This is a genomic window from Streptosporangium sp. NPDC050855 (assembly GCF_044456585.1).
Taxonomy (GTDB): domain Bacteria; phylum Actinomycetota; class Actinomycetes; order Streptosporangiales; family Streptosporangiaceae; genus Streptosporangium; species Streptosporangium longisporum.
Genome location: NZ_JBITFY010000005.1, coordinates 1 through 57,671, shown reverse-complemented (window position 1 = coordinate 57,671; position 57,671 = coordinate 1). Strand labels below are relative to the sequence as shown.

Annotated in this window: 48 protein-coding genes, 2 tRNA genes and 1 pseudogene (1 of these 51 running past the window's edge); 36 read left to right on the top strand and 15 right to left on the bottom strand. The window is 72.3% G+C overall.

The window, feature by feature from the left end; all coding sequences use genetic code 11:
• Positions 1 to 81: the final stretch of an adenylyltransferase/sulfurtransferase MoeZ gene (gene moeZ, locus ACIBCT_RS12830; protein ID WP_399187855.1), read on the top strand. The gene continues 1,101 nt to the left of window position 1, outside the view; the window shows 81 of its 1,182 coding nt (coding positions 1,102-1,182); its start codon lies off the left edge, out of view; its stop codon occupies positions 79 to 81.
• Positions 82 to 255: 174 nt separating this feature from the next.
• Here the strand turns inward: moeZ and ACIBCT_RS12825 are convergent, their stop codons facing one another.
• Both ACIBCT_RS12825 and ACIBCT_RS12820 read right to left on the bottom strand, forming a co-directional pair.
• Positions 256 to 561 (bottom strand): transcriptional regulator, encoded by a 306-nt coding sequence (locus ACIBCT_RS12825; RefSeq protein ID WP_344902289.1) that lies wholly within the window; start codon positions 559 to 561, stop codon positions 256 to 258.
• Positions 558 to 1,040 (bottom strand): hypothetical protein, encoded by a 483-nt coding sequence (locus tag ACIBCT_RS12820; protein WP_399187853.1) that lies wholly within the window; start codon positions 1,038 to 1,040, stop codon positions 558 to 560. Before ACIBCT_RS12820 ends, ACIBCT_RS12825 begins: the two co-directional genes overlap by 4 nt.
• A 129-nt stretch (positions 1,041 to 1,169) precedes the next feature.
• Here ACIBCT_RS12820 and ACIBCT_RS12815 point away from each other — a divergent pair, with 129 nt between their 5' ends.
• The 9 genes from ACIBCT_RS12815 (at position 1,170) to ACIBCT_RS12775 (ending at position 17,206) form a co-directional block, all read left to right on the top strand.
• Positions 1,170 to 1,904: a hypothetical protein gene (locus ACIBCT_RS12815; protein WP_399187851.1), complete on the top strand. Its 735-nt coding sequence runs from the start codon at positions 1,170 to 1,172 to the stop codon at positions 1,902 to 1,904.
• Complete coding sequence (locus ACIBCT_RS12810) at positions 1,898 to 3,190, top strand: S8 family serine peptidase (RefSeq protein WP_399187849.1); 1,293 nt, start codon at positions 1,898 to 1,900, stop codon at positions 3,188 to 3,190. Before ACIBCT_RS12815 ends, ACIBCT_RS12810 begins: the two co-directional genes overlap by 7 nt.
• Positions 3,191 to 3,547: 357 nt before the next feature.
• Positions 3,548 to 4,345 (top strand): hypothetical protein, encoded by a 798-nt coding sequence (locus tag ACIBCT_RS12805; RefSeq protein ID WP_399187847.1) that lies wholly within the window; start codon positions 3,548 to 3,550, stop codon positions 4,343 to 4,345.
• Positions 4,339 to 5,829 (top strand): S8 family serine peptidase, encoded by a 1,491-nt coding sequence (locus ACIBCT_RS12800; protein WP_399187845.1) that lies wholly within the window; start codon positions 4,339 to 4,341, stop codon positions 5,827 to 5,829. Before ACIBCT_RS12805 ends, ACIBCT_RS12800 begins: the two co-directional genes overlap by 7 nt.
• Positions 5,830 to 5,940: 111 nt before the next feature.
• Complete coding sequence (locus ACIBCT_RS12795; RefSeq protein WP_399187843.1) at positions 5,941 to 6,309, top strand: hypothetical protein; 369 nt, start codon at positions 5,941 to 5,943, stop codon at positions 6,307 to 6,309.
• Positions 6,297 to 6,605, top strand: a complete 309-nt coding sequence (locus ACIBCT_RS12790) for an MGMT family protein (RefSeq protein WP_344902269.1) — start codon at positions 6,297 to 6,299, stop codon at positions 6,603 to 6,605. The genes ACIBCT_RS12795 and ACIBCT_RS12790 overlap by 13 nt, the downstream gene beginning before the upstream one ends.
• 113 nt (positions 6,606 to 6,718) lie before the next feature.
• Entirely contained in the window at positions 6,719 to 9,622 is a 2,904-nt protein-coding gene (locus ACIBCT_RS12785) for a CDP-glycerol glycerophosphotransferase family protein (RefSeq protein ID WP_399187841.1), read from the top strand.
• A gap of 278 nt (positions 9,623 to 9,900) precedes the next feature.
• A complete protein-coding gene (locus tag ACIBCT_RS12780) occupies positions 9,901 to 13,353 on the top strand; it encodes a UvrD-helicase domain-containing protein (RefSeq protein WP_399187839.1) in 3,453 nt (1,150 codons plus the stop codon).
• Between the two features lie 28 nt (positions 13,354 to 13,381).
• Positions 13,382 to 17,206 (top strand): UvrD-helicase domain-containing protein, encoded by a 3,825-nt coding sequence (locus ACIBCT_RS12775; protein WP_399187837.1) that lies wholly within the window; start codon positions 13,382 to 13,384, stop codon positions 17,204 to 17,206.
• Positions 17,207 to 17,282: 76 nt separating this feature from the next.
• On the opposite strand, the gene ACIBCT_RS12770 is transcribed toward ACIBCT_RS12775, so the two are convergent.
• Complete coding sequence (locus ACIBCT_RS12770; RefSeq protein WP_399187835.1) at positions 17,283 to 17,765, bottom strand: Lrp/AsnC family transcriptional regulator; 483 nt, start codon at positions 17,763 to 17,765, stop codon at positions 17,283 to 17,285.
• Between the two features lie 34 nt (positions 17,766 to 17,799).
• On the opposite strand from ACIBCT_RS12770, the gene ACIBCT_RS12765 reads away from it, so the two are divergent.
• From ACIBCT_RS12765 to ACIBCT_RS12720, 10 genes and pseudogenes are all read left to right on the top strand, one after another.
• Entirely contained in the window at positions 17,800 to 18,747 is a 948-nt protein-coding gene (locus ACIBCT_RS12765; protein ID WP_399187833.1) for an EamA family transporter, read from the top strand.
• A gap of 198 nt (positions 18,748 to 18,945) precedes the next feature.
• Positions 18,946 to 19,212 carry a hypothetical protein gene (locus tag ACIBCT_RS12760; RefSeq protein ID WP_399187831.1) on the top strand — a complete coding sequence of 89 codons (267 nt, stop codon included), beginning with the start codon at positions 18,946 to 18,948 and terminating at the stop codon, positions 19,210 to 19,212.
• A 37-nt stretch (positions 19,213 to 19,249) separates the two neighbouring features.
• Positions 19,250 to 19,444: a hypothetical protein gene (locus ACIBCT_RS12755; protein WP_399187829.1), complete on the top strand. Its 195-nt coding sequence runs from the start codon at positions 19,250 to 19,252 to the stop codon at positions 19,442 to 19,444.
• Positions 19,444 to 19,872: a DUF6941 family protein gene (locus ACIBCT_RS12750; RefSeq protein ID WP_399187828.1), complete on the top strand. Its 429-nt coding sequence runs from the start codon at positions 19,444 to 19,446 to the stop codon at positions 19,870 to 19,872. Before ACIBCT_RS12755 ends, ACIBCT_RS12750 begins: the two co-directional genes overlap by 1 nt.
• A gap of 74 nt (positions 19,873 to 19,946) precedes the next feature.
• Positions 19,947 to 20,705, top strand: a pseudogene (locus ACIBCT_RS12745) (IS5 family transposase).
• A gap of 351 nt (positions 20,706 to 21,056) precedes the next feature.
• Positions 21,057 to 21,749 (top strand): TetR/AcrR family transcriptional regulator, encoded by a 693-nt coding sequence (locus ACIBCT_RS12740; protein WP_399187826.1) that lies wholly within the window; start codon positions 21,057 to 21,059, stop codon positions 21,747 to 21,749.
• Between the two features lie 31 nt (positions 21,750 to 21,780).
• Positions 21,781 to 22,977: a cytochrome P450 gene (locus ACIBCT_RS12735; protein WP_399187824.1), complete on the top strand. Its 1,197-nt coding sequence runs from the start codon at positions 21,781 to 21,783 to the stop codon at positions 22,975 to 22,977.
• Positions 22,978 to 23,022: 45 nt separating this feature from the next.
• Entirely contained in the window at positions 23,023 to 23,664 is a 642-nt protein-coding gene (locus ACIBCT_RS12730; protein WP_399187822.1) for a hypothetical protein, read from the top strand.
• Positions 23,665 to 23,741: 77 nt separating this feature from the next.
• Positions 23,742 to 24,536 carry an SAM-dependent methyltransferase gene (locus tag ACIBCT_RS12725; protein ID WP_399187820.1) on the top strand — a complete coding sequence of 265 codons (795 nt, stop codon included), beginning with the start codon at positions 23,742 to 23,744 and terminating at the stop codon, positions 24,534 to 24,536.
• Between the two features lie 238 nt (positions 24,537 to 24,774).
• Positions 24,775 to 28,065 carry a penicillin acylase family protein gene (locus ACIBCT_RS12720; protein WP_399187818.1) on the top strand — a complete coding sequence of 1,097 codons (3,291 nt, stop codon included), beginning with the start codon at positions 24,775 to 24,777 and terminating at the stop codon, positions 28,063 to 28,065.
• 225 nt (positions 28,066 to 28,290) lie between these two features.
• Here the strand turns inward: ACIBCT_RS12720 and ACIBCT_RS12715 are convergent, their stop codons facing one another.
• The 3 genes from ACIBCT_RS12715 to ACIBCT_RS12705 are packed head-to-tail and all read right to left on the bottom strand — an operon-like array spanning position 28,291 to position 32,941.
• The gene (locus tag ACIBCT_RS12715) at positions 28,291 to 29,922 is read right to left on the bottom strand and encodes an IucA/IucC family protein (protein ID WP_399187816.1); all 1,632 of its coding nucleotides are present in this window, start codon (positions 29,920 to 29,922) and stop codon (positions 28,291 to 28,293) included.
• Entirely contained in the window at positions 29,919 to 31,787 is a 1,869-nt protein-coding gene (locus ACIBCT_RS12710) for an IucA/IucC family protein (protein WP_399187814.1), read from the bottom strand. The genes ACIBCT_RS12715 and ACIBCT_RS12710 overlap by 4 nt, the downstream gene beginning before the upstream one ends.
• Positions 31,784 to 32,941 carry a siderophore biosynthesis protein gene (locus ACIBCT_RS12705; RefSeq protein ID WP_399187812.1) on the bottom strand — a complete coding sequence of 386 codons (1,158 nt, stop codon included), beginning with the start codon at positions 32,939 to 32,941 and terminating at the stop codon, positions 31,784 to 31,786. Before ACIBCT_RS12705 ends, ACIBCT_RS12710 begins: the two co-directional genes overlap by 4 nt.
• Positions 32,942 to 33,320: 379 nt before the next feature.
• Between ACIBCT_RS12705 and nudC the strand changes: the two genes are divergently transcribed.
• A complete protein-coding gene (gene nudC / locus ACIBCT_RS12700; RefSeq protein WP_399187810.1) occupies positions 33,321 to 34,289 on the top strand; it encodes an NAD(+) diphosphatase in 969 nt (322 codons plus the stop codon).
• Positions 34,290 to 34,434: 145 nt separating this feature from the next.
• Here the strand turns inward: nudC and ACIBCT_RS12695 are convergent, their stop codons facing one another.
• Positions 34,435 to 34,689, bottom strand: a complete 255-nt coding sequence (locus ACIBCT_RS12695) for a glutaredoxin domain-containing protein (RefSeq protein ID WP_344902224.1) — start codon at positions 34,687 to 34,689, stop codon at positions 34,435 to 34,437.
• Positions 34,690 to 34,746: 57 nt separating this feature from the next.
• Entirely contained in the window at positions 34,747 to 35,937 is a 1,191-nt protein-coding gene (locus ACIBCT_RS12690) for an alpha/beta hydrolase (protein WP_399187808.1), read from the bottom strand.
• A 189-nt stretch (positions 35,938 to 36,126) separates the two neighbouring features.
• Here ACIBCT_RS12690 and ACIBCT_RS12685 point away from each other — a divergent pair, with 189 nt between their 5' ends.
• From ACIBCT_RS12685 to ACIBCT_RS12665, 5 genes are all read left to right on the top strand, one after another.
• Positions 36,127 to 38,208 (top strand): ATP-dependent DNA helicase UvrD2, encoded by a 2,082-nt coding sequence (locus ACIBCT_RS12685; RefSeq protein WP_399187806.1) that lies wholly within the window; start codon positions 36,127 to 36,129, stop codon positions 38,206 to 38,208.
• Positions 38,205 to 39,071, top strand: a complete 867-nt coding sequence (tesB, locus tag ACIBCT_RS12680; RefSeq protein WP_399187804.1) for an acyl-CoA thioesterase II — start codon at positions 38,205 to 38,207, stop codon at positions 39,069 to 39,071. Before ACIBCT_RS12685 ends, tesB begins: the two co-directional genes overlap by 4 nt.
• 115 nt (positions 39,072 to 39,186) lie before the next feature.
• Complete coding sequence (locus tag ACIBCT_RS12675; RefSeq protein WP_399187802.1) at positions 39,187 to 39,516, top strand: hypothetical protein; 330 nt, start codon at positions 39,187 to 39,189, stop codon at positions 39,514 to 39,516.
• A gap of 127 nt (positions 39,517 to 39,643) precedes the next feature.
• Positions 39,644 to 39,913, top strand: coding sequence for a WhiB family transcriptional regulator (locus tag ACIBCT_RS12670; RefSeq protein WP_329085648.1), 270 nt, complete (start codon positions 39,644 to 39,646; stop codon positions 39,911 to 39,913).
• A gap of 74 nt (positions 39,914 to 39,987) precedes the next feature.
• The gene (locus ACIBCT_RS12665; RefSeq protein WP_399187800.1) at positions 39,988 to 40,182 is read left to right on the top strand and encodes a hypothetical protein; all 195 of its coding nucleotides are present in this window, start codon (positions 39,988 to 39,990) and stop codon (positions 40,180 to 40,182) included.
• Between the two features lie 518 nt (positions 40,183 to 40,700).
• Here the strand turns inward: ACIBCT_RS12665 and ACIBCT_RS12660 are convergent.
• Complete coding sequence (locus ACIBCT_RS12660; protein WP_399187798.1) at positions 40,701 to 42,035, bottom strand: ABC1 kinase family protein; 1,335 nt, start codon at positions 42,033 to 42,035, stop codon at positions 40,701 to 40,703.
• Positions 42,036 to 42,097: 62 nt separating this feature from the next.
• Entirely contained in the window at positions 42,098 to 43,198 is a 1,101-nt protein-coding gene (locus ACIBCT_RS12655; RefSeq protein ID WP_399187796.1) for a ThiF family adenylyltransferase, read from the bottom strand.
• A 257-nt stretch (positions 43,199 to 43,455) separates the two neighbouring features.
• Here ACIBCT_RS12655 and ACIBCT_RS12650 point away from each other — a divergent pair, with 257 nt between their 5' ends.
• From ACIBCT_RS12650 to ACIBCT_RS12640, 3 genes are all read left to right on the top strand, one after another.
• A complete protein-coding gene (locus ACIBCT_RS12650) occupies positions 43,456 to 44,241 on the top strand; it encodes an enoyl-CoA hydratase/isomerase family protein (RefSeq protein WP_399187794.1) in 786 nt (261 codons plus the stop codon).
• A 141-nt stretch (positions 44,242 to 44,382) separates the two neighbouring features.
• On the top strand, positions 44,383 to 44,916 hold the full coding sequence (locus ACIBCT_RS12645; RefSeq protein WP_399187792.1) for a M48 family metallopeptidase: 534 nt from the start codon (positions 44,383 to 44,385) through the stop codon (positions 44,914 to 44,916).
• Complete coding sequence (locus ACIBCT_RS12640; protein ID WP_399187790.1) at positions 44,913 to 45,512, top strand: hypothetical protein; 600 nt, start codon at positions 44,913 to 44,915, stop codon at positions 45,510 to 45,512. The genes ACIBCT_RS12645 and ACIBCT_RS12640 overlap by 4 nt, the downstream gene beginning before the upstream one ends.
• A gap of 142 nt (positions 45,513 to 45,654) precedes the next feature.
• Here the strand turns inward: ACIBCT_RS12640 and ACIBCT_RS12635 are convergent, their stop codons facing one another.
• From ACIBCT_RS12635 to ACIBCT_RS12625, 3 genes are all read right to left on the bottom strand, one after another.
• The gene (locus ACIBCT_RS12635; RefSeq protein ID WP_399187788.1) at positions 45,655 to 46,677 is read right to left on the bottom strand and encodes an endonuclease/exonuclease/phosphatase family protein; all 1,023 of its coding nucleotides are present in this window, start codon (positions 46,675 to 46,677) and stop codon (positions 45,655 to 45,657) included.
• 153 nt (positions 46,678 to 46,830) lie between these two features.
• Entirely contained in the window at positions 46,831 to 47,376 is a 546-nt protein-coding gene (locus tag ACIBCT_RS12630) for an NUDIX hydrolase (protein ID WP_399187787.1), read from the bottom strand.
• Positions 47,373 to 48,710 carry a zinc-dependent metalloprotease gene (locus tag ACIBCT_RS12625; RefSeq protein WP_399187785.1) on the bottom strand — a complete coding sequence of 446 codons (1,338 nt, stop codon included), beginning with the start codon at positions 48,708 to 48,710 and terminating at the stop codon, positions 47,373 to 47,375. Before ACIBCT_RS12625 ends, ACIBCT_RS12630 begins: the two co-directional genes overlap by 4 nt.
• A gap of 97 nt (positions 48,711 to 48,807) precedes the next feature.
• Between ACIBCT_RS12625 and ACIBCT_RS12620 the strand changes: the two genes are divergently transcribed.
• The 7 genes from ACIBCT_RS12620 to ACIBCT_RS12590 all read left to right on the top strand — a co-directional run bounded on the left by ACIBCT_RS12620 (position 48,808) and on the right by ACIBCT_RS12590 (position 56,047).
• The gene (locus ACIBCT_RS12620; RefSeq protein WP_399187783.1) at positions 48,808 to 49,878 is read left to right on the top strand and encodes an NAD-dependent epimerase/dehydratase family protein; all 1,071 of its coding nucleotides are present in this window, start codon (positions 48,808 to 48,810) and stop codon (positions 49,876 to 49,878) included.
• Between the two features lie 176 nt (positions 49,879 to 50,054).
• Entirely contained in the window at positions 50,055 to 50,480 is a 426-nt protein-coding gene (locus ACIBCT_RS12615) for a molybdenum cofactor biosynthesis protein MoaE (RefSeq protein WP_399187781.1), read from the top strand.
• A gap of 92 nt (positions 50,481 to 50,572) precedes the next feature.
• The gene (locus tag ACIBCT_RS12610) at positions 50,573 to 51,619 is read left to right on the top strand and encodes a PDZ domain-containing protein (protein ID WP_399187779.1); all 1,047 of its coding nucleotides are present in this window, start codon (positions 50,573 to 50,575) and stop codon (positions 51,617 to 51,619) included.
• A gap of 355 nt (positions 51,620 to 51,974) precedes the next feature.
• Complete coding sequence (locus ACIBCT_RS12605) at positions 51,975 to 54,926, top strand: UPF0182 family protein (RefSeq protein WP_399187777.1); 2,952 nt, start codon at positions 51,975 to 51,977, stop codon at positions 54,924 to 54,926.
• Positions 54,927 to 55,000: 74 nt separating this feature from the next.
• A tRNA-Met gene (locus ACIBCT_RS12600) sits at positions 55,001 to 55,074 on the top strand.
• 243 nt (positions 55,075 to 55,317) lie between these two features.
• A tRNA-Met gene (locus tag ACIBCT_RS12595) sits at positions 55,318 to 55,394 on the top strand.
• 224 nt (positions 55,395 to 55,618) lie between these two features.
• Positions 55,619 to 56,047: a PH domain-containing protein gene (locus ACIBCT_RS12590; protein ID WP_399187775.1), complete on the top strand. Its 429-nt coding sequence runs from the start codon at positions 55,619 to 55,621 to the stop codon at positions 56,045 to 56,047.
• A gap of 220 nt (positions 56,048 to 56,267) precedes the next feature.
• Here ACIBCT_RS12590 and ACIBCT_RS12585 read toward each other — a convergent pair whose 3' ends face one another.
• Both ACIBCT_RS12585 and ACIBCT_RS12580 read right to left on the bottom strand, forming a co-directional pair.
• Complete coding sequence (locus ACIBCT_RS12585; protein WP_399187773.1) at positions 56,268 to 56,501, bottom strand: hypothetical protein; 234 nt, start codon at positions 56,499 to 56,501, stop codon at positions 56,268 to 56,270.
• 53 nt (positions 56,502 to 56,554) lie between these two features.
• Positions 56,555 to 56,965: a hypothetical protein gene (locus ACIBCT_RS12580; protein WP_344893562.1), complete on the bottom strand. Its 411-nt coding sequence runs from the start codon at positions 56,963 to 56,965 to the stop codon at positions 56,555 to 56,557.
• Between the last annotated feature and the right edge of the window lie 706 nt (positions 56,966 to 57,671).

Sequence of the window (57,671 nt, the reverse complement as noted above, 5' to 3'; positions counted from 1 at the left end):
GGATTCTCCGACGCCGTCCACGTCGGTGGCGGCGTGCTGAGCTGGATCAAGACGGTCGACCCGAGCCTGCCGGCCTACTAGGGCCTGTTCGAGGGCTGGGCGGGCACGGCCCCCCGTATGCGGGCGCCCCGCGGAGCGATCGCTCCGCGGGGCGCCTTTCGTTTCGTCCTGCGCTTTTTTGTCCTGTGCGTTTCCGTCCCGTCGGCCGTCGTGCCCGCCGGGGCCGCCCCGCCCGACCGGGCGGGCCGATCGGGGTCACTCCGGGGCGAGGGTGAGCCCCGAGCTCGCGACGATCTCCTGGAGGGCGGAGACGTGCGCCCGGTAGGCCCGCCGTCCCGGGGCCGAGAGCCTGAGCCAGGTGCGCGGGCGCTTGCCCACGTACCCCTTGCGGATGTCGACGTATCCGGCCGCCTCCAGGGCTGCGGCGTGCTTGGACAGCACCGAGTCGCTCAGCCCCACCTGGTCGCGGACGAACCCGAACTCCGCCTCCTCCGCGGCGGCCAGCAGCGAGACGATCCGCAACCGGGCGGGCGCGTGGATGACGGGGTCGAGCTCGCTCACCGGGTCTCCTTGGCCTGCTCCACGCCCGCCGCGAGCCGGCTCGATATCCAGCGCCCGACGAGCGGCCCGGTGGCGGCCATGAACGCCGTCATCACCAGGCAGCCGTACGTCCCGGAGTAGGCGACCCCGGCGGCGTCCAGGGGGAAGGCGACGGCGAACGCCACGCCCACGCTCGCCAGCACCCAGACGACGAACCCCGTCAGCGCCGCCGGCTCCAGGAGGCTCCGGTGGGCGCGCATCCGGGCGGTGAGGGTCAGCCTCAGCACCAGTCCGACCAGGGCGATCGTCAGCACGACGATGCCACCGGCCGTCACCGCCGGATCGGTGCCGGGTTCGGAGACGAACGTGACCCCGGTGGCGAAGAGGGCCACGCCGACGGGGTACCAGGCGGGGAACCAGGGCTCGGCGCGCAGGGCCCGTGCCTGGGTGGTGCGGACGTCGGCCAGCGTGCGGGCGGCGTCCTCGGGGGAGATGCTCATCGGGGCTCCTCGCTCTCTTTCTACTATGGAAAGTACTTTCTACTTTCCAAACCGTCAAGTACTTTTCGTTTCGACGGATCAGGACGGAACGGAGGATGACACCAGCCTTGCCGCATTAAGGTCGAGAGCGTGAATGAAGTCCCACGTCAGCGGCGCCGTTCCTGGCCGACGCTGCTCGTGGCCTCCGTGCTGACGCTGTTCTGCGCGGTCGTGGCCGGGGTGGCGACCAGCGCCGCCGGGGCGGAGCTCACCCGCGGCCCGACCCGGGCGGAGCTGGACCGGGCGGCCCTGGACGAGGTGGCCAGGCGCTGGCAGGCGTGGCCCGCGGGAAGGATCTTCCCCGCGACCGTCCGGTACGCCGCCGAGCAGGGTGGTGAGGAGCGGGCCCGCCGGGTGGGCATCTCCCCGGAGACCGGCTGTGACGGCGCGGTCGACGCCCGCCTGCGCGGGACCCTCCGGCGCGCGGGCTGCCTGGGCGTCCTGCGCGCCACCTACATCGACGCCCTCCAGGGGGTCGTCGTCACCGTGGGCGTCGCGGTCTTCAACGACGAGATCGGCGCCGCCCGGGTGAAGGCGGCGCTGCCCGCGAAGGGCCGTCCGTCGCCCGGCCTGAGGGCGCTGGCCTTCCCGGGCACCGTCACCGACCGCTTCGCCTCGGCCGTACGCCAGGCGAGCGTGGCCCGCCACGCCGGGCCGTACCTGGTGATGGCCACGGCGGGCCAGACCGACGGCCGCCCCGCCAAGGCGGTCGGCGAGCAGCGCCCCACCCTCTTCGCGTTCACCGGCGACATCGCCGACCACATCCTCTCCGGCCTGTCCACGCCCGCCCGCCCCGACTGCCTGTCCGCGGAGTGGCGGTGCTGAGCGCGCCGCGGCCGCCCGCCGGGCCGGTGAAGGCGGCGACGGCCGCGACGGCGGTGATGACGGCCCTGGCGACGCTGGCGCTGGTGTCGCTGGCACCGGTACCGGCCGCGCGGGCCGACGACGTCCGGGACAGCCAGCGGCAGGTGCTGCGGACGCTCGGCCTGCCCGCGGCGTGGCGGATCTCCGAGGGCAGGGGCGTGACCGTGGCCGTGCTCGACTCCGGAGTGGACCGCTCCCACCGCGACCTGGCCGGCTCGGTCGTCGAGGGCAGGGACTTCACGACGGGGGCCAACCCGCCGTGGGTGAGACCCCTGCGGCTGCACGGCACGTACATGGCCTCGCTCATCGCCGGTCACGGTCACGGTCCCGGCGGGGCCGACGGGGTGATCGGTGTCGCTCCGAAGGCGAAGGTGCTGTCGGTACGGGTCATCCTGGAGGACGAGGAGCCCGGCTTCCAGGAGTTCAACTCCGCCCGGCGCTACGAGAACGTGGTGGCCAAGGGCATCCGGTACGCCGTGGACCACGGCGCCGACGTGATCAACATGTCGATCTCCAAGGACCTGGCGACCCGGCAGGAGCGGTCGGCGATCCGCTACGCGATCTCCAAGGGGGTCGTGCTGGTCGCGGCCGCGGGCAACGAGGGCGCCGACGAGCCCGCCGACGGCGGCCACGCCCCCTACTCCTACCCCGCGGCCTTCCCCGGGGTGGTCTCGGTCGCGGCGGCGGACCGGGGGCTGCGCCGGGCCTCGTTCTCCAACCGCAACCCCTCGGTCCTGGTGGCCGCGCCCGGGGTGGACATCCTCGGTGCCGGTCCCGGCGACGAGTACTGGGTCGGCCGCGGCACCTCCCAGGCCACCGCCCTGGTCTCCGGCGTCGCCGCCCTCATCAAGAGCAGACATCCGAAGATGTCGCCCGGGCTGGTCGTGCAGGCGATCACCGCGGGGGTCATCCGGCGGCCCACCGGCGGCTACGACACCGGCATGGGGTTCGGCGTGGTCAACGCCGGCCGCGCCCTGGCCGCGGCGGCCAGGATCTCCGGGCACACCCTCACCGCCAGGGGGGCCGGGGGCCACGATCCCGCCCGTCCGCTGGGCCCGTCGGCCGAGCCGGTGCGCGTCGTCCACCGCGACCGCGCCAGGATCACCCTCTACGGCGGCGTGGCGGTGGCGGCGGGTCTCGGCGCGGTCGTGTCCCTGGTCGCGATCGCGGTGTCCGTGGGCCGCAGGCGCCCGCCGAGGGCCCGGGGCGGGCCGGTGCGCGACCCGGTGACGGTGCCGCGCGGCTGAGCGGGCGCACGGCTGAGCGAGCACACGATTGAGCGGGCACACGATTGAGCGGGCGCGTGGCGGGCTGACCGGGCTGAGCGGGCTGAGCGGGCGAGGTGAAAATACCCCGTGCCGATAGGGCGCGGAGGCGCCGCGACGTAGCATCGGAGTATGTCGCAGCCAGGGCGGTCCCAGGAGCCGGAGCGGCGCCCGGGAGCCTCCGCCCCCCGCGCTCGCGGCGGCTGGCCGCCGTCCGGTTCCCGGGTGAGCGGTCCCGGGACGGGCCGTGCCGGCCGGGTGCCCGGACGGGTGCCCGGACGGAGCGCCGCCGGGCCGGGTGCCGGGGCAGGACCCGGGGCCGGGGCCAGGCGGGCACGGGTGCGGAGCTGGCCCGCGACACGCCGTGACCGCGCGGCGATCCAGCGCGCCGAGCTGGCCGACCTGGAACAGGGCATCCGCTTCCGTACGATCTTCCTGATCCTGATCGGCACCATCCTCGCCGTCGCCGGGACCAATGTGCTGACCGGCGCGGTGGGGCTGCTGCGCGAGACGAACTCGCGCCCGCTGACCGCCGCCGAGCAGGCCCGCTACATCCGGGAGGACATCGCCGGCCGCTGGCGGACCTGGTCGGCGGACCTGGTCTTCCCCGTCGAGCTGGAGTACATCGGCCTGGGCCGGGTGCAGCAGTACGCCCGCAGGATCGGCCTGGCCCCCGAGGTCTCCTGCGCGGCCGGCACGGACGCGCCCGTCGGCTCGGTGCTGACCGAGTACGGCTGCCGCACGCTGCTGCGCGCCACCTACGCCGACCAGACGTCCACCTTCGTCTTCACCGTGGGCATCGCCGTGCTCGGCGACGAGGACCGCCGGATCGCCGCGTCCGGCCAGCTGGCCGTGGACGACCGGGTGGGGGTGCGCCCGGTGGCCTTCCCGGGCACCGCGAGCGAGCTGTTCGGGGCCGCGCAGCGCCAGCGCAACGCCTGGACCGGGGTCGGCCCCTACCTCGTCTTCTCGGCCGCCGGTTACGCCGACGGCCGCACCCGCCAGGCGGTCGCCCCGGAGGAGATCCTGCACAGCGAGCTGTGGCCCGCCGCCCAGGCGGTCGCCGGGCGCATCGCCCGCGCCCTCGGCGACGAGCCCAGCGCCGTGCCCCAGTGCACCCAGGGGAACGTGTGCTGAGGCCGTTCCGGCTCCGTGCCGCGAAAGCGCGGGCCGCGCTCTGCGCGCTGACGGCGCTGACGGCGCTGGCCGTGCCGGTCGCGTCCCCGGCCACGGCGGCCTCCGCCTTCCAGGTCTCCGCCCCTCGGTCCTCCACCCTTCAGGTCTTCGCCCTTCAGGGGCCCGTCCTTCAGGGTCCCGCCCTTCCGGCCCGTGCCCTCGCCGGTCCCGCCTCCCCGGACGGCGTCTCGGCCTCCCCGGACGCCTCGGCCCCGCCGGACGAGGCCGCGAACGCGCGCAGGGACCAGCGCTGGGTGCTGGAGATGCTCGGCGTCGAGCAGGCGTGGAAGGTCACCCGGGGCGCGGGCGTCACCGTGGCGCTGGTGGACAGCGGGGTCGACGACCGGGTGGCCGAGCTGCGCGGGCGGGTGATCTCCGGTCCCGACATGGGATCGATCGAGTTCGACCGGGACCGGCCGGACGCCGGTCGGCACGGCACCGCCATGGCCTCGCTCATCGCCGGGGCCGGCAGGAGCGGCACCCAGGGAGTGTTCGGGACCGCCCCCGAGGCCCGGGTCCTCTCGCTGCCGCTGATCGTCGAGGAGCGGGCGGACGGCCGCTCCCCCCTGCGCGACGAGAACCTGGGCTCGAACGCGGGCAGCCCCCTGGCCCTGGCGATCCGCTACGCCGTCGACCACGGGGCCCAGGTCGTCAGCATGTCGCTGGGGGCCTACGGGCCGGAGCAGAGCGAGCGGGAGGCCGTGGCGTACGCGCTGTCCAAGGGCGTGGTGCTGGTCGCGGCCGTGGGCAACGACGGCGACTCCGCCTACACCCTGGAGAAGGGCACGTCCTTCTGGAACTTCCCGGCCGGCTACTCCGGCGTCATCGGCGTGGGCGCGGTGGACGAGATGGGCAGGCCGGCGGAGTTCAGCAGCGACAACCTGTCGGTGCAGGTCGTGGCGCCGGGGGTCGGCGTCCCGGTGGTCCTGCCCGGCGGGGGGTACGGCTCGTCGGAGGGGACCAGCTCCGCGGCCGCCCTGGTGGCCGGGGTCGCCGCACTGATAAAAGCGAAATATCCCACGATCTCCCCGCACCTGGTGGCGCGCGCCCTCACCTCCTCGGCCACGGCCCGTCCCCGGGGCGGCTACGACGACCACCTCGGGTTCGGCGTGGTGAACGCCGCCGGGGCCCTGGCCGAGGCGGGCCGGCTGACGGCGGGCGCGGTGCGGGTGCCGCTCCCGGTGCCCGAGGGCATGCACTTCGGGGAGGGACTGCCCTCCGCCGGGCCCAGCACGCCCGGCCCCGAGCCGGCGCGGCTCTGGCTGTACGGGGCGGGTCTCGTCGGGGGCCTGCTGGCGTTCGCCGGGGGCGTGGTGATGCTCAACCGGCGCCCCGATCGCGACACCGGCGGGGGTGCCGGCCGGAGCGCGGGCCGGAGTACCGGCCAGGGCGCGTCCGGGGCCGTGGCGCCCGCGGGGAGATGGCGCCGGAGGTCGCGGGCGTGAGCACCGTTCGACGTCGATTCGACTGCGTTTTGGACAACGTTCGGATGCGGTAGCCCGGATGTCTGAATTCCCGCCCCGGAACGTCGGCCGCGTTCGCTAGTCTCGCGCCCTATGGGGTACGAGTTGCGCGTGGAGCGCCCTGCGCCTCTCGCCTTCGCGGAGCTCGCGGCCGTGCTGGGGCAGGCGGGGTTCGAGTTCAGGGGGACGCAGGAGGCGGGAGAGATCCTGGCCCGGCACGACGGGGTCGTCCATGCCATAGCGGTATGGAACGGCGGCCTGTCCGGAACTCCGGGCTCCGACTGGCAGGTGGCCCAGCTGGCGCGCGTCTCCGCGCTCCTGGGGGCACGGCTGGTCGGTGAGGACGGCGAGTCCTACGCGATCCGCGACGGCCTGGTCGAGCAGCTGAACGGCTCGACGGCCTACGAGTTCGGCACGCTCGACGAGATCCTCGCGGCCGGGCCGACCGTATGGAGCAGGTAGGCCACCCCACGCCGTACGCCGAGCGGGTGCTCGACCTGGTCGAGCGGATCCCGCCGGGCATGGTCATGTCCTACGGCGACATCGCCGAGTACCTGGGCGAGGGGGGCCCGCGCCAGGTCGGCAGGGTGATGTCCACCTGGGGCGGGGGTGTTCCCTGGTGGCGCGTGGTGCACGCGGACGGCACCGCCCCGCCCGGCCACGAGCGGCGCTGCCTGGAGAGCTGGGGGGCGGAGCGGACCCCGCTGCGGGGCGTGCGCGTGGACATGCGCGCGGCCAGATGGGACGGGAAACCATAGATCACGAAATCCTGTAAATCGCTCAGGCCCGTATTCCACGGCGTAACCGCCTCCGCCGGGGCGCACTACCATGGCCAAGGACAGCGCTCTGTCCGAAAGGCGGTGCTTTCCCCATGGCCACCGGTGCCACCCCCGTACGAGCCAGCGGCGATCCCGTCGTTGACCGGCTGCGGGCTGTCCAGGACCTCTGCGACCGGGGAGAGCCGCTCGGCGCGGTCATGGACGCCGTCCTGGCCGGCGGGCTGAAACCGGAGGAACGCCGCCGCTTCGACGCCGACGTGCTGGCCGGGCCGCTGGGCACCCGCCTGGACATCGCGACCAAGCGCGGCGCGGCCCGCCGCCGCGAGTTCGTCACGCTGGTGAAGCCGTACGTGACCGGGGTCGACCCGAAGGTCAAGCGCGAGCTGCCGGTCGCCCGCAGGATCGCCTTCCACCTGATCGAGCACCGCCCCGTGGACGAGCTCGCCGACGGCGACGCGCTGCAGAAGCTGGTGACCGCCGCGGCCGAGCCGTCCAAGCGCGTCCGCAAGAACCTGCGCTGGTACGCCGACCTGCCGCTCCAGGACGAGCTGCCCGAGGCGCTGTACCGGCTGCGGGCCGCCGACCTGATCCCGATGACGCAGGTCGAGGACCTGTCCTGGTCGGGTGGACGGCTGCGCGTCAGCGGGCACGCCTACCTGGCGGGCCTGTCGGTGCGCAGCCGCCGCTTCAACCGGGCGAGCGTGGTGCTGCGCGGCCCGCGCTGGCTGCCGCCGGTGCGGATGCGCACCCGCAGGGTCTTCCACCCCGAGGCGACCCACGGGGCCGAGGAGGCCGGCTGCAACTACGACTGGTCCGGATTCGTCGCCGAGCTGAGCCCCTGGCCGCTGCGCTGGCGTTCGGCGGTGCGGGCCGTGGTGCGCGGCGGCAAGCGGATGCTGCGCCACCGCGAGGCCGTGCAGGACACCACCACCTGGCGCGCCGAGATCGTGATCTGGAGCCGGGGCGCCCGCTCCGTCGGCCTGCTGCGCGGGCCCAGCACCGGCCGTACCGAACGGCCCTCGGGCCTGGACCTCGGCAAGGGCTGGTGGATCCGCCCGGTCTGGACCTCCGACCGGGCGCTGCAGATCGTGCTGCAGCCCACCCGGGCCGAGCTGACCGGTGTGCGGCTGGAGGGCGAGCGCCTGGAGGTGGACGTCTTCCTGCCGGGCAAGGAGGTGACCAGGGGCCAGGCCCGCCTGGACGGTCACCGGATCGCCGCGGACTTCACCCCCGTCGAGGGCGGCACCGCCGTCGTGGTGCCGCTCGCGGTCGACTCGCTGCTGCAGGAACGCGACGGCGGCCGGCTCTGGATCGAGCCCAAGGGCGACCCGGCGGCCTCCGTCATGATCGGCAAGGCCGAGGAGAGCCGCACGGTCGTCGGCGACCGGGAGATCACCGTCCTGCGCGACCGCCGTGACCGGGTGATCGTCTCCGCCCACCGGATCCGGCCGGTCATCACCTCTGCCGTCTGGGACGAGAGGGGCGCGCTCACCCTGGAGGGCTCCTTCCCCGGCTCCGGCGCGGCCGAGCTGACCCTCAAGCACCGTACCGGCCTGATCCACGCCGTCCCCCTGGAGCGCGACGGCTCCCGGTTCACGGTGCGGTTCACCCCCGCCGCGATGCCGAGGTTCGGCGACACGGCCCCGCTGGGCAGCGGCACCTGGAGCATGGCGGTCCGCACGGGGACGGGCAAGGGCCAGATCGTCCCGTTCCGCGTCGACCACGCCATCCTGGACGGGCTGGACGAGGAGCCGAAGATCCGCGACGACCGCGAGTACCGGCTGATCTCCACCCGCTTCGACATCCCGGTGCTCTCCGTGGCCGAGCACCTGCCCGACGACGAGAAGGGCGCGGGCGGCCTGTACGCGCTGCGCCGGGGTTTCTACCCCGCCGAGCGGGCCCGCGAGCTCACCGACGCGACCGTCTACGTCGCCTACGACGGGCGGCAGTACGAGGGCAACGTCCGCGCGATCTACGAGGAGCGGGTGCGGCGCGGTGACGGCGGCGAGCACATCTGGGTGGTCAAGGACGGCGCGTTCACGCCCCCCGGACCCGCCGAACTGGGGGCCGAGGGCGCCGCGCCGACCGTGGTGCGCGCGGGCAGCCGCGAGCACTACGCGGTGCTGGCCCGCTCACGGTACGTGGTGACCAACGGCTTCCTGCCGCCGTGGTTCCGGGCGCGCGACGACCAGACGGTCGTGCAGACCTGGCACGGCACCCCGCTCAAGCGGATGGGCAACGACCTGCCGCACATGTCCCGCGACCCGCGCCCTCCGGCCTGGCACCGGCAGGCCGCCGAGGTGCGCGGCTGGGACCTGCTGATCTCGCAGAGCCCCTGGGCGACCCCGGTGCTGCGCCGGGGCTTCGGTTACCAGGGGGAGGTCCTCGAGAGCGGCTACCCGCGCAACGACGTGCTGGTGGCCCCGGACCGCGAGGAGTTGGCGGCGCGGGTGCGGGAGCGGCTCGGCATCGCCGAGGGAGCCAGGGTGGTGCTCTACGCGCCGACCTACCGCGACTACGACCGCAGGAACGCCTCGGTCCGCCTGGACCTGGCCGAGGCGCGACGGGCGCTCGGCCCCGGCCACGAGTTCCTGATCAGGGCGCACTCGATGCAGGCGGCGCCGAACGTGCCCGCCGGCCTCGGACGCGACGTCACGACGTACCCTGACGTCACGGACCTGCTGCTGATCGCGGACGTGCTGATCACGGACTACTCGTCGGTCATGGTGGACTTCGCCGCGACCGGCCGCCCGATGCTCTTCTTCACCTACGACCTGCAGCGCTACTCCTCCAAGCGGGGCCTGTACCTGGACCTGGCCGCCGAGGCGCCCGGACCGCTGCTGTCCACCTCGGCCGAGGTCGTCGGTGCCCTGAGTGCGATCGACGAGGTGGCCGCCGCCCACGCCGAGCGCTACGAGCTCTTCCAGCGCACCTACGCGCCCCGCGACGACGGCAAGGCGACCGCGAGACTCGTGGACCACGTCTTCGCCTCCTGACCCGCCCGGCGGGCTCCCGGGCACCGTTTTCTCGAACGGATTCCCGGGAGCCCCCGCCTCCGGCGCCCTGCGGCGCTTCCGCCCAGGTCCGGGCGGTGCCCCGAGGGCCGCGCCGTCCCGCACCCGCCCGCCGTCCGCCACGCCCGGCGCGGAATCCGCCATGCCGTACCCCCGGACTCGGCACGATCATCGTCCGGGATCTGGTGGAATGGCGAGTTGTGAGTGGTCGGGACTGGCGGCTGGTACGTCGTGAGGATGCAGGGAGGGCTGTTGCCCCTGTGCTCGACGAGCACCAGCGGGCGGTGGTGGCGCACGGGGGAGGCCCGCTGCTCGTGCTCGCCGGGCCCGGTACGGGCAAGACCACCACGATCGTGGAGAGCGTGGTCGACCGGATCGAGCGCCGCGGCACCGACCCCGAGCGGGTGATCGTCCTCACCTTCAGCCGCAAGGCCGCCGAGGAGCTGCGCGAGCGCATCACCGCCCGGCTGCGGCGCACCACCCGCACCCCGCTGGCCCTCACCTTCCACAGCTACGCCTACGCCCTGCTCCGCCGCGAGGCCCTGCTCGCCGGGCAGGTGCCGCCGCGCCTGCTGACCGGCCCCGAGCAGCTGCTGGAGATCCGTCGCCTGCTGCACGGCGAGCTGGAGGACGGCGCCGTGCACTGGCCGCAGGACATGCACGAGGCCCTCAAGACCCGGGGTTTCGCCGGGGAGCTGCGCGACTTCCTGGCCCGTGCCGCCGAACGCGGCCTCGACGGGCCCGAGCTGGTCGAGCTGGGCCGCCGCCACGGCCGTCCCGACTGGGTGGCCGCAGGCAGGTTCGCCGGCCGCTACCAGGCCAGGTTCGACCTCGACGTCGAGCCGGTGCTCGACTACGCCGAGCTGATCCGCGCCGCCGGTGCGCTGCTCTCCGACCCCGACGTCCGGGCCCGCGAGCGGTCCGCGTACGACGCCGTCTTCGTCGACGAGTACCAGGACACCGACCCGGCGCAGGAGTTCCTGCTCCAGCAGCTCGCCGGGGAGGGGCGCGACCTGGTCGTGGTCGGCGACCCGGACCAGTCGATCTACGGGTTCCGCGGCGCCGACGTGCGGGGGATCATGAACTTCCCCGACCGCTTCCGCGACGCCGCCGGGGCCAAGGCGCCCGTCGTCGCGCTGCGCGTCTGCCGCCGCAGCGGCGCCGAACTGCTCCGGGCCACCCGCCGGATCACCTCCCGGCTGCCCGCGACCCCGGGCGGGGCCGCCCACCGCGACCTGCGCGCGCTGCCGGACGCCGTTCCCGGCGACGTGAAGGTGCTGGTGGCCGACGGCACCCCCCAGGAGGCGGCGATCGTGGCCGACACGCTCCGCCGGGCGCACCTGCTGGACGGCGTCCCCTGGTCGCGGATGGCGGTGCTGGTGCGTTCCGCCACCCGCCAGGTGCCGCTGCTGCGCCGGGCCCTGGTCACCGCGGGGGTGCCGGTCATGGTCACCGGCGGCGAGGTGCCGCCGTTCCAGGAGCCGGGGGTCCGGCCGCTGATCAGGCTGATCCAGGTGGCGCTGCACCCGGAGAACCTGGACGAGGGGATGGCCGAGGAGCTGCTGACCGGCGCGCTCGGCGGCACCGACATGATCGGCGTCCGCCGGCTGCGCCGCGCCCTGCGGGTCGCCGAGCACGAGGCGCTGGCCCACCCCGGAGGCGTACCGGCAGACGGGCCCGAGGGGGCCGAGGGGAGCACGGCCGACGGGGGCGGCACCGGACCGGCGGACGGGCCCGCGGGCGATTCCACAGGCGATTCCACGGCCGGGACCGGGACCGAGGCCGGGACCGAGGCCGAAGGCGGTTCCGGCGACGAAAGCGAGACCGTTCCCGGCGACGGGAACGCGACCGGCGACGCCGGGACCGCGGCGCGGGGAACGTCGGACGGGGACGGGCCCGCGGAGGGAACGGACGGGGACGGGCCGGCGAAGGGAACCGCGGAAGGGGCGGACGGGGCGGACGGCATGGCGGACCTGCCCGTCGAGCGGGAGGCCACCGGGCCGCGTTCCTCGGGCGAGCTGCTGGTCGCGGCCCTGAAGGACGCGCGGGAGCTGGTGCGGGTCGAGCCGCACGTGGCCGCGCCCGCCGAGCGGGTGGCCGGGCTGCTCTCCGCCGCCACCGAGGCCGTACGGCGCGGCGGCACCGCGGAGGACGTGCTGTGGGCCGTCTGGCAGGCCACCGGGCTCGCCTCCCGGTGGACCGAGACCAGCCTGCGGGGCGGTGTCAGGGGCGCCATGGCCGACCGCGACCTGGACGCCGTGGTGGCGCTCTTCGACCAGGCCGCCCGGTTCGTCGACCGGCTCCCGCACGCCGGGGTGGACGTGTTCGTCGAGGACCTGGTCGCCCAGGAGATCCCCGGGGACTCCCTGGCCGAACGGGCCCCCGACGGCGACACGGTCCGCATCATGACCGCGCACCGCGCCAAGGGCCTGGAGTGGGACGTGGTGGTCGTGGCCGGGGTCCAGGAGGGCGCCTGGCCGGACCTGCGGCTGCGCGGGTCCATGCTGAGCACCGACGACATGGTCGCCAGGGCCGAGGGCTCCGAGCACGAGAACCCGGCGGCCGTCCACGCCGCGCTCGCCTCCCAGCTGCTGGCCGAGGAGCGCCGGCTGTTCTACGTGGCCGCGACCCGGGCGAGGAAGCGGCTCGTCGTCACCGCGGTGGGCGGCGACGACACCGAGGAGCGGCCCTCGCGCTTCCTGACCGAGCTGGTGCCCGGCTCGGCCGAGGAGAGCGGCATGGACGAGCGCTCGCGCTGGCTGAGCATGTCCGCGCTCGTGGCCGACCTGCGGTCGGCGGTCGCCGACTCCACCCGGCCGGAACCGCTGCGCAGGTCCGCCGCCGCGCACCTGGCCAGGCTCGCCGCCGCCGGCGTGCCCGGCGCCCACCCCAACGACTGGTACGCCCTGACGCCCCTGTCCGACGACCGCCCGCTGAGCTGGCCCGACGACATCGTGCGCGTCTCGCCCTCGGCGGTGGAGAGCTTCAGCAAGTGCGGCCTGCGCTGGCTGCTGGAGACCTCGGTCGGCGCGGGAGGCACCGACGTGGCCCGCGGCCTGGGCACGGTCGTGCACGCGCTGGCCGTGCTCGCCGCGACCGGCATGCCCACCGAGGAGACCCTCGGCAAGCGCCTGGACGACGTCTGGCACGAGCTCGACTTCGGCGGCGTCTGGTACAACCGCAAGCAGCGCAGGGTCGCCGAGGAGATGATCTCCAAGTTCGTCCGCTGGCACCAGGAGAACCCCCGCGAGCTGGTCGGCCTGGAGGAGGCGTTCACGGCCACGGTCTCCGAGGGGGTGCAGATCAAGGGGCGGGTCGACCGGGTCGAGCGCGACGGCGAGGGCCGGGCGGTGATCATCGACATCAAGACCGGGAAGAACGGTCCCAGGGACGCCGACCTGGAGCGCCACCCCCAGCTCGGGGTCTACCAGCTCGCCGCGCTGCTGGGAGCCTTCCAGCGGCACGGCATGACCGAGCCGGGCGGTGCCGCCCTGGTCCAGGTGGGCGACGCCGCGGGCAAGAAGGGCGCCAAGGAGCAGACGCAGCCGCCCCTGTCGGAGGACCCCGACCCCGGCTGGGCGCGCGACATGGTCGACACCGTCGCGACCGGCATGTCGGGGCCGTTCTTCCAGGCGAAGGTCAACGACGGCTGCCGTACCTGCGCCGTACGGTCGAGCTGCCCGGTCAGCAAGAACGGGGACCAGGTGTGCTGAGGCCCGCCGACCGCCGCGGGGGCGCCGCGTGCTGAGTCCGGTCCAGCTGGCCGCCAAGCTGGGCATCCTGCCGCCGACCCCGGAACAGGCCGAGGTGATCGAGGCCGGCCTGGAGCCGATGGTCGTGATGGCCGGGGCCGGGTCGGGCAAGAGCGAGACCATGGCCGGGCGCGTCGTCTGGCTGGTGGCCAACGGGCTGGTCCGCCCCGAGCAGGTGCTCGGCCTGACCTTCACCAGGAAGGCCGCGGGCGAGCTGGCCGCCCGGGTGCGCGAGCGGCTCACCGGCCTGGTCGAGACCGGCCAGGTGCCCGCCCAGCAGATGGAGGGCGAGCCGACCATCTCCACCTACCACGCGTACGCGGCCCGCCTGGTCACCGACCACGCGCTGCGCGAGGCGCTGGAGCCGACCATGCGCCTGATCTCCCCGGCCGTCGCCTGGCAGCTCGCCGTGCGGGTGGTCAGCGCCTACGACGGGCCGATGGCGGAGGTCGAGTGGAGCCCGGCGACCGTCACCCGCGCGGTGCTGGAGCTGGCCGGGGAGATGGCCGAGCACCTGCGCACCCCGCAGGACGTGCGCGACGTCGGCGCCTGGCTGGACGCCCGTTTCGCCGAGCTGCCCGGCACGCCGATCAAGGACCAGCGCAGGCCGCTGCTCACCCAGCGGGCCAGGGAGCAGCTGCTGCCGCTGGTGGAGGCGTACGACCGGCTCAAGCGGGGCCGGGAGGTCGTCGACCACGGCGACCAGATGGCGCTCGCGGCCCGGATCGCGTCCAAGCACGCCGAGGTCGGCGAGATCGAGCGCGGCCGGTTCGCCGTCGTCCTGCTGGACGAGTACCAGGACACCAGCCACGCCCAGCTCGTGCTGCTGCGCGCCCTGTTCGGCGGCGGCCACCCGGTGACGGCCGTGGGCGACCCTTGCCAGTCCATCTACGGCTGGCGCGGCGCCTCCGCGGGCAACCTGACCCGCTTCCCCCGCGACTTCAGGACCGCCGCCGGGGAGCTCGCCCCGATCCGCCGCCTGTCGGTGAGCTTCCGCAACGGCGACGCCGTGCTGGACGTCGCCGCCCGGCTCCAGCTGCCGCTGCGGATGGAGGCCAGGGAGGTGCCGGTCCTGGTGCCCGGCGGCAACCGGGTCGAGCGCGGCCGGGTGGTGTGCGCCTTCCACGAGACCGCCGACGACGAGGCGGACTGGATCGCCGCGGGCATCGCCCGGGTGCTGGGAGCCGAGAGCGCGCCCGACGGCATGCCCTGGGGCGAGGGGGAGCGCAAGCGGGCCAAGCAGAGCGTCTGGGGCGGCCCGCAGGCGCTCCAGCCCCACGACGTGGCGATCCTGGCGCGCAAGCGCTCGCAGTTCCCCGCGCTGCGCCGGGCGCTGGAGTCGAGGGGCATCCCGGTGGAGATCGTCGGGCTGGGCGGCCTGCTGACCGTGCCCGAGGTGGCCGACATCGTCTCCACGCTGCGGGTGATCTACGATCCGAGCGCCGGGGACGCCCTGGTGCGGCTGCTGTCCGGTCCCCGCTGGCGGATCGGCCCCGCCGACCTGCGGGAGCTGGGGGAGCGGGCCCGCGAGCTGAACCGGGAGACCCGCGAGGGCGCCTCCCCGGTGGCCGATCCGCTGGACCAGGTGGTGGCGGACATGGCCGAGGAGCGCGGCAGCCTCATCGACGCCCTCGACGAGCTGCCCGACCGTCCGGAGTGGCAGGACCTGTTCTCCCCGCTGGCGCGGGTCCGGCTGGTCTCCGTCGCCCAGGAGCTGCGCCTGCTGCGCGCCCACACCGGCCAGCCGCTCCCGGACCTGATCCAGGAGGTGGAGCGCCGGCTCGGCCTGGACATCGAGGTGGCGGCCCGGGGGACGGCCGTCGGCCCGTTCGCGGCCCGCGCCGACCTGGACGCCTTCCTGGACGCCGCCTCCCGGTTCGCCGGGGACTCCGAGGACCCGACGCTGGGCGCGTTCCTGGCGTTCCTGAAGGCGGCCGACGAGGAGGAGAACGGCCTGGACGCCGGGCGGGTGGGCGAGAGCAACAGCGTCAAGCTGATGACCGTGCACGCCTCCAAGGGCCTGGAGTGGCCGGTGGTGGTGGTGCCCGGCCTGTCGCAGGCGCTGTCGAAGGCCGGGACGCTCACCGTCGGCACCATGTTCCCGGCCCGTCCCACGACCAGCCCCAAGTGGACCGAGAACCCCCGCAAGCTGCCCTACCCGCTCCGCGGCGACGCCTCCGACCTGCCCGTCCTGACCGGGCTGAGCAAGGAGGAGCTGGCCGAGTTCGACGAGCGCTGCCGCGACCGCGACCTGCTGGAGGAGCGCCGCCTGGCCTACGTCGCGGTCACCCGCGCGCACTACCTGCTGATCGCGTCGGGGTACCGCTGGGGCACCGCGGCCAAGCCGCTGGAGCCGTCCGACTTCCTGGTGGAGATCCGCGACACCTGCGGCCGGGTGGCGTTCTGGGCCCCGGAGCCGGAGGAGGGCGCCACCAACCCGCTGCTGGCCGAGCCGCCCGAGTCCGCCTGGCCGATCGCGCCGGACGACGTCCGCTACGCCGCCGTCCTGGACGGCGCGACCATGGTCGAGGCGGCCCTGGCCGCCCTGGCGGAGAACGGCGCCCGCGCCGGTTCTCCCGGTGCCGCGGGTCCCGCGGGCTCCTCCGGCTCGGCGGGGTCCGCGCGGGCGGTGCCGGCCGGTTCCGGGCCGGTGCACGACGCGGTGTACGAGGACGTGCCCCTCCCCGATGCCCCCTTCTCCGAGGTGCCCTTCCCCGACGCCCCGGACGACGGGTCCTTCGGGGACGACCCCGGGGAGGTGCCCTTCCCGGACGGCCCCGAGGACGCGTTCGACGGGGATCCCCGGGACGTCCCCTTCGGGGACCCTCAGGACGTCCCCTTCCCTGGCGACCCCGGGGGCGAGGCGACGCCGTCCCTCCCCCCGCCCCGGGACGTCGTTCCCGCGACCGCGCGGGAGGGTGCCCCCGCGACCGCGCGGGATGGTGACCCCGCGCGGGAGGGTGTTCCCGCGGACGGGAAGGCGGGTGCCCCCGCGACCGCGCAGGAGGGTCTTCCCGCGGACGGGGACGCGCCGCCCGTGGCGGTGGAGCGGACGGCGCCCGTGGCCTTCGAGTCCGACGAGCAGCGGCCGGTGCCCGTGGCCGACCTGCGGGGATGGGACAGGGAACGGGCGAAGGCGTGGGAGCGCGACATCGAGCTCCTGCTCAGGGAACGGGAGCTGAACCGCAGGCGCGGTACCGGACGGGTGGAGCTGCCCGCCCACCTGACCGTCTCCGCCCTGGTCACGCTGGCCTCCGACCCCAAGGCGCTGGCCCGGCAGATCCGCCGCCCGGTGCCCAAGAAGCCCGCCCCGCTGGCCCGGCGCGGCACCTCCTTCCACCGCTGGCTGGAGGGACGCTGGGGGCAGCAGCGGCTGATGGACGAGTTCGAGCTGCCGGGCGCGTCCGACGACTTCGAGGAGACCGACGCCCACCTCGAGGAGCTGCGCGCCCGCTTCGAGGAGAGCGAGTGGGTGGAGCGGGAACCGCTCGACGTCGAGGTCCCCTTCGAGACGATGATCGCCGACCGGGTGGTCCGCGGCCGGATGGACGCGGTCTTCCAGATCTCCGACGGCCGCTACGAGGTGGTGGACTGGAAGACCGGCCGCCGTCCCACGGGCGGGAAGGCCGAGGCCGCGGCCTCGGTCCAGCTCGCCGCCTACCGGCTGGCCTGGTCCCACCTGGCGGGCGTCCCCCTGGCGCAGGTCGGCGCGGCCTTCCACTACGTCCTGCTCAACGAGACCGTCCGGCCGGTCGACCTGCTCGACGAGCGCGGCCTGGTCGCCCTGGTCGAGTCGGTGCCCGTCCTCGGCTGACCCGGGCCCGCGGAGGCCGGCCCGGGCCCTCGGAGACCGGTCCGGGGCCTCCGGGCGGCCTTTTCGCGGGGGCGGCTCAGCCCAGGGGCAGGGGGCGGCGCGGCACGGGAGAGGTGTGGATGAGGGACGTCGTCGTATGGCCGTAGGGGGTGAACAGGTCGAGGATCGGCTCCAGCTCGGCGACCGTGCGCAGGTGCATCACGAAGAAGAAGCAGTCGTCGCCGGTCATGCGGTGGCACTCGACGATCTGGGGGACCTTCTCGGCGATCTCGGCGATGCGCCGCAGCTCCCGGATCGCCGGGCGGATCCGGACCATCACCGTGACGGGGAAGCCCAGGGCCCGCGGGTCGATCTCGGCGCGATAGCCGGTGATCACACCGGTCTCCTCCAGCCGCCGTACCCGTTCGGCCACCGCGGGCGCCGACAGGCCGACCCTGCGGCCCAGCTCGGCGAGGCCGGCCCTGGCGTCGGTCTGCAGCTCGGTGAGGATGCGAAGGTCCAGGTCGTCGATTCCCTTGGGTTCGTACGCCCGCTCGGGCCTGATCCTTCGATTCGCCATTTTGCCAATCTACGGGCCGGTCGACGATGGGGGCATGTCGTCCGCGGGCCCGCGTGCCCTCATCGCGACGGTGCCCCCGTGGTCCTACTTCATGGGCAGTGCCGTCTTCCACTACCTCGGCCCGGCCTTCGCCGTGCTGCTGTTCGCTCGGCTCGCGCCCCTCGGGGTGGCGGGCCTGAGGATCTGGAGCGCCGCGCTGGTCTTCGCGCTCTGGCGCCGCCCCTGGCGGATCCTCGCCCGTCTCGACGCTGGAGGCCGCCGGACGATCGTCGCCTGGGGCGCGGTGCTGGCCGCCATGAACGTCTGCTTCTACCTGGCGATCGACCGCGTCCCGCTGGGCACCGTCGCCGCGATCGAGTTCCTGCCCGTCATCGCGCTGGCCGCGTTCGGCGCCCGGACCCTTCGCAACCTCCTGGCGCTCGTGGCGGCCGTCGGCGGCGTCTACGCGCTGACCGACGTCCGGCCGGTCGGGGAGGGGCTCGGGCTCGTGTTCGCCTTCGCCAACGCGCTGCTGTTCGCCGCCTACATCGTGCTGGCCCACCGTACGTCCCGGCGGCTGAGCGCCGCCGAGGGGGACACCACCGGTGACACCGGCAGCGGCTCAAGTGGTGGCTCAAGTGGTGGCGCGGGTGGTGACGTCGGAGGCATCGACGCGCTGGCCGCGGCCATGCTCGTCGCCTCGGTCCTCGTCGCGCCCGTGGCGCTGTGGCAGGTCGCCCCCGCACTGGCCGACCCGATGGTGCTCGCCGCCGGGATCGGGGTCGGGATCTGCTCGTCGGTGATCCCGTACGTCTGCGACCAGCTCGCCATGGCGCGGATGACCCGCGCCACCTACGCGCTGCTGGTGGCGGTGCTTCCGGCCACGGCCACGGTGATCGGCGTCGTGGTGCTCCGGCAGTTCCCCTCGGCCGTCGAGCTGGCCGGGGTCGCGCTCGTCGTGCTGGCGGTCGTCCTGCACCGCCCCACCCCGGAGCGGGCCTGACGGGCTCGTCCGTGGCCTGACCGCGAAGAGGGAAGGTATATCAACTAAACATATTAAAGGGGGTTGAATTCAATCATAATTTTCAATCCACCTGGAACTGCAGAAGCTTTTATCGACAACCAGTACATTCGCGTAACCGTCACACGGAGGCAACGAAGGATGAAGGCGAACGGGTATCCATGCGGGTGACGGAGTGGCATGAGGAAAGATCTGCGGGTGGCATGGCTGAATGCCAGTGCGCGCACCGCAGAGAAGATCCAGAACCGTCATGGGCTCTACGAAGGCGAAGTCAGAGATGCGGTCGTCTGTCGCGAGGGCCTGGAATACGTGTGGAACCATGATCCTGATCGAGGGTGGAGAGCCATGGTGCGAACGCGGATCCGGTCGATGACCGTGCTCGTCGTCCTCTACCCGACGAGTGATCCGGATGATGTGTACAACCTTGGAAGCGCTTATCCCATCTGATCACCGTTGGCAGGCAGGCAGGGAGCGAGGAGGCATCATGGCGAACATGGACGCCAACGAGTTTTACGAGGACGACGAGCCCGTCGAGAAGATCGTCGCAGCGTTCGAACGCGGCGAGAAGCGGGTCACGAAGCACCCCAGCCGGGGCTTCAACGCGCACATCACCCTGGCCGGTGTTCCCTCCTTCGGCGAGACCAGCACCGCAGGCGTCGCCGTCACCCGCTCCTGCTGATGGTCTCACCGATCGACGTCCAGCTCATCCTGTGTGATGCGGCCGTCTCCGACCCCAGCGGTAAGGTCCACATGCTCGGTGCGGGCTGGTCCGTCACCGGTGCTCCCAGTGCCCCGCATGCCGTCGCCGTGCTGCTCGGCATTCCGTGGGATCGCGCCGACGAGCGGATTCCCCTGCGTCTTGAACTGCGTGACGACGACGGTCACCCCGTGGAGATCCTCACCCCCGGTGATGACATCGCGGCCGTGAATCATGCGGGAAGCGTGGAGATCGGCCGTCCGTCAGGTCTGGCCGCGGGGACAACGCTCGACGCGGCCTTCTCCCTCAGCGTCCCGGCCCTTTCCCTGAAACCCGGCCGCTACCACTGGCGTCTTGAGATAGGAGACCAGGTGGTCACCAAGTCGTTCACGGCACGTACGGGCCGATAAGAGCGCGACTCATTTGGCGGTTGGTCATTAGGTCGTCCGTGGATGTGTTTCTTCAGTGACCGGTCCCCGATGAGTTGTGGGAGCTGTTCCAGCGCGTGGTCCCGCTGACACCCACTCGGCCGCAAGGCGGCGGGCGGCGGCGGATCAACGATCGGATGATCCTGGCCGCGATCGTGTACGTGGCCACTACCGGCTGCGCTTGGCGACAACTCCCGCCGGTCTTTGGCGCCTTCTGGCAGACAGTCCACCGCCGCTTCACCGAATGGAGCGACGCTAGAGCCTGGGCCAAGCTCTACCGGATCCTGCTGGATGAACTCGGCGCCCGAGGAGAACTGGACTGGTCTCGGTGCGAGATCGACTCGGTCAGCGTTCGAGCGGCCAAAGGGGGGAGTTGACAGGTCCGAATCCTGTCGATCGCGGCAAGAACGGGGTGAAGATCCATCTCATCACCGAACGGACTGGCCTGCCGATCTCTGTCGCAATCAGCGCGGCCAACACGCACGACGGCCTGGCGCTGGAACCGCTGGCACGCAGCATCCCGCCGAGGACCGCGACGTCGCCGACCGGCGAAGCTACATGGTGACAAGGGCTATGACTACCCGCACATGCGAACCTTCCTGCGCAGCCGCGGGATCATCCCGCGCATCGCCCGCCGAGGGGTTGAGTCCAGCCAGCGCCTGAGACGCCACCGCTGGGTGGTCGAGCGGACCGTCCGTCCCTGGCTGGCCGACCGCCGACGCTTACATCGCCGCTATGAACGGCGAGCCGACCACTTTGCATCCTTCGTCGCCATCGCCGCGGCCCTCATTTGCTACCGCCGACTGGCCACGTAAGACAGCCACGGGTTTGCGGTCCACAGTAGGCTCACGTGGATTTCCTGGCACCGACCAGAAAATGTCAGGTCATGATCGAAGACTTGCCGCTCATGACCGATTCTCGCAGCGTGTCGTTTCATGAGCCGTGCTGTGCTTGCCCTTGGCCGTGACGGCGCTCGGATGATCCCGCGCGGTTCCGGTCCTGGGCCGGACAGGGGCGCCGGGGAGAAGGAGGTCGCGAAAAGGCGATCCGGACGACACAGGTGACCCGTCCGGGCGTGGGGGCTTGTCCGGGGCCGGGGCGGGGGTTACCGTTGACGTGTTGACCGGATTTCATAATTGGTCAACGCGTCAGAAGGAGGGAACGGGGTGCGGGAGAAGACCGGGCCGGTCGGCCGGGCCGACCGGATCCTCGACGCCGCGGCCGGGCTGCTCGTACGCCACGGCTACCGCAAGGTGACGGTCGAGGACGTCGCCCGGGAGGCCGGGATCGGCAAGGGCACGGTCTACCTGCACTGGCGGACCAAGCAGCAGCTCTTCGAGGCCGTGCTGCTGCGCGAGTCCATCGCGTACCTGGAGGAGTTCCTCGACGAGCTGCGCCGGGACCCGCGCACCCTGCTGCCGCACCGCCTGGTCTCCTCCACGTTCCTGGCCGTCGCCCGCAGGCCGGTGCTGGGGGCGATGGTCGCCGGTTTCACGGAGGGGACGCACGCGACGCGGGCCGACGCCTCCCTGCGGGGTCGCGAGCTGCTCATCGCCGAGCGGTTCCACGACCTGATGACCCGGCACGGCCTGTTCCGCTCCGACGTGCCGAACCTGGCGTTCACCTTCGGGGCGGTGGCGACCGGCTTCCACGTCCACCCTTCCGAGGAGCCGATCGACGCCGCGGCCAAGGCGGAGTCGATCGCGTACGTGGTCAGGAACGCCCTGGAGCCCGCCGTACCGCCGGGTGATCGGGAACTGGCCGACGCGGCCTCGGAGATGGCTGCGATCATCGAGGACCTGATCCCGCCCTTCCGTAAGTGGATCTACGCGTACGAACGCCAAGACGAGCCCGGCTGACCCGGGTCCGTCCCGACCAGGAAGGCACGCCATGACCATCATCGACGACGCATGGGGCCTGCACGAGGGGCACTTCTGGCTGCGTGACCGCCACCCGGACCGGCCGGTCCGGTTCGACGAGACCACCGGGATGTGGAACGTCTACGGCTACCCCGAGGTGATGCGGATCCTCGGTGACCCGAGGACGTTCTCCTCCGACACCGCCCGGACACTGCCCGAGGGGATGCGGGAGCCCACCGAGGGCAACCTGGTGCAGATGGACCCGCCCGTGCACGGCAAGCTCCGCAAGCTCGTCAGCCACGCCTTCACCCCCAAGGTCGTCGCCGACCTCGAACCGCGGATCGCCGAGGTGACCGGCGAACTGCTGGACGCGCTGGACGGACGGGACCGGCTCGAACTGGTGGCCGACCTCGCCTACCCGCTGCCGGTCATCGTCATCGCGGAGCTGCTGGGCGTGCCCGCGGGCGACCGCCACCTGTTCAAGCAGTGGGTGGACGGCATCTTCGACAGCTCCCGGCAGTTCTCCCTCCGCGACCAGAGCGAGGAGCAGGTGCGCGACCTGGCCTACGTCAGGGAGCAGGTCGCGCACCTGACCGACTACCTGGGCGAGCACGTCGAGGAGCGGCGGCGCAGGCCGCGCGCCGACCTGCTCACCAAGCTCGTCGAGGCCGAGGTGGACGGCGAGCGCCTTACCCAGACAGAAGTGGTGAACTTCGCGAACCTCCTGCTGCTGGCCGGGCACATCACCACCACCATGCTGCTGGGCAACACGGTGCTCTGCCTGGACGCCCACCCGGAGTGGTTCGGCCGGGTCCGCGAGGACCGGTCGACGATTCCCGCGGTGATCGAGGAGTCCCTGCGCTTCTTCAGCCCGTTCGCCACCCTCGGCCGGGTCACCGACGTCGACGTCGAGCTCGGCGGCGAGCACGTGCCCGCGGGAGAGCTGCTCATGGTCTGGGTCGCGGCGGCCAACCGCGACCCGCGCCAGTTCGCCGACCCCGGTGTCTTCGACCCCACCCGCGACCCCAACCCGCACCTCGCCTTCGGCCGGGGGATCCACTTCTGCCTGGGCGCGCCACTGGCCCGCCTGGAGGGCCGGATCGCGCTCGGCATGCTGCTCGACCGCTTCCCCCGCCTGCGCACCGACCCGGACGAGCCGCCGCAGTTCCTGGCCAGCCCCAACCTGACCGGGGTACGGAGGCTGCCGCTGCTCACCTCGGCCGGCTGACCGCCGGCGTCGACGCGGCGCGCGGGATGGCCGATAGTGGCTCGTATGACGCCACCGATATCGCTGACGCGCGCGTCGGTACTCGCCGTGCTCGCCCTGGCCGCGGCGGCCTGCTCCGGCCCGTCACCGCGCGGGACGGCGTCGCCCCCGGTGCCCGCGCCGGAGTCCGCTCCGGAGTCCGTCTCCGCCTCGGCGTCGCCGTCCCCGGTGGCGCTGAGGCCCTCGCCGCTCCGGCTCCCCGCCGTCCGCGCGGGGGCCGCCTGCCCCACCACCCCCCGGCGCCCGTGGTCCGGACCCGGGGAGGCGGCCGGGGTGCTCGGCGACGGGCCGCTGTACCCGATCGCCGACTACTTCATGAAGGGGACGGTCCTGGAGCTCCGCCCCGGCGACCGTGACCCCGAAGGCTCGTACGTGAAGAAGGTCCGGTGGCTCGCCTCGGGGTACGCCGGGCCGGTCCTCATCCGTGCCGACCGGATCGACGGGAAGGGCACGGCGAGCGCCAGGTTCTCCTACACCGGCGAGGTGCGCGACGACGGGTTCCACGCCGAGGTGACCGCGCCGCCGAACAGCATGCCGGGCACCACGACGATCGGCGGGCCGGGCTGCTACGCGTACCAGATCGACGGCACGACGTTCAGCACGGTCGTGGTGTTCCGCGCGGTCAAGTCCGGTGCCGTACAAGAATGATCTTTCCGGAAAGAGAGGCGTGATACGGACAGATCCTCTATGTTGGGCAGAAAATGATCAGACCAAAAGAGAGCCCCATGACGGAAATATCTGGTATCAACCCCAACATTCCGCATCAGGCCCGGGTCTGGGACTACCTCGGGGGCGGCAAGAACAACTACGACGCCGACCGGGTCGCCGCCGGGTACATCCTGCAGGGCTACCCGCAGATGGGGGCCATCGTCCGGCAGGCCCGCGCGTTCCAGGGCCGCGTCGTCCGCTTCCTCGTGGAGGAGGCCGGGATCCGGCAGTTCCTCGACATCGGCACCGGGCTCCCCACCGACGACCACGTCCACGGTGTCGCGCAGCGGTCTGACCCCACCTGCCGGATCGTGTACGTCGACAACGACCCGCTGGTGCTCGTCCACGCCCAGGCGCTGCTCACCAGCAGCCCCGAGGGCGAGTGCGCCTACCTGGAGGCCGACGCCCGCGACCCGGAGACGGTCCTGCGCGGCGCGGCCGAGACCCTGGACTTCGACGAGCCGATCGCGCTGATGATGTTCGGGGTGCTGGGCACGGTCCCCGACGACGACGACGCCCGCGCGCTGGTCCGCAGGTTCGTGGACGCGCTGCCCTCGGGGAGCTACCTGGTCTTCGAGGACGGGACGAACGTGGTGATCCCGGATGCGGCCAAGCAGGTGGAGCAGGTCGTCGAGGAGGGTCGCGCCTACGACTACCGGCTGCGGACCCCCGAGCAGATCGCCCGGTTCTTCGACGGCCTGAAGGTGCTCGACCCCGGCGTGGTGTCGGTCTCGCGGTGGCGGCCGGAGCCCAGCTCCTGGGGGGAGCCCGAGGAGGTGGACGCGTTCGGCGGCGTCGGGCTCAAGCCCTGACATCCTGGCGTCCTGACGTCCCGGCGTCCGGGCGACACCCGGACGCGAAGCCGGGCATGCAGGCGGGGCGGAGCGGCACGCGAGGGCCGGAAAGGCCGGGCGGGACGGCGTCCGGCCGCCTCGCCGGGCGGCGGAGGATCGGCGCGGACGATTCTCACGGCGGCCATTGATTCGGTGTTGGACGGAACGTATGTTCCTCTCAACATCCGAGTATGTCTCATGTTTTAGGGATTCTCCTATGCATGCACGCCTCAGGCGGACGATCACGGCGGCTCCCGCGCTGCTGCTGGTCCTCGCGCTGGCATCCCCCCTCGTCCCCGCCTCCGCATCGGCGTCCACGGCTGCGTCCGCCACGGGATCCACGGGATCCACGGCGGCGTCCGCGCCGGCGTCCATGGCGGCGTCCACCTCGGGGGCGGCCGCCGTCTCGCTCCCCCCCGACGACTACTGCCTGGGCGAATGCGCCGACATCCTGCCCCCCGGGCAGAACGGCAACGCGACCCTGGCCGGGATCCTCGCCCACCAGGCGCTGGGGACCAAGCCCAGGCACAGCGACGACCAGCTCGGCCGGTACGCGAGCCTCGTCTCGGCCTACACCGGCCTGACGAACGAGCAGATCTCCGACTTCTTCAACGACGCCTCGTTCGGCGTCCCCGAAGGACAGGTGGAGAGCACCACGAGCCCCCGCCCGGACGTGACGATCGTCCGCGACAAGGCGACCGGCGTCCCGCACATCACCGGGACCACCCGCGCGGGCACCATGTTCGGCGCCGGGTACGCGGGCGCGCAGGACCGTCTGTGGGTGATGGACCTGATGCGGCACGTCGGACGCGGTGAGCTGACCCCGTTCGCCGGAGGCGCGCCGGGCAACCGGGCGCTGGAGCAGAGCGCCTGGCGCAACGCCCCCTACACCGAGGCCGACCTGCAGGCGCAGATCGACCGGGTCAGGGCCTCCGGCCCGCGGGGCGCCCAGCTCTACGACGACGTGCAGAACTACATCGGCGGTGTCAACGCCTACATCGACCGCTGCATGGCGGACCGTAACTGCCCCGGCGAGTACGTGCTGACCGGCCACCTCGACGCGATCACCAACGCGGGCGGGCCGGTGGACTTCACCATGACCGACCTGGTGGCGATCTCCGGCGTGATCGGCGGCCTGTTCGGCGGTGGCGGCGGCGCCGAGATGCAGTCCGCGCTGGTCCGCGTCGCGGCCCGCGCCAAGTACGGCACGGCCGTCGGCGACCAGGTCTGGGCCGCGTTCCGCTCGCAGAACGACCCGGAGACGACGCTCACCCTGCACAACGGCCAGAGCTTCCCGTCGGGGAACGCGCCCTCCGGCGCCACCGGGGTCGTGCTTCCCGACCCGTCCACGGCACCGGTGGACATCACCGCCAACGAGACCGGCTCGGCCGCGTCCTCGGCCGCCCCCTCGGCCACCGCCCCCAAGGGCATGATGGACGGCCTGCTCGTCGACAACTCCAAGCCCGGCATGTCCAACGCCGTGGTGGTGTCGGCCGCCGAGTCCTCGACCGGGCACCCGATCGCGGTGTTCGGCCCGCAGACCGGCTACTTCGCCCCCCAGCTCCTCATGCTGCAGGAGCTGTCCGGACCCGGCGTCCGGGCGCGCGGCGCCGCCTTCGCCGGGCTCAACCTCTACGTGCTGCTCGGCCGGGGCACCGACTACGCCTGGAACGCCACCTCCAGCGCCCAGGACATCACCGACACCTACGCCCTGCAGCTCTGCGAGCCCGGCGGCGGCACGCCCACCGTCTCCTCGAACCACTACCTCCACCAGGGCGTCTGCACCCCGATGGAGACGCTGAGGAAGACCAACTCCTGGAAGCCCACCGTCGCGGACTCCACCGCCAAGGGCTCCTACGACCTGGTCGTCCAGCGCACCCGGTACGGCCTGGTGAGCTGGCGCGGGACCGTCGGCGGGCGGCCCACCGCCTTCACCACCCTGCGCTCCACCTACCGGCACGAGGTGGACTCCGCGATCGGGTTCCAGATGTTCAACGACCCCGCGCAGATGGGCGACACGGCGGCGTTCATGAACTCCGCCTCCACCATCGGCTTCGCGTTCAACTGGTTCTACGTCAACTCCCGCGACGCGGCGTACTTCATGTCGGGCAACACCCCGGTCAGGTCCGCGGTCTCCGACCCGAACCTGCCGATGACGGCCGACGCCGCCCACGAGTGGGCGGGCTTCGACCCCGCCACCAACACCGCGACCTACACCCCCGCCTCCACCCACCCGCAGTCGGCCGGCCAGGACTACTTCGTCAGCTGGAACAACAAGCAGGCCAAGGACTACGGCGCCGCGGACGGCAACTTCAGCTTCGGTCCCGTCCACCGGGCCGACCTGCTGGACCGGCCCGTCAGGGCGGCCCTGGCCGGTGCCGGCAAGCTCGACAAGGCGGGCACCGTGAAGATCATGGCGGAGGCCGCCGTGACCGACCTGCGCGGCACCCGGGTCCTGCCCGACCTGCTGCGGGTCCTCAACAGCGCCGCGGTGACCGACCCGGCCCTGGCCTCGACGGTCTCCAGGCTCTCGGCCTGGGCCGCGTCCGGCGCCAAGCGGGTGGAGACCTCACCGGGCAGCAAGAACTACGCCCACGCCGAGGCGATCCGCGCGTTCGACGCGTGGTGGCCGAAGCTGGTCCGGGCCCAGTTCAGGCCCGGCCTGGGAGACGGCCTCTACCAGTCGCTGGTCAACGCCCTGCAGATCAACGAGTCGCCGTCGGGGCACCAGCAGGGTGACGTGTCCTCGTTCCCCGCCTCCGCCAACGAGGCCCAGGCCCACAAGGGCTCGGCGTTCCAGTACGGCTGGTGGGGATACGTGAGCAAGGACGTCCGCGCGGTGCTCGGGGACCAGGTCGCCGGCCCGCTGCCCGCCAGGTACTGCGGGGGCGGCACCGTGGCGGGGTGCCGCACCGTGCTGCTGGAGAGCCTGTCGGCGGCGCTCGCCGAGCCCGCGGCGACGACCTACCCGGCCGACGACGTCTGCTCGGCCGGCGACCAGTGGTGCTCCGACGCCATCGAGCACTCCCCGCTCGGCGGGATCAAGCACTCGCTGATCTCCTGGCAGAACCGGCCGACCTACCAGGAGGTCGTGTCGTTCCCGGCGCGACGGGGCGACGTGACCGCCAACCTCGCCCAGGGGAAGAGCGCCAGGGCCTCCAGCAGCCAGCTCCTCCACCCGGCGAGCCGGGCCGTCGACGGCGACCCCAGGACCCGCTGGTCCAGCTCGTCCAGTGACGACCAGTACCTCCAGGTCGATCTGGGGACGAGCGCGACCGTGGCCAGGGCGGTGCTGCGCTGGGAGGCGGCCTACGGGTCGGCGTACTCGATCCAGACCTCCGCCGACGGCTCGGCCTGGACCACGGTCCGCTCGGTCACCGGCGGGAACGGCGGCGTCGACAACGTGACGTTCGCCCCGGTCCAGGCGCGCCACGTGCGCGTCCAGGGCGTCACCCGCGGCACCTCGAACGGCTACTCCCTCTACGAGCTGGAGGTTCACTCCCACTGACCCCGCCGCGGACGGGGAGGGCAGGGGGCGGCGGCGCGCGCACCGCGGCCGCCCCCTCTCCGCACGCCCGGAAGGACGCCCGCCGGTCCACGACCGGACATCCGTGCGCTCAGGAGGGCGCCGGTGGGCCCGCGACCGGGCATCCGTGCGCTCAGGACGGCATCGGTGGGCCCGCGACCGGGCATCCGCTCAGGAGGGCTCCAGCGGGTTCACGACCGGTAGCGGTCAGGACGGCTCCTGCCGGTTCGCGACCGGTACCGGTCGGAACGGGGCCAGCGGGTTCGCGACCGGTACGTACCCGGCCGAGCGGTCCGCCGAGCGGGCCCACCTGACCGACAGGTTGGCCTTGGCCGGGAGCGGCCTGCCGGAGAGCAGGTCCGCCACCGGCCGGGGCCACCCGCGAGGCCCGGCGTACCCGGCCAGCACCTCCCGGGCCACCGCCCACAGCTCGCGTCCGAGCCCGTCCCGGTCCCCGTCGTCCGGCCCGTCCCCGGTGCCCGGGGCGGTCCCGGTGAGGGAGGCGGCGATCTCGGGGAGGTGGTTGACCATCAGGCAGTAGACCACCCGGTCCCACCCGGCGGCCGGGTCGTAGGTGAGCGCCTCGGCGACCCGGCCGGGCAGCCCGGACAACTCGTGCCGCCCGGCGACGAGCTTGGTCCCCTCCAGGTCGCGGAAGACCGCCTCCACCGGCAGACCCGCCGCGTCCACGCCGATCAGGACGTTCTGCAGGTGGGGTTCGAGCACCACGCCGTGGCCGAGGTAGGCCTCCAGCACCGGTGGCGCCACGCGCTCCACGTACGCCCGCCACCAGCCCACCGGATCGGCCACCGGGTGCCCGGCGGCGGCCAGGGCGCCGCTGAGCAGCGGGGTCACCCCCGGCCGGCAGACCGACCACGGCGCGACCCGGACGATCACCCCCAGCCCCTCCAGCAGCCGGGTCCCCAGGGCGGCCGAGCGGTAACCCGGCTCGGGCAGCCAGCGGGTGCCCGGGAAGGCGGCCGACAGGTCCCGGAAGACCGGTTCGAGGCGGCGGCTCAGCTCGACCGCCCCGGCCAGCTCGTACCAGGAGTTCTTCCGCAGGCAGTTGGTGATCCGCACGTCCAGGCTGAACTTCAGGCACCGGTCGATCAGCGGCTCGTAGACCGTGCGGACCGACGAGGTGGGGACCGCCCTGCGCGAGCCCTCGCCCAGGTCGATCAGGCGGCCGTCGGCCAGGGGCGCGGCCAGGTCCGCGGTGAGCAGCTCCAGCTGCCAGGGGTGCGCGGGCAGCAGCGCGTAGCCCGGCGGTGCCTGGCCGAGCGCGTCCAGGGAGCCCGTGTCACCGGCACCGGCCAGCACGTCCCGCCTGACCCCCAGCAGCCGCAGCGGGAAGCTCGCGTGCGCCTCGGGCGCGTACCGCAGCCAGCCGTCGCCGCCGCGCGCCTTGGGGCTGGGATGGAACGGGTGCCCGAAGACCAGCGCCTGCTCCGAGGCCAGCCACGGATCGGCGGGCGGCGACGCGTCCCGCCGCGCCGCGAGCAACGTGGTCATGACGTCCCTGCTCTCGGCCACCTGGGAGGCGAACTCGTCGTTGTCCTCGCCGAGCTCGCTCTCCACCAGCCGCACCAGCCTCTCCGCCGAGAGCGGCTGCCAGGAGCCGTTCTCCAGCCACTCGGCCCGCCCGTCGAAGCGCAGCGCCAGGCCGCCGTGCGCGCGGACGCGCAGCAGGGTGCCGGCGACGCGCAGCAGCACGTACGGCCGGGCGTGCTCGACCTGGCCGCGGGGTCCCGAGATCTCCCGCACGCAGCAGCGCAGCAGCGCGGCGAGTGAGGCCTCCTCGGCGACGGACGCCGGGGAGTCGAGGGCGAGGCTGGTCATGACGTCCTTCGCGTGGTCGTGGCCGGTGCGGCCTGGGGCGGCTGGCGGAGGTAGTTCGGCCCGCTCGTGCCGTAGAACTTGTTCACGTCGCGCGCGCCGGTGCGCGCCTTGTCCACCAGGGTCCCGGCCGTGACCATCGACTTCCCGACGAGCCGGGCGGCGTCCAGGGTCCTGGCCCGCAGCAGCCTGGCCATCGGGTCCTCCCCGTACTCGTCGAGCGCCTCGGCCAGCGTCCCGCGGACCAGCTCGAAGGCCGGGCGCGGCGCCAGCGCGCCGAACACCGGGGCCGCGGCGGCCAGGTGCAGGGTGATGGTCACGAACATGTCGGCCAGCGCGTGCGGATCGTCGGTCAGCATCCGGGGGTCGGTGAAGTCCGGTACCGCCAGGCCCGCGTCCCGCAGCCGTTCGGGCGAGGTGAGCAGGCCGTCGTTGTCCTTGACGAGCACCCCGGCCAGACCACCGCCCGCGGCGTCACCGGGCCCGGTGTCCCGCCCCGGTCCGCGAGGGACGGGTCCGTGCGGGAGCGGTTCGCGGGAGGCCGGAACCCCGGAGCCGGGCAGGGGGGAGCCGGTGACCGGTCCGAACATCAGCGAGAGGTTCTGCTGGTGGGCCTCCAGCGCGGTGCCGTACCTGACGAAGAGGCGCACGTGGTAGCCGAACAGGACCCGCAGGTACTCACCGAGCAGCCCGGCGACGTCCCCTCCGCACCACCGCCCGGCCAGCTCCTCCACGACCGTGCCGCCCCCGGGCAGCGGTGCCGGCAGCGCCGCGACCGTGACGGCCTCCCCGGCGGGGTGGCGCCGCAGCAGCCAGCCCAGGTACTCGTGCCCGGCATGGCCGTAGGTCTGCTCGTCGGCCAGGAACACCCGCGGGTCGGGCATGGCGCGCAGCAGCAGCTCGGCCCGTGCCCCGTCGGCCAGCGTGCCTGGTCTGATCGACCTGCGGTTGCGCAGCCCGAGCGTGCTGGTGGCCAGCGGCAGCTTCAGGTACGTGCCCGGCGAGACCTCGACCGTGCGCATCGACAGCGTGGGCCTGACCTTCAGGTACGCCTCCGGCGCCACGGCCGCCCACCCGACCCGCTCGACCTCGCCGACCGTCAGCGGGTGCACGGGGAACAGCGCGTGCGTCCGCGCGAGGCCCGGCGCGAGCCCGACGGCCTCGAAGGCGGGCGCGCACGGGACCTCCGGCCCGGTCAGCCGCTCGCGCGGCACCGCGGCCCAGCGCAGCGCGAAGACGGGCGCGAACTCCGGCGCGTACGCCACCAGCTCCCCGTCGGACAGTCCGAACCGGCAGCGGGCCGTCGGGTAGACCGGGTGGTCGACGAAGGCGGCCAGCGTCTCGTACCGCGTGCCCCCGGTGACGGTCGTGCCGCCGGGAACGGGGGCCAGCCGGGCGAGCACCTCCTCGCGCCGGGCGTCGTGCAGGTCCAGGGCGCGCAGCGCCTCACGGCACTCCCGGACGAAGGACTCCACCCCTGCGGCGTCGGCCGGGGCGGAGACCTCTCGCAGCGCGTGCAGCACCTCCTCCAGGCGCAGCGCCTCCTGCGGGGCCGTCACGAAGTCCTGGAACAGCGAGCCCGGGACCAGCCGTACCCGCCTGCCGCCGGGCAGCAGCAGCGCGACACCGTCCTTGCCGCGGGTCATCCGCCCGGCCAGGCCGCCGTAGTCCTCGCGCAGCAGCGCGTTGAGCACCCGGGCCGCCAGGTACGGCTCCCGCGGGCTCGTCGGGCCGGTACCCGAGCCGAGGCCGGCCCCCGAGTCCGGGCCGGGACCCGGGCCGAGGCCGGAGGCCGTGACGACGCCGGAGGCCGTGACGACGTCGGAGGGGGAGGCGGGGGAGGCGGGTCCCTGGCCGGAACCGGTCATGCGATCACCCACGGGTTCGCGGTGGTGAAGCCCGTGATGGCCGCGTCCACGCTCGCCCGGTCCGGCCCGATCGCGCGGACGATCCCCAGGTAGTCGCGGTTGGTGTGGTTCGGCTCGATCCGGTCGCCCACGGCGCGCAGCGGCCGGTGCCAGACCCTGACCGGTTCGCCGCCCGCGGGGACGACCGTCCCGGGGGCCGCGGCCACGGTCCCCGGACGTCCGGCGACCAGGCTCAGCGCGGTCCCGTGCCCCCGGGCCCGGCCGGGAGCCGGCAGCCCCGACCCGAGATGGACGCCGAGGATCAGCTCGAACAGCGGCACGCCCAGCAGGTCCGCGAGCAGGAACTCGCAGTGGTCGCCGATCACCCGGTAGTTGACCTCCACGATCCGCGGTCCCCGCCGGGTCATCACGTACTCGGTGTGGCAGGCGCCCAGCCCCACCCCCAGCGCCTCCAGGGCCCGCAGCACGTGGTCGCGGCCGGGAGGCGGCTCCCAGTCGAGGCGTTCCTCCACGAAGTGCGGCAGCGGGCCCAGGACGGTGCGGAAACCGCCGAGCACCTGGATCCGCTCGCCGTCGCCGAGCGTCTCCATCGTGTGCAGCGGCCCGTCGAGGTACTCCTCGACCACCAGCGCCTCACCGGGCCGCCGCGCCCTGATCCTCGCCACGGCCCCGGCGAGCTCGCCCGCGTCCCGGACCAGCACCACGTCCTCGCTGGCCACGCCCTCGCGGGGCTTGACGACGGCGGGGAAGGGCGGGTCGGCGGGCAGCGGGTCGGCCGGTCCCAGCCGCCGGGACCACACGGTCTCGACCCCGGCCGCGGCCAGCCTCCGCCGGGTGAGCGCCTTGTTCTTGGTGTCGACGCAGGCCCGCCAGTCCTTGGCCGGGAGGTCGAAGTAGGCCGCCGCGAGCGCGGTCTCGGCCTGGACGTGGTCGGAGTTGGAGAAGATCGCATCCGGGGGGACGTGGTGCGCGACCGTGTCGATCACCGCTCGCGGGTCCCGTACGTCGCAGTGGAGCACCTCCGTCCCGGCGTCGCGGTGGTGCTCGGGACGGTCGGTGAGGATGGTGACCTCGCAGCCGAGCGCACGTGCCGCCGGGAGGAAACCGTCGGTCACCGAGTCCGTCGGTTTCAGCGCGGTGAGGTACAGCCGCAATGCAGACCCCCCATATCAGGTAAGGCTAACCTAACCGTCCGCATCCTAGTCAGACGGCGATCATCGCGTGCGGGGGACCGGGGTATTGACCGCGTATACCCGTGTCGCCCGCCTATCGGGGTCTTCCTTCATCCCTGTACGCCGTGCCGGTGGAGACGCCCGTTCCGGTGCCCACCGCGGGGCGGTCCTTTCGCGGGAGCGGCGGCCTTTCCGCGGGGACGGTCCCGTCCCGGGTCCGGCCCTCTGGCGGCAGGACGGGAGCGGCCGGTGGCCCTGGCGCGTACGGGATCCGTCGGGAGGGAGGCTACCCGAACGGGCCACGGGGCAGGGCCGGTCACGGCGCATAGGATGTGCACTCGGTTCGGGAGGACGGAACGGCGTGGAGATCACCGCACAAGAAGGACTGCTGGGCCCCCTGCTGCTCGCGCGCACCGCCATCGACCGGTCGGCCGCGTTCCGCGGTGACGCCGGATGGCTGGAGCGGGCCTGGGCGGACGGGACGACCAGGGTCGTGGTCGTCGACGACGGGCGGGCCCTGGTCCGCCGCGCGGGCGAGGAGGCCGGGCTGGTGCTGCTGCCCACGGCCGAGGCGCCCGAGGGGGAGCGCTACCTGCTCGGCGTGGACGCCGAGGGGGTCGCCTACTTCGCCGTGGCGGTCACGGGCGCCGCCGGCTCCGGTCCCGCCTTTCTCGACCGGCTCGCCGCCACGCTCCCCGCCGGGCGGGGAGAGGTCTCCGCGGCCGGGCTCCGGCAGGTCGGCTCGCTGCTGGGCGATCTGGACGCCGGGCTGCTGGTGTACGCGGTCGCCCTGGAGGCATGGCACTCCACCCACGAGTTCTGTCCCCGCTGCGGGAGCCGCACCGAGGTGCGGGCGGGCGGGCACGTCCGCGTCTGCCCCGTGGACGGCAGCCAGCACTTCCCCCGGGTCGACCCCGCGGTGATCATGCTGATCCACGACGACCGGGACCGGTGCCTGCTGGCCAGGGGGCCGCAGTGGCCCGAGGGGCGGCTGTCGGTGCTGGCCGGGTTCGTCGAGCCGGGCGAGTCGCTGGAGCACGCCGTGGCCCGCGAGGTGGCCGAGGAGGTCGGCGTGCGCGTGGTCGACGCGCGCTACATGGGCAGCCAGCCCTGGCCCTTCCCGCGCAGCCTGATGATCGGCTTCTTCGCGCGGGCCACGACGACGGAGTTCGTCCTGGAGCCCGAGGAGATCGCCGAGGCGCACTGGTTCAGCCGCGCCGAGCTGCTGGCCGCGCTGGAGAGCGGCGAGGTCCGCCTGCCGTCCTCGCTCTCGATCGCCCGCAGGCTCATCGAGACCTGGTACGGAGAACCGCTGCACGGCGACTGGTGACCCCTGGTCCAGGGTTCCCCGTACGGCCCGGCCGTCCGCGCGTTCGAGCGGAGCCCGCAGGGGCCGGGCACGCGAGGGCCCCGGTGTCCGCGAGGACGGCGTGCGTCCGCGGGCCGGGGCCGGATGCGTCGGTGGTGCCGGGCGGTTACACGCCCGCGCCCGCCAGGATGCGCTTGAGCTCGATCACCGAGGGGTTGGTCCTGACGATCCGCCCGGTGGGGGAGTCCACCACCACGGTGGGCACGGTCTGGTTGCCGTTGTTGACGCTCATGACGAACGAGGCGGCGTCGGGGTCACTGTCGATGTCGACCTCGGTGAAGGCGATGCCCTCGCGGCCCAGCTGGCTCTTCAGCCGCTTGCAGGGACCGCACCAGGTGGTGGTGTACACAGTCAGCGCCATGTCTGAGAAATCCCCTCGTGTAATGTCCGGCGCCATTGCCAACAACGTGAGAGGCGTTCAGCTTCCCGAAGCGAGAAGCTTCTGCGCGACCCACTCCTGAGTCTGCTCGGCCACGCCCGGCAGACGGTACAGGGGAGCGCTGTGCTCGATGCCCGGTTCGGTGAGCACCGTCACCGACACGCCGAACGGGCGCAGGTGGTCCTTGAGCTGGTTGCCGTGCTCGGGCGACACGAACTCGTCCTCCGAGTGCACCACCAGCATGGGCGCGTCGCCCCGGCTCGCGTGCCAGGGCACCTCCATGCTGGACCAGATCTTGGCGCACCTGCCGGTGGGCTCGCAGCCTCCGGCGAGCTTGATGGCGGCCTGGCGCAGCTTGCGCTTGTTCAGGTCGAAGGTGTCGGCGCCCTCGGTGTACGCGGTGAGCGGGGAGACCACCGGGGAGATGCCGACCACGCCCCGCAGGCCCCGCAGGCGGCTCTTGTAGGTGCCGGCCGCGGTGGCCAGGTGACCCCCCGCGGAGAAACCGATGATCACGTAGTTGTTCGGGTCGAAGGACCACAGCGCCGCGTGCCTGCGCGCCGTGGCGATGGCGTCGAGGGTGTCGGTGCGCTGGGCCGGCCAGGAGGCGTCGCCGGACAGGCGGTAGTTGAGGTTGAAGACGACGTAGCCCTGCTCGGCGTAGCTCCGGCTGATCTCCGTCATGTACTTCTTGTCGCCCGAGGACCACCAGCCGCCGTGGATGAGGAAGACGGCGGGCCGCTTGATCTCGTCGGACTGGTACCAGACGTCCATCCGCTGGCGGGGGTGCGAGCCGTAGGAGACGGTGTCGACGACGGTGCCCTGGCTCGACGGGTCGGGCGTGGCCGTCGCGGTGGGGGTCGGGGTCGGCGCGGGGGTGCGCTCCGCGGCCCCGCCGGTGCGGGCGCCGCCCCCCGTGCCGCGTCCGGTCTCGCCGCCGGTGCCGCCCCGGCTCCCGATCCCGGCGCCTCCGGCCGTGCCCGCGTCGCCCACGTCGCCCACGTCGCGCGCGTCACTGCGGGCCTGGGTCACGGTGCTCCGGGTCGCGGAGACCATGCCGGTCGAGGACGTCGGGCCGGTCACGGGCGTCCTCGTGCCCGTGGCGGCGGTCACGCCGTCCAGCCGGGCCGGAGCGGCGGTCGCGTGGGCGTGCGCGGTCGTGTGCATCACCGCGGGTCCGAGCATCACCGCCGCGAGAGCGAGCGCACCCGCGGTTACCCCAGTTCGCACGGGCCTTTTTCCTTCCCTGGGAGCAATCAGCCCCCATTGTGGAGCAAAGGACGTGCTTTGTGCATCTCGGCGAACCACATAGGTTGACGGCGGCGTGTTGCCAGAATGAGCGGTGCCGGCCGGCGGCTGGGAGGATGGGGCCGCCCGGTCCGTACGACCGCGTGTGTTCGACTGCGTGAAGGAGCCTCCGTGGAGCCCGACGACGTCCTGGCGGCACTGGACCCCGAGCAGCGTGAGGTGGCCGAGGCCGTCCGGGGACCGGTCTGCGTCCTCGCCGGAGCGGGCACGGGCAAGACCCGCGCCATCACCCACCGCATCGCGCACGCGGTCCGCAGCGGGGTGGTCGACCCCCAGGGCGTGCTGGCCGTGACGTTCACCACACGCGCGGCCGGTGAGCTCCGCCAGCGGCTGCGGCAGCTCGGCACGCCGGGTGTGCAGGCGCGCACCTTCCACGCCGCGGCGCTGCGCCAGCTCACCTACTTCTGGCCGCGGGTCATCGGCGGGGACCCGCCGAGGGTGATCGAGTCGAAGCTGCCGCTGCTGATCGACGCCTGCCGCTCCCTGCGCAGGAACCAGGACCGCTCGGAGCTGCGGGACATCGCCTCGGAGATCGAGTGGGCCAAGGTCACCCAGATCGGCCCCGAGGACTACGTGGCCGCGGCCAGGAAGGCCGGGCGGACGCCGCCCGTCCCGGTCGAGGAGGTCGTCCGGCTCTACGACGAGTACGAGAACCTCCGCCGCGACCGGCACCTGGTCGACTTCGAGACCATCCTGGAGCTCACCGCCGCGGTGATGACCGAGCACCGCGAGGTCGCCTCGCAGATCCGCCAGCAGTACCGCTACTTCGTGGTCGACGAGTACCAGGACGTCAACCCGCTGCAGAAGCTGCTGCTCGACACCTGGCTCGGCGGCCGCGACGACCTGTGCGTGGTCGGCGACCCCAACCAGACGATCTACTCCTTCACCGGCGCGACCACCCGCTACCTGACCGGCTTCCCGGTCGAGTACCCCGACGCCACCGTGATCAGGCTGGTCCGCGACTACCGCTCCACCCCCCAGGTCGTCTCGCTGGCCAACCGGGTGCTCGAAAAAGCGCGCACCCCGCACAAGCTCGCCCTGATCGCCCAGCGCCCGGACGGCCCCGAACCGGTCTTCACCGAGTACGACGACGAGACCGCCGAGGCCGAGGGCGTGGCCCGCGCGGTGCGCAAGCTCGCCGACAGCGGGGTGCCCACCCGTGAGATCGCCGTGCTCTTCCGGGTCAACGCCCAGTCCGAGGCCTACGAGCAGGCCTTCGCCAAGGCCGGCCTGCCGTACGTGCTGCGCGGCGCCGACCGGTTCTTCGAACGCCCCGAGGTGCGCCAGGCGGTCGTGCTGCTGCGCGGCGCCGCCCGCTCGGCCGAGCCCGGGGACACCCTCGCCTCGACCGTGCACCACATCCTGTCCGGCATCGGCCTCACCCCCCAGCCCCCCGGGGGCGGCAAGGCCCGGGAGAAGTGGGAGTCGCTCAAGGCCCTGGCCGACCTCGCCGAGGACCTGGCCGCCGCCGGAGCGGACCTGCCGGCGTTCGTGGCCGAGCTGGAGCGCCGGGCCAGCGAGCAGCACGCGCCGCCGGTCGAGGGGGTCACCCTCGCCTCGCTGCACGCCGCCAAGGGCCTGGAATGGGACGCGGTCTTCCTGGTAGGCGTCACCGAGGGCATGCTGCCGATCGTCTACGCCGAGACGCCCGAGCAGATCGAGGAGGAGCGCCGGCTGCTCTACGTCGGCATCACCCGGGCCCGCGCCCACCTGGCGCTCTCCTGGGCGCTGGCGCGCTCCCCAGGGGGCCGGCGCTCCCGCAGGCCCTCCACCTTCCTGGACGGGCTCACCGGCCGTTCCCCCCAGGCCCGCTCCGCGCAGAAGGGCCGCGCCGGGTCCTCCCCGTCGGATCGCCGCCGGGTCGCCTCGCCGATCAGCTGCCGGGTCTGCGGCAAGACCCTGGCCGTCGCCGCCGAGCAGAAGCTCGGCAGGTGCGCCACCTGCCCCGCCGACCACGACGAGAGGCTGCTCGACGAGCTCAAGACCTGGCGTACGGCGGTGTCGAAGAACGAGAAGCTGCCGCAGTGGGCCGTCTTCACCGACATCACCCTCCAGGCCATCGCCGAGCGGGCCCCCCTCTCGGAACAGGACCTGCTGGCGATCACCGGAATAGGACGCGTCAAACTGGATCGCTACGGCGAAGCGGTGCTCGAACTGTGCCGCAACGCCGCGAACCGGACGGAGGACGCGTGAACGAGGCGCTCAAGGAGCTCCTGGACCTGCTCGACCTGGAGCAGATCGAGCTCGACATCTTCCGGGGCCGCAGCCCCGAGGAGCGTATCCAGCGTGTCTTCGGCGGCCAGGTGGCCGCCCAGGCACTGGTCGCCGCGGGCCGGACGGTGCCCGATGACCGGAACGTCCACTCGCTGCACGCCTACTTCATCCGGCCGGGCGACCCGGCCATCCCGATCGTCTACAACGTCGAACGGGTCCGTGACGGCCGTTCCTTCACCACCCGGCGGGTGGTGGCCGTCCAGCACGGCAAGGCGATATTCACCATGTCGGCCTCCTTCCACGTGACCGAGACCAGCGTCGAGCACCAGGCGACCACCATGCCCGAGGTGGTCGACCCGGAGACCCTGCCGCTCTTCCGGGACCGAATGCTCCAGGTCGTGGGGAACGACTCGCCGATGCGCGAGTGGCTCGCCAAGCCCAGGCCGGTGGACGCCCGCTACGTGACCCCCCTCACCTGGGAGGCCCACCGCGACCCGGAGCTTCGCGGCTCCAAGACCAACGTCTGGTTCCGCTACGACACCGAGCTGCCCGACGACCCCCTGCTGCACGTCGTGCTGGCCGCCTACGCCTCCGACTTCACGCTCGTCGACACCGTGCTGCTCACCCACGGCCTGGCGTGGGGCGCCTCCAACCTCTCCGGCGCCTCCCTGGACCACGCGATGTGGTTCCACCGCCCCTTCCGGGTGGACGAGTGGGTGCTCTACGCCCAGGAGTCGCCGTGGTCGGGGGCGGCGCGGGGACTCGCCAGGGGCGAGATGTTCACCCGGTCCGGAGACCTGGCCGTGTCGGTAGTTCAGGAGGCCATGATTCGCGTGAGATAGTCGCAACACCGCAGGTAGAAAATATGTTGCCCACTTCCCCGGCAGGGGTTTAGGGTCATGGTCATGCAAGTCGGGCTCTACTGTCCGACGATCAACGAATGGAGGTGAGTCCGCTGTGAAAAGCATCCTGATGCCGTCCCAGATGGGACTCGCTTCCGCGCGCCGTAACACCGTTCTGCCCTGCGCCGTCCGGACCCTCCTCACCGTTGGTGCGGCAGCTCCGGTTTCGCAGGACGATTCTGCCCACTTCCAGATCGAAGCCCGACGCTGGGCCACGCCCGCCGCCTTCCCGGCGACGGTTGCTCCGGCGACGGCCAAGCCGGTGGCGTTCGTCCCGGCTGCCGAGACCCGGGTGGGCGACAGCTACGCAGCAATGACCCAGCACATCGGAAACGGTGGACTGCGCGGTCCGCAACCCTGGAGGCATCCTCCGGTCATGACCTGACCGAGGAAAAAGCCTTCAGGCCGCGGATCCGCACCAGGATCCGCGGCCTTCTTGTTTGTCCGCGTCGTTCCTGACCCCCACCCCAAGAGGTAACCAAAGATCAACGCCTAGCTGAGAGGTGAAACAGATGGGGGCCCAGACGGTCATGGACCTGATCGACGAAGCCACAATCCCCTGTCGTACCGACCCCGACCTGTGGTTCGCCGAGTCCCCGGAGGACGTGGAGTTCGCCAAGGCGCTCTGCGGGGGCTGCCCGATCCGTGAGGCCTGCCTGGCTCGCGCTCTGGAGCGCGAGGAGCCGTGGGGGGTCTGGGGTGGCGAGCTCGTCCTGCGCGGGGCGATCGTCCCCCGGAAGCGTCCGCGCGGGCGTCCGCGCAAGAACCCGGTCGCTGCCTGAACGACCCGGTCACCGACCGGTACCACCGAGAACCCGATCGACCACCACAGAACGTTCCCGAAAGGATCACCCTGATGAGCTACCTCTCCACCGGCGGCCTCGACCTGTCGTCTATGCACCAAGAACTGGTCCGGGACCGAATACAAACCCTCCACCGTGAGGCGGAGGAACATCGCAGGGCGGCCGGTCTCCAGCGCCTCCGGCGCGCCGAGCGCGATGCGGAGCGCGCCTCGGCCCGTCTGCGCACCGCGATCCTGCGCCTCATCTGATCCGCGTCTGATCAGCGTTTGATCAGGGAGGATCGGCTGAGGCGTAGGCGGAGACATAGAGGAACATAGAGGGACAGCATGATGATCGAGGGGTGGCCCGCACCGGGGTCGCCCCTCGATCGTTTTCGTTTCCCTCGGATGAGCCTTCCGGATCACCCTGGGTCTCACCCCGAGCCGTACATCACCGCGCGCCGACGTCCCAGGTAGGACGTCCCCCGGGGCCTCCCGATCTCCCGCGGCTCCGGGCGGTGACCCGGTCTCCCGCGGCTCCGGGCGGTGCCGATGCCCCAGGCGGGACGTCCCCCGGGGCCTCCCGATCTCCTGCGACTCCGGAAGGTGACCCGATCTTCCGCGGCCCCGGGCGGTGACCCGACGCCGCCCCGCCACCGGCCCTTTTCGCCGGGAGCCGACCCGGAGCCGACCCGGAGCCGACCCGGAGCCGACCGAGAGCCGGTCAGGCCCTGGCCGAGCCCTGAACGGGCCCCGATGGCCCGCCGTCGCCCGGTCATCGATCTCCCTCAGGCGTTCGTGAGGGGCTCCCCGGTGTCCTCGTCGGCGAAGCCGGGCACCCAGCGGATGACCTCCTCGCGGAAGCGGGCGGTCGCGCCGAGCTGGCAGAGCACACCGACCCCCGCCGCGTGCACCCGATGGATGAGGACGTAGGAGGGGGGCAGGTTGAGCTGGCGCACCACGTTGCCCGGGCGCAGGTCGGTGGCCGTCGCGGCCTGCCGCTGGAGCCATTCCCTGCTGAAGGAGAACTCCTCGACCTGGGTCGGCTCGACGTAGGGGGCGAGGAAACCCCGCAGGGCTTCGACGTCGATCTCGATGTGCGGCAGGATGAACCCCTCGTCACGAAGGCCCCACAGCACGGCCTCCATGTCGCCGTTGTTGAAGATCCTGGTCAGCTTCCCGAAGACGGGCGGGTAGCCGTCGGGCATCCGGTTGACCGCGCCGAAGTCGAGCACGCACATCCGGCCGTCCTCGACGATCCGGAAGTTGCCCGGATGCGGGTCGGCATGGAGCATGCCCACCCGTGCCGGCGAGGAGAACAGGAACCGGACGAGCTGGAGGCCGGCCCGGTCGCGCTCCTCCTGGGTGCCGCCGGTGATGATCCGCGACAGCGGGATGCCGTCGACCCACTCGGAGACGAGCACCTGCTCGTTGGCGGCGATGACGTCGGGGATCAGGAAGTCGGGGTCGTCCTTGAACTCCAGGGCGAAGGCGTGCTGCGCCTCGGCCTCGCGCAGGTAGTCGAGCTCCTCCGCCACCCGCTCGCGCAGCTCGCTCAATACGGCCTTGATGTCGAGGCCCGGAAGGAGCACCCCGAAGAGCTTGCCCAGACGGGCGAGCTGGTTGAAGTCGGAGAGCAGGGCCTTCCCCGCCCCCGGATACTGGATCTTGACCGCGACCGTGCGGCCGTCGTGCCAGACGGCCTTGTGCACCTGCCCGATCGACGCGGCCGCGGTCGGGGTGTCCTCGAACGACAGGAAGTTCTCCCGCCAGTCGTCGCCCAGCTGCTCGATCAGGACCTTGTGCACGGTCGCCGCGGGCAACGGCGGGGCCGCGTCCTGAAGCTTGGTCAGGGTCGCCCGGTAGGGGCCGGCGACCTCGGCGGGCAGTGCCGCCTCGAAGATGGAGAGCGCCTGGCCGAGCTTCATCGCCCCGCCCTTCAGCTCTCCGAGGACCTTGAAGATCTGCTCGGCGGTGCGTTCCTGGATCTCCTGGGCGACGATCTCGGCGGACTTGCCCCCGATCCGTTTCCCCAGGCCCATGGCGGTGCGGCCGGCGAACCCGATGGGAAGAGCCGCCAGCTTGGCGGAGCGCGCAACGGCGCGGCGCGGAAGGTCACTCACCTTGATTAGCGGCGTGTCCCCCGTACAGCGAGACGCCGCTCCCTCCCTTCGCTGTGGTGTCGTCAGCGACAGGTGGCCGACGCGACCATTGTTAGCGAACCCAACTCGTTTCGAAAGCAACGACATTGAGGATGAACACTCCAGGATCGCCTCTTCCAGCTCCAATCTGGCAATACTTCTACTGTGCTGTTGGTCACAGCCGGTTCGCAGCCGTCGATCAGGGCGAGCGCGTGACCGGCGGCGGATGCCGCCACCAGCGCCGACAGCGCCGCCCCGCACGCGTGCTCTCCCGCGGGGAAGCCTCCGAGCCGGGCACTGACGACCGGCCAGCCGGGGTCGCGATCCCGCCGGGTCAGCTCCAGGCAGTTCAGGCAGGTGCTCCGCCCGGGCAGCACCAGCGGGCCGACCGAGCCCGACCCCTCGAAGGCGGTCACCAGAAGGTGCGGGATCTCCCACTCCAGCAGCTCCCTGACCAGGAGGCCGTCCAGCGGCACCACGGGCGCGAGCACCGCCAGGTCGGGCGGCGGGGCTCCGTCGGACGGCCGTGCCGCCCCGTCGCCGGTCCACGCGGTGATCCCGGGGGCCAGCCTCCTGGCCACCGCGACCGCGCCGTCCTGCCTGCTCATCCCCACCTCCGGCCAGCCGAGCCCGCCGGGCACGACGTCCCGGCGCCGGGCCGTGCCGGGATCGACGACACAGAGGTGACCGATGCCCGACGCGGCGAGCAGGGCGACGACCTGCGCGCCCACCCGGCCGGCCCCGTAGACCCGGATCCGGGCCCGGCGCCTGCGTTCCAGCGTGGAGAGCCCGCCGTCGATCGTGCCGGGGGAGAGGGAGAGCGCGTCGAGATCGGGCTGCAGCCGGTCGCGTTCGGCGATCTCGAGCGTGCGCAGCGGACCGGGACCGGCGGCCGCGTCCTCCACCACGCCCCGGCTGACCAGCAGATCGAGCAGGACCCGGCCGTTCTCCTCGCCCAGCCCCGCCGCGGCGGCACCGGCCAGCACGCCCGCGACGTCCCGTACGCCGTCGAGGCTCTCCACCCAGCGGCGGACCTCGGGATCGAGATCGGTCAGCATCACCGAGTGCCGTGAGTGCAGGCCGAACTGCAGGGTGCGCCCGTCCCGGGCGACACGTCGCAGGGCCGGCTTCAGGCGTGGTCTCATCGAACGGTCCTTCCTGGTCGAGGGGAGGAAGGCCCGCTGGGAGATCCATGAAGCGGGCCGGGCGTGCAGCGTGCCACGCCCACGGAAGATCCCGGACGACTTCTCCCCGGCCTGTGGATAACTTTCCACCCCTGAACACCCGGGCACCCGGGCACCCGGACCCCCGGACGCCAGTGGACGCCCGGACGCCCGGACACCCGTGCACGCCAGCGGATGACACCCCCGGCGCCGGCCGGTCGTGGGTTACGCTCCCCGGCATGGACGAGCTCTTGGTCGAACGGCACGACGACGGTGTCGTGGTGCTCACCCTGAACGCCCCCGACCGGCGCAACGCGATGACCGACGGGATGACCGCCCGCTGGCGGGAGACCATCGCCGGGCTCGCGGCCGACGAGGACCTGCGGTGCGTGGTCGTCACCGGGGCAGGGAACGCGTTCTGCTCCGGAGGGGACCTGTCCTGGCTCGCCGAGCGGGGCGCCGAGGACGTGCCCGCCCTGCGCGAGCGCATGCTCGGTTTCTACCGGACCTGGCTGGCCGTCGCCGACCTCGAGGTGCCCACCCTGGCCGCCGTCAACGGGGCGGCCGTCGGAGCGGGTCTGTGCCTGGCCCTGGCGTGCGACCTGATCTACGCCGCCGAGGAGGCCAAGCTGCTCGCCCCCTTCACCTCGCTCGGCCTGCACCCGGGCATGGCGGCCACCTACCTGCTCCCCAGGGTGGCCGGTGTGGGCCTGGCGAGGGAGATATTGCTCACAGGCCGGACCCTGACGGGCCGCGAGGCGGCGACCGCCGGGCTGGTGACCAGGGCTTTCCCCCGCGCGTCCCTGATGGCCGAGGTGATGGAGATCGCGTCGCGCACCGCGGCCAACGCCCCGATCGCCACCCGGCTCACCAAGGTCGCCCTGGCCGGCGGCGGACACGCGGATCTCGGGGCCGCGCTGCGCTGGGAGTCCCTGGCGCAGCCGGTCACCATGGCCTCGGACGACATGATCGAAGGGCTGGCCGCCCAGAGAGAACGACGGCCCCCGCGATTCGGCAACGCGTGAGACGGCCGATATCCAGGTTAATTCGATAAGACGCGGCCATAGTCGATCACTCATGCCGAACAACCGGCGAACAGTGATTGACCAGCGGGAACGTGTTCTACCCTCTGGTGTGAATTCGCCATTCTCGGCTACCGTTCATATGTGCCCCCCGAGACAGTCGAGGTCCGCCGAAGTTCTCGCCGCCGGCGGACGGTTTCTGCGTACCGCGACGGCGAGAAAACGATCGTGCTCCTCCCCGCCGGTCTGAGCAGCACCGACGAGGAACAATGGGTGCGTCGCATGCTCGATCGACTCGCGGCCAAGGAGCAGCGCAGGCGTCCCTCGGACGACGACCTCCTCGAACGGGCCACCGACCTCTCGAACCGCTACCTGGACGGGCAGGCGACACCGTCGAGCGTGCGCTGGGTGGAGAACCAGCAGCACCGCTGGGGGTCGTGCACCCCCGACCACGGGACCATCAGGATCTCCACCCGGCTGCGGGGCATGCCGGCGTGGGTGGTCGACTACGTGATCATGCATGAGCTCGTCCACCTGCTGGTGCCGAGTCACGGCCCCCGGTTCTGGGCGCTGGTGGAACGTTATCCCAGGGCCGAGCGGGCCCGGGGCTTCCTGGAGGGGTTCTCCACCGCGACCCACGGCTTCCAGGAGGAGCACGGCTCCCCGGAGGAGTGGTGACGGAGGATCGGGTGGTGGCCGTCCTGGTCACGCCCGCGGCCGCGGCCGCGGCCCCTCCCGGTGTCGACGCCGCCGCCTTCCTGACGGCGGTCGCCGAGGACGCCTACGAGCTGGTCGCCGGGCTCGACTTCGTCTCCCCGGTCGTCGTCAGCAGCGTCCCGGGCATGGAGGAGATCGTCTGGCCGGGCACGCCGGTCGTGCGGATCCCCGACCTGTCCGGGGGCGCCCTGGTCCGGGCCGCCTTCGCGGCCCTGCCCCACGGCGAGCAGGCGGTGCTGCTGAGCGCGGACGCGCCCGACCTGCCGCCGCTGCTCATCGGCAAGCTCTTCCGCGAGCTCGGCCGGGCTCGGATCGCGGTCTGCCCGGCCGCGGGGGGCGGCGCCGTGGCGCTGGCCGCCCACCTGCCCTACCCGGCCTGGGCCGAGGCCGGCCTCGACGACCCCGATCCGGTCACCACGCTCCGTGCCTCGGCGCCCGGAAGGCGCATGGTCGCCAAGGGGCCCGGCTGGCACCGGCTGCGCACCCCCGCCGACATCGGCCTCCTCGATCCGGGCCTCGAGGGCTGGGACAACACCCGGGCCCTGCTGTCCGCCTGAGCCCTCCCGGGGCCGCCGGGACGAAGGCAGGACCATACGCGCGCCACGAAGCCCGCGAACGCCTCGTGGCTCGCCATGGCGCAGAAGCCCCGGCCTGCGCCGTCAGCGCCCGTCAGCGCCCGTCAGCGCCCGTCAGGGCCCGTCAGGACGCCTCGGGACGGGGGAGCCGCAGGTCGGCGAAGACGGCCCGATGATCGGTGCCGGGGACGGTGTGCACGCTGACCTCGTTCACGCCCACCCGCCGGTCCACCACCACGTGGTCGATCGTGATCAGCGGCGGGACGCGGTCGTTCACCGGCCACGTGGGGGTGAGCCCCTCCCCGGCGCCGTCGGCCGCGTCCAGGTAGCCACGGCCCAGGAAACGCCGCATCGCCGCGTGGTCGAGGCTGGCGTTGAAGTCGCCGGCCAGGATGCGGATCGTGCCGGGGACGGCCGACGGCAGCGCGTCCAGCGCCGCGGTCCAGTCGTACACCTGCCTGCCCAGCGGCGGGAAGGGGTGCACGTCGACGACCTCGACGGGCGGGGCGCCGGGAACGGTCATCAGGGCGGCGGGCATGTTGTGCCCGATCGCCTCGAACAGGCCCTTCCTGGCGGTGAGCGGATACCGGGCGTACAGGCCGCTGCCCCCGGCGCTCCACTCCGGTTCCAGCACCCGGTACGGCATGATCTCGCCCAGCCCGGCCGCGTCCAGCTTCTCGACCATCCCCGGGGTCAGCTCCTGGGTGCTGAGCACGTCGGGCCGCAGCCTCCTGACCAGGTCCATCACCGCGTCGGTCTCGGCGCGCCCGAACAGCGTGTTGATCGTCAGGACCCGCAGGGGCGTCCCGGCCACCGGCTCGGCGGAGCGGAAGGCCCGGGGCAGGACGCTGAGACCGAGCGCCGTGGTGGTGATCAGCGCGACCGCGGTCGCCGCCCGGTTGCGGGACAGCGCGGCCAGCAGCAGCGGCAGCAGCGAACCCGCCGCCACGTACGGGGTGCCCGTCATGAGCTGGGTGGTCAGCGAGTCGCGTTCGAGCCCGGCGACCCGGGCCACCGCCCAGGCGGCGAACGGCGTCACCGCGGCCCACGCCAGGGCACTGGAGATCCGCCAGCGCCGCCGGGGGCTTCCCGAGACGGGGCCCTTGGTCTTCCCGACACCCCTGTCGGCCACGATGTCCACGCTCACGGTGCCCCGATCCACTACGCCCGGCTGACGGAACGAAGATATCCAGCACAGGGTGAGACAAGCGTAAAACGGTCCAAGACCGGCGGAAGCCCGGCACATCCCCGAAACCGGCCCGCACCTGCTCCGGTCCCGAGCCCTGGGCCCGGCCGAGGCTCAGCCGGAGCGCAGGACCTCGCGGGTACGGCGGACCAGACGCCGGGTCGCCTCGTCCGAGAGCTGGGGGATCTCCTCCACCGGGAACCAGCGCAGGTCGAGCGACTCGGCGCTGATCACCGCCTCCACGTCCGCCGGCGCGACCGCCCCGTACTCCACGTCCAGGTGGTAGGTGTGCGGGGGGTGACACCAGACCACGTGACGGTCGAGCGCCAGCGGGCCGGGCAGCAGCCGCAGCCCCGCGATACCGGACTCCTCGACCGCCTCCCGCAGCGCCACCGCCTCCAGGGAGGCGTCGGCGCGCTCGCAGTGGCCTCCCATCGGCAGCCACATCCCGGCCTTGGGGTGCAGCGTCAGCAGGACCCGCTCACCGTCGTGGGAGAGCACCGCGGTCGTGGCCGTCAGGTGGCCGCTGACGCACTCGCGCCACATCGCGTCCTCGTTGGCGTCCAGGTGATCGAGGAACTCCTTGCGGAGGATCTCCTCCTCCGCGGTGGGAGCCGCCCAGCCGGTGAGCAGGTCACGCGCTCCGGTGCGCAGGCTCACGCGCCGCCGTCCCTCCGGCCGTCCTCGTCCTCGTCGCCGCCCTTGCCGTCCTCGTCGCCGGCCTTGCCGGTCCGGTCCCCAGTGGCGTCCTCGCCGTCCCGCAGGGACGCCTCGAGGGACGACAGGTCCAGCTCGGGCTCGCCCCGGACGAACCGCTCGGGGGCCTCCAGGTCGTCGGCGGTGGGCATCAGGTCGGGGTGGTCCCAGACCGCGTCCCGGCCGTCCATGCCCCGGTCGGCCTCCAGGGCCTGCCACAGGACGGCGGCCTCGCGCAGCCGCCGGGGCCGCAGCTCCAGGCCGACGAGCGTGGCGAAGGTCTGCTCCGCGGGACCGCCGGTCGCCCTGCGGCGCCGTACGGTCTCGGCCAGGGCCGTCGCCGAGGGGAGCTTGCCCTCCGCGGCCCCGTCCACGACCGTGCCGACCCAGCCTTCGACCAGGGCCAGCATGGTCTCCAGCCGGGACAGGGCGGCCTTCTGCCGCTCGGTCTCCTCAGGCTTGAGCAGATTCCCGCCGCTCAGCGCCTGCTGAAGCTGCTCGGGGTTGTTGATGTCCAGGCCGCGGAGCTGCTCCTCCAGCGCGGAGGCGTCGACCGTGATGCCCCTGGCGTACTCCTCCACGGCGCCGAGCAGGTGCGCGCGCAGCCACGGCACGTGCTGGAACAGCCGGTGGTGGGCCGCCTCGCGCAGGGCGAGGTAGAGCCGGATCTCCTCCGCGGGCGTCTCCAGCCCCTGGCTGAAGGCCGCGACACCCCCGGGAAGCAGGGCGGCGCTGTCGGAGAGCGGCAGGCCGATGTCGGTGGAGCCGATCACCTCGAGCGCGAGCGAGCCGACGGCCTGGCCGATCTGCTGGCCGACCATCATGCCGCCCATCTGCTTCATCATGCCCATCAGCGGCCCGGCCATGGCCTGGGCCTCGGCGGGCAGGCCCGCGGCGCCGAGCGTGCCGCTCATGGTCTCGACCATGCGGGCGGCGATCGGGTCGCAGAGCTTCTGCCAGACCGGGACGGTCTTCTCGATCCACTCCGAACGGCTCCACGCCTGCGGGTTGTTCACCCCGCTCGGCAGGGCCGTGGCCTCGTTCAGCCATAGATCGGCCAGGTTGAGGGCGTCGACGATCTGCCGTCGCTCACCCTCCATGACACTGGGATCGCCCTCGGCGACCACGACGTGCCGTGCGACGTTCTTCGCCATGTCCCAGTTGACGGGACCTGAGCTCGGCGGGGCGGAGAGCATGTCGGCGAACTGGCGCATCGCCGCCGCGATCTGCTCCGGGTCGCCGAACATGGCGAACGGGTTCTCGTTGGGGTCGTTTTCCCGACCTGGCAAGTCAGTCACCGCTCTACCTCGTGCAGGATGGAGGATGGACGATGGAGGAAGTCCACATCCGCCACGTTATCCGTCTCATGGCGGGTCAGTGCAAAGTGAGGACCCGGTGCCTACCTCGAAACGCTCCCGGCCCCCCGTCGTCGCCGTCACCGGCGCGGCCTCGGGCCTAGGCCGCGCATTCCTCACGAAGGTCGCCTCGTCTGCGGATTTCCGCAGGGTCGTGGCCATCGACGAGCAGCGCGGCGACGTGCCCGACGTCACGTGGCGGGTGATCGACGTCCGAGATCCGCTCTTGGCGAACCGCATATCTGACATCGACGTCCTCGTCCATCTCTCGGTCGACTACACCCTCGGCGCCGACCCGGCCGAACGGCGCGCCTACAACCTGCGGGCCGCCCAGACGGTGCTCACCGCCAGCGCCGCCGCCCGGGTGCGGCGGGTCGTCCTCGTCACCAGCGCCATGGTGTACGGGGCCGCTCCCGACAACCCCGTCCCGCTGCCGGAGGACTCGGCGGTCGCCGCCGAGTCCGACACCGGCGTGGTCGGCGATCACCTGGAGATCGAGGCGCTGGTCCGGCGCTCCCTGCGCAGCCATCCGGGTCTCGACGTGACCGTGATCCGGCCCGCCACCGTCGTCGGCCCCGGCATCGACAGCGTGCTGACCCGCCATTTCGAGTCCCCCCGGCTGCTGACGGTCAAGGGATGCACCCCCCGCTGGCAGTTCTGCCACGTGGACGACCTGGTATCGGCGCTGGAGATGGCCGCGCTCGGCACGGTCTCCGGCGTGGTGGCCGTCGGCGGCGACGGCTGGCTGGAGCAGGAGCAGGTCGAGGAGATCTCCGGGCTGCGCCGGCTGGAGCTGCCCGCCGGGCTGACCTTCGGCACCGCCCAGCGCCTGCACCGCATCGGCGTCACCCCGGCCCCGGCCACCGACCTGCACTATGTGGTCTACCCGTGGGTGGTCGACTGCGCTGCGCTGCGCGAGGCCGGCTGGAGACCGCTGTGGACCAACGAGGCCACGTTCAAGCAGCTCCTGGAGCTGCGCGGCGGCAGGCACACGGTGGTGGGCCGCAGGCTGTCGGGCAAGGAGGCCACGCTCACCGCGGCCGGCGCCACCGTCGCCGTCCTGGGCACCGCGGCGATCGTCCGCGCCGCCCGCAAGAAGCGCCGCACCTGACGGCCGCGGAGCAGGGCGGCACGGGCGGTCGGGACGAACGCGGCGCAAGGTCACGGGGGAGCGCCGGGGACGCGGCCGGCGAGAAAGGCGGCGGTGCCCGGAAGGCCGCCCCGGGAGGGGATCGCGGCAGGATGCGCTACCGGGGGCCGTTTCTCCGGGGCGGTACGCTTTGGGACGTGGACGTCATCCGGCTGCTCGACATTCGCGACGACGCGCTCTCCGTGGACGAGGTGCTCGCCGCCGTCGGCGACCACGCCGCGGGCGGCACGGCCGTCTTCATCGGCACGGTGCGGGACCAGGACCACGGCAGGCCCGTCACGGCCCTGTCCTACTCGGCCCACCCGAGCGCCACCGACGAGCTGCGCCGGGTGGCCGAGAAGATCGCCGCGGACTTCCCGGTGACCGCCCTGGCCGCCGTGCACCGGGTCGGCGACCTCAGGCTCGGTGACATCGCGGTGGTGGTCGCCGTGGCCGCCCCCCACCGGGGCGAGGCTTTCGAGGCCTCCCGCAGGCTGATCGACGACCTCAAGGCCCAGGTCCCCATCTGGAAGAACCAGCTCTTCACCGACGGATCCTCGGAGTGGGTGGGGGCCTGCGAATGAGATCGTCCACCGGATCCGCCGGGTTCGCGGCCTTCGGCGCGGCGGTGCGCGGGTGCGGTGTCCGGACCTGTCGTACGGCATAGGCTTTGTCCATGTCCCGACGAGCGCTGACCCTGATGGTGGCGGGCTTCCTCACACTCACGCTCGCGCTGGTCGGCGCCTTGTTGCCGGTGCCGTACGTGGTGCTGAGCCCGGGGCCGACGGAGAACACCATCGGCGAGTTCGGCGGCAAGCCGGTGATCAGCATCGAGGGGCGCCCGACGTACCCGACCGACGGCAAGCTCAGCCTCGTCACCGTCGCCTACCAGGGCGGGCCGGGCACCAGGATCGACCTGTTCAGCGCGCTGCGCGGATGGATCGACCCCACCATCGCGGTCGTGCCGGAGGAGACGATCTTTCCTCCGGCGACCACCGCGAAGGAGGTCGAGGAGCAGAACACCCAGGAGATGACCGGCTCCCAGGACGACGCCACCGCGGCGGCGCTGACCGAGCTGAAGATCCCCTACACCTCGGTGGTGACGGTGAACTCGATCGAGAAGGGACTGCCGGCCGACGGCCGGTTCAAGAACGGCGACGAGATCGTCTCGGTGGACGGCACGCAGGTGGCCGAACGGGAGACCGTCTCCACCACGGTCCGCCGCCACAAGCCCGGCGAGCAGGTCTCCTTCGTCGTCAGGCGCGGCGGGCGGAACGTGACCGTCGACGTCCCGACCACGGCCGGCAAGGACGGCACGCCCATCGTGGGCATCACCATGCGCGTCGGGTACCGCTTCCCCTTCACCGTCAAGATCAACGTCGGTGACGTGGGCGGGCCCAGCGCGGGGATGATGTTCTCCCTGGGCATCGTGGACAAGCTCACCCCCGGGTCGATGACCGGCGGCACCTCCATCGCCGGGACCGGGACGATCACCTCCGAGGGCGACGTCGGGGCCATCGGCGGCATCCAGCAGAAGATGGTCGGCGCCAGGAAGGCCGGCGCGACGGTCTTCCTCACCCCCGCCGACAACTGCGCCGAGGCCGTCAGGGCGATCCCGGAGGGGCTCAGGCTGGTCAAGGTCGACACCCTCCACGAGGCCGTACGGGCGGTCGAGGCGATCCGCACCGGCACGGGCACCGTGCCGAGCTGCCCGGCCGGCTGACCCCTCCCGTCCCGCGTCCGCCCTGCCGGACCTCTCCGGCCGCCGCCCCCTTCGGCCACCGCCCCCTCCGGTCTCGTGTCCGCTCCGCCGCGGCGGCCGGTCCGGCGACCCGCGCGGCAGGTCCGTCGGCCCCCCGGAAGGCACGGCTTCATTCCGAAGCGCGCCACGGGGCACTCATCGGGCCCCTCGTACGTTGGGACCGGTGGACCCGAGACCGTGCGGGGGTTGTGGCCGGACCGTGCCCGAGAGGCTGAGCCCGCCCCAACTCCCGCCGGTGTAGGTTGCCAGACACGGACCGTGCTCTTACGACAAGGGGTTGGCCTTGAGCTTCCGGACCCCCGGAGCCGGCAGGGCAATGCGCTTGCCCCGCCGGCCGCGACTGCTGCTTCCCGTCGCGATCGCGCTGGTCGCGATAGTGGCGTTGTTCTTCCTTTTCGCCGGTATCTTCACTGATTACCTCTGGTACGACTCGGTCGACTACACGACCGTCTTCTCCGGTGTGATCGTCACGCAGATCCTGCTGTTCGTGGTCGGTGCCCTGCTGATGGTCGGCATCGTCGGCGGCAACATGCTGCTGGCGTACCGGATGCGGCCGATGTTCGGGCCCGGGATGTTCGGCGGCGCCAGCGGCGCCGACCGGTACCGGATGGCCCTCGACCCGCACCGCAAGCTGATCTTCCTGATCGGCGTGGCGATGCTCGGCCTGTTCTCGGGATCCACGTTCTCGAGTCAGTGGAAGACCTGGCTGGAGTTCGTCAACGCGACGCCGTTCGGCGAGACCGACGCGCTGTTCAATTGGGACATCTCCTTCTTCATGTTCACCTATCCCTTCATCCGGATGGTGCTGAACTTCTTGTTCGTCGCGGTGGTGCTGTCGGCCCTGCTGGCGGCGGTCGTCCACTACCTGTACGGCGGGTTCCGGCTCCAGTCGCCCGGGGTGCACGCCTCGCGCGGCGCCCGGGCGCACCTGTCGGTGCTGCTGGGCGTCTTCGTGCTGCTGAAGGCGGTCGCCTACTGGGTCGACCGGTACGGGCTGGTCTTCTCCGACCGGGGATTCAGGCACGGCGCGTCGTACACCGACGTGAACGCGGTCCTGCCCGCCAAGACCATTCTGGCGATCATCGCCCTGATCTGCGCCGTCCTGTTCTTCGCGGGGGTCGTGCGGCCCGGTGGCATGCTGCCCGGGGTCGGCTTCGGCCTGCTGGTGCTCTCGGCCGTCCTGATCGGCGGGGTCTACCCGGCCCTGGTCGAGCAGTTCCAGGTCAAGCCGAACCAGCAGGGCAAGGAGCAGGAGTTCATCAAGCGCAACATCGACGCGACACGAAAAGCCTACGGCGTCAACGGCGCCGAGGTGATCGACTACACGGCTCAGGGCGACCCGAGCAAGGTCAACGTCACCGCCGACAGCTCCATCTCCGGCGTGCGCCTGCTCGACCCCAGCCTGGTCGCCAAGACCTACCAGCAGAAGCAGCGGATCCGCGGTTACTACGACTTCCACGAGCCGCTCGACGTCGACCGCTACCCCGACGCGGACGGCACCATGCGCGACACCGTCGTGGCCGTGCGAGAGCTCACCGGCCCCCCGGCCGAGCAGAACAACTGGATCAACCGGCACCTCGTCTACACCCACGGCAACGGCTTCGTGGCCGCGCCCGGCAACGAGGTCGACAGCGAGGGCCTGCCCAACTTCGACGCCAAGGACATGCCGGTCACCGGCGCCCTGGTGGAGCGGACCAAGCTCACCGAGTCGCGGATCTACTTCGGCGAGGCGCCCGGCTCCACCGAGTACGTCATCGTCGGCGGCACCGGCCAGCAGAAGCAGGAGCTCGACTACCCAGAGAGCGGCGGCACCGGCCAGAAGAACACCACCTACGACGGCAAGGGCGGCGTCCCGGTCGGCTCGTTCCTCAACCGGATGCTCTACGCCGCCAAGTACAGCGAGATCAACCTGCTGCTCTCGGGCGACGTCAACGTGAACTCCAAGATCCTTTACGAGCGCAACCCGCAGGAGCGGATCGCCAAGGTGGCGCCGTTCCTGAGCCTGGACGACAACCCCTACCCGGCCATCGTCGGCGGCAGGGTCGTGTGGATCGCCGACGCGTACACCACGTCCAACGCCTACCCGTACTCCCAGAGCAAGAGCCTGGAGGCGATGACGCGGGACACCATCACCGACCCGCGCCTGGTGGTGCCGCAGCCGCGCGACCAGATCAACTACATGCGCAACTCGGTGAAGGCCGTGGTCGACGCCTACGACGGCACCGTCAGCCTGTACGCCTGGGACGAGAAGGACCCCATCCTGCAGACCTGGCGCAAGGCCTTCCCGGGCGTCATCAAGCCGCAGACGCAGATGTCCACCGAGCTCAAGCAGCACCTGCGCTACCCGGAGGCGCTGTTCAAGGTCCAGCGTGACGTGCTCTCCCAGTACCACATCGCCGACCCGAACGCCTTCTACAGCGGCCAGGACTTCTGGAACGTCCCGAACGACCCCTCCTCGGGCGAGCAGAACGTCAAGCAGCCGCCGTACTACCTGTCGGTCAAGATGCCGAACACCGCGGCACCGTCGTTCTCCCTGACGACCACGTTCGTGCCGCGCCAGGGACCCAACCTGGCGGCGTTCATGGCCGTGGACGCCACTCCCGGGCCCGACTACGGAAAGCTGCGCATCCTGCGCATGCCCTCCAACACCACGATCCCGGGTCCCGGCCAGGTGCAGAACAACTTCCAGAACAAGTTCTCCGGCGAGCTCAACCTGCTCGGACTGGGCCAGGCGAAGGTCCGCTACGGCAACCTGCTGACCCTGCCCTTCGCCGACGGCCTGGTCTACGTCGAACCGGTCTACGTGGAGATCGCGGCCGCCTCCGGCCAGGAGCCGTACCCGATCCTGCGCCGGGTCCTGGTGGCCTACGGCGGCAAGGTCGGCTCGGCCGACACGCTCAAGGGCGCGCTCGAACAGGTCTTCGGGGGCGGCACCCAGACCGTGCCGCAGGAGACCAAGCCCAACGAGAACCAGCAGGCGGAGACCAAGCCCACGGGCGAGCTCGCCGTGGCCATCGACGAGGTGCAGAAGGCCTACGACAAGGCACAGAACGCTCTCAAGGAGGACCCGCCGAACTGGGTCGAGTACGGCACCGCCCAGAAGGAGCTCCAGGCGGCCCTGGAGAGGCTCAAGGGCCGCGCCGCGGCGGCGGGAGCGACCCCCACGCCGTCACCGACGTCCGGGACACCCGCGCCCTCGGCGTCCCCGTCGGTGTCCCCGTCCGCGACCCCCGCTCCCTCGGTGACACCCTCACCGTCACCGAGTTAGCGGAGGTCATCGGGCCGGGCGTCATCTGATTCGCGTCCACCCCCAAAGCCGGGTAAGCTTCAGGCATACACCGACGCGGGGTGGAGCAGTTCGGTAGCTCGCTGGGCTCATAACCCAGAGGTCGCAGGTTCAAATCCTGTCCCCGCTACGAACGAGACCCCGGTCGCCGGAAACGGCGGCCGGGGTCTCTGCATTTCCTGGTCTTTTCCCGCACTTCCGGTCAATCGTGACAGTGCCCCGTTCCGCGGCCGGCCGCCCCTGTGCGTGCCGGGCTCCACGTTCCCGTCGGGCCCTGGGCTCGCGGTTTCTTCCCGGCGCCTCTTCCGGCGCGCTCGTTCCCGCTCCGATTTGCCGTCGCGACCGAATTACGGATAGTCTTTGAACACACCGACGCGGGGTGGAGCAGTTCGGTAGCTCGCTGGGCTCATAACCCAGAGGTCGCAGGTTCAAATCCTGTCCCCGCTACCAGAGAGAGGCCCGGATCTCACAGAGATCCGGGCCTCTCGGTTTTTCCACCCCTATCCTGCCCTGTCGGCACCTACGGACACCTGGCCCCGCTTCAGGCATACAGGTCTCTCCCGCTTGCCGGCGGGAGCCCCACCCCCGACCGTCCCGGCGCCGGACACGGATCATGCGGGCGCCGACCGCTCCGGGACGGCACGCGGCGGGTGGCCGAGAGGTAGCGTGCCGCTGTGAGTGAAACGTCCGGACCGGTCCTGCGCTGGCGCGTACGCCGCGATCTCCTCATCATCAAGGCCGTCGCCGCGCTCGCCCTGGCGGTACTGACCGTGCTGAGCCTCGGCGACCTCCGCGGCATGCTCCTGGCGGGCACCGCGTCCCTGGTCATGGGAGTCCTGGCGGTCCGTGACGTCCTGGTCCCGGTACGGCTGACGGCGGACGGGGAGGGCCTCGTCGTGGTGAAGGGGTTCGCCGGATCCGAACGGGTGCCCTGGAGAGCCGTCGAGCGCATCCGCGTCGACAGTCGGACACGCTTCACCTCACGTACGGAACTGCTGGAGATCGACACGGGGGAGGGCATCCACCTGCTCAGCCGGTTCGACCTGGGGGTTCCGTGCCAGGAGGTGGCCGAGAAGCTCCGCTCGTTCCGTACGGGGACGTAGACCGTTCGGTGGCGTGCCCCTTCACCTGCCGGACGACACGCGGGCATGGCAGGGAGAGGCGGGACACCGAAGAGGGCCGCGGGACGGGAGCCGGAAGGCGCGGCCGGGAAGGCGGTTCTCGCTCGCGTCCCCGGGAATCGCCTGCGCGGACTCCGTCCGGTGGCATTCGCCAGGTCCAGGCCCCAGGCCCTGAGACTGGGCCTTGAAGTCAGGTCCAGCCTCAGGCTCTGGCGCGTACCCGGCGGTGTCTGGGCACGAAACCGGGCTTGGGCCGGCGGACCAGCAGGCTCGCCTTGTAGAGCGCCCAGCAGGTGAGGAAGAGCCCGAAGGAGACCTGCCCGACCCACGCCCAGGTGGCGGTCTCGACGGCCGCGAACATCACTACACCGGTCCAGACAAAGCCGAAGACGCCCACGAGGGTCGCCGCAGCCCAATTCAGCCCTCGCTGCAACATGCCCGAAGTCTTACAGATCTTGGTTCAAGCCCAGGTCAATGACGCGGAACGCCTCATCGCGGAAGGCTGCGACTTGCTCCCGCGCACCGGCGTGCGCGAGCTCCACCGGTGGTCATCGGGGTCACCCCGAGAGGGTTCTCCTCAAGGGAGGCCAGAAGTGCCGCGGCGGTACGGGCGTCGGCGAGGATCCGGTTCACCTCGTCCTCGGACCGGGGCAGCTGGCCACGCTTGGCGAGCTCGTCGGTCAGGAAGGTCAGGGGCTCCGGGTAGCCGGCCTCCTGCGCGGCGACGGTCGCCCGAGCCGCGGTGAGGAGACGCAGATAGTAGGCGCGGAGGGTCGCCTCCCGCATGTGTGCGTCTTCGAGATCGTTCAGCAGAGACCTGGCGACCCTGAGAAGGTCGCCCGGATGATCGGCCTCCGCGTTGATGTGCGCGCGGATGTCGTCGAACTCCGAGCGGGTCATGGTGCTCACCTCCACGGCGGAGTCAGGATCCTGACCCTCGTGCCTACTTCGTATCCAGAGTCGATTGCGAACGGCTTGACGTCTGGTTGCGCGCCTGGGCTTCCTACGTCTCTCTGAGACGCGCGAAGTCCGGGGAAGGTTGGCAAGTTGTCTCTGTGACATGAGAGTCCTGATAGTGTTCACCACGCAGGACGACGAGCCCCCGGGTCATCACTCCCGGGAAGGCGGACTGTCCGGCGATCCCCTCCTCTGATCATCTCCCTTCGTCGGGACGTTCGCGTCGCGCCGGAGTCCGGTTGGACATCGGCCGGATGCTGGAGTAAGTTAGAGGGGTTGCCCTGGAAGCAGGGCGGTCGACATCCTAGTGGTCTCGGCGGGTTCGGGTCGAGGGTCGGTGAAACCGACAGTTTGACACGAATCACGCGGATTCACTAGAATGGCAGTACGAAATGGAACGCCCCTGGTGGTCGGCCCGAACGGGTTCGGTTGGTCGGGTGTACGCGTCCGTTTCTTGAGAACTCAACAGTGTGTTAAAAGCCAGTGCATGAAGCACAACCCTGTCCTAACCACCCTTGCGGGTGGGGGACGGATTCCTTTGGTTGAACATCCATCGCGTTCCCGGACCTGTTCGGGGATGGTGGTGGGCTTTCAGCCGGGTAAGGACTGTTCAGACATTGTTTGGAGAGTTTGATCCTGGCTCAGGACG

Coding starts and splice junctions, on each gene's coding strand:
- ACIBCT_RS12725 (WP_399187820.1), top strand. CDS start 23,742: ATGACGGAAATATCTGGTATCAACCCCAACATTCCGCATCAGGCCCGG.
- ACIBCT_RS12665 (WP_399187800.1), top strand. CDS start 39,988: ATGAGCTACCTCTCCACCGGCGGCCTCGACCTGTCGTCTATGCACCAA.
- ACIBCT_RS12755 (WP_399187829.1), top strand. CDS start 19,250: ATGGCGAACATGGACGCCAACGAGTTTTACGAGGACGACGAGCCCGTC.
- ACIBCT_RS12765 (WP_399187833.1), top strand. CDS start 17,800: ATGTCGTCCGCGGGCCCGCGTGCCCTCATCGCGACGGTGCCCCCGTGG.
- ACIBCT_RS12770 (WP_399187835.1), bottom strand. CDS start 17,765: ATGGCGAATCGAAGGATCAGGCCCGAGCGGGCGTACGAACCCAAGGGA.
- ACIBCT_RS12695 (WP_344902224.1), bottom strand. CDS start 34,689: ATGGCGCTGACTGTGTACACCACCACCTGGTGCGGTCCCTGCAAGCGG.
- ACIBCT_RS12735 (WP_399187824.1), top strand. CDS start 21,781: ATGACCATCATCGACGACGCATGGGGCCTGCACGAGGGGCACTTCTGG.
- ACIBCT_RS12670 (WP_329085648.1), top strand. CDS start 39,644: ATGGGGGCCCAGACGGTCATGGACCTGATCGACGAAGCCACAATCCCC.
- ACIBCT_RS12585 (WP_399187773.1), bottom strand. CDS start 56,501: ATGTTGCAGCGAGGGCTGAATTGGGCTGCGGCGACCCTCGTGGGCGTC.
- ACIBCT_RS12790 (WP_344902269.1), top strand. CDS start 6,297: ATGGAGCAGGTAGGCCACCCCACGCCGTACGCCGAGCGGGTGCTCGAC.
- ACIBCT_RS12785 (WP_399187841.1), top strand. CDS start 6,719: ATGGCCACCGGTGCCACCCCCGTACGAGCCAGCGGCGATCCCGTCGTT.
- ACIBCT_RS12720 (WP_399187818.1), top strand. CDS start 24,775: ATGCATGCACGCCTCAGGCGGACGATCACGGCGGCTCCCGCGCTGCTG.
- ACIBCT_RS12715 (WP_399187816.1), bottom strand. CDS start 29,922: ATGACCAGCCTCGCCCTCGACTCCCCGGCGTCCGTCGCCGAGGAGGCC.
- ACIBCT_RS12820 (WP_399187853.1), bottom strand. CDS start 1,040: ATGAGCATCTCCCCCGAGGACGCCGCCCGCACGCTGGCCGACGTCCGC.
- ACIBCT_RS12610 (WP_399187779.1), top strand. CDS start 50,573: ATGTCCCGACGAGCGCTGACCCTGATGGTGGCGGGCTTCCTCACACTC.
- ACIBCT_RS12710 (WP_399187814.1), bottom strand. CDS start 31,787: ATGACCGGTTCCGGCCAGGGACCCGCCTCCCCCGCCTCCCCCTCCGAC.
- ACIBCT_RS12580 (WP_344893562.1), bottom strand. CDS start 56,965: ATGACCCGCTCGGAGTTCGACGACATCCGCGCGCACATCAACGCGGAG.
- ACIBCT_RS12730 (WP_399187822.1), top strand. CDS start 23,023: ATGACGCCACCGATATCGCTGACGCGCGCGTCGGTACTCGCCGTGCTC.
- ACIBCT_RS12760 (WP_399187831.1), top strand. CDS start 18,946: ATGAGGAAAGATCTGCGGGTGGCATGGCTGAATGCCAGTGCGCGCACC.
- ACIBCT_RS12605 (WP_399187777.1), top strand. CDS start 51,975: ATGCGCTTGCCCCGCCGGCCGCGACTGCTGCTTCCCGTCGCGATCGCG.
- ACIBCT_RS12655 (WP_399187796.1), bottom strand. CDS start 43,198: ATGAGACCACGCCTGAAGCCGGCCCTGCGACGTGTCGCCCGGGACGGG.
- ACIBCT_RS12750 (WP_399187828.1), top strand. CDS start 19,444: ATGGTCTCACCGATCGACGTCCAGCTCATCCTGTGTGATGCGGCCGTC.
- ACIBCT_RS12795 (WP_399187843.1), top strand. CDS start 5,941: ATGGGGTACGAGTTGCGCGTGGAGCGCCCTGCGCCTCTCGCCTTCGCG.
- ACIBCT_RS12650 (WP_399187794.1), top strand. CDS start 43,456: ATGGACGAGCTCTTGGTCGAACGGCACGACGACGGTGTCGTGGTGCTC.